The organism is Microcystis sp. 0824 (assembly GCF_003112475.1).
GTDB lineage: Bacteria > Cyanobacteriota > Cyanobacteriia > Cyanobacteriales > Microcystaceae > Microcystis > Microcystis aeruginosa_C.
This window is the reverse complement of record NZ_BDSM01000053.1, coordinates 1-57,671: the sequence shown is the minus strand read 5'-3', so window position 1 is coordinate 57,671 and position 57,671 is coordinate 1. Positions and strand designations below refer to the sequence as shown.

At 43.9% G+C, this 57,671-nt stretch carries 51 protein-coding genes and 1 tRNA gene (1 of these 52 running past the window's edge); 33 read left to right on the top strand and 19 right to left on the bottom strand.

Going from position 1 to position 57,671, the window contains the following annotated elements:
- The 6 genes from N0824_RS17635 to rpmG form a co-directional block, all read right to left on the bottom strand.
- A protein-coding gene (locus N0824_RS17635; protein ID WP_108937694.1) for a flavin prenyltransferase UbiX crosses the window boundary here: on the bottom strand, positions 1-263 show its 5' end (the start). The gene continues 355 nt to the left of window position 1, outside the view; 263 of the gene's 618 nt are visible here — the first part of the coding sequence; its start codon is at positions 261-263; the stop codon falls past the left edge of the window.
- Positions 247-990: a HEAT repeat domain-containing protein gene (locus N0824_RS17630; RefSeq protein WP_108937693.1), complete on the bottom strand. Its 744-nt coding sequence runs from the start codon at positions 988-990 to the stop codon at positions 247-249. The genes N0824_RS17635 and N0824_RS17630 overlap by 17 nt, the downstream gene beginning before the upstream one ends.
- Before the next feature lie 467 nt (positions 991-1,457).
- Positions 1,458-1,530: transfer RNA gene (locus N0824_RS17625), tRNA-Phe, on the bottom strand.
- 76 nt (positions 1,531-1,606) lie between these two features.
- Complete coding sequence (locus tag N0824_RS17620; protein WP_108937692.1) at positions 1,607-3,835, bottom strand: GAF domain-containing protein; 2,229 nt, start codon at positions 3,833-3,835, stop codon at positions 1,607-1,609.
- Between the two features lie 512 nt (positions 3,836-4,347).
- Positions 4,348-4,563 carry a 30S ribosomal protein S18 gene (rpsR, locus tag N0824_RS17615; RefSeq protein WP_002732313.1) on the bottom strand — a complete coding sequence of 72 codons (216 nt, stop codon included), beginning with the start codon at positions 4,561-4,563 and terminating at the stop codon, positions 4,348-4,350.
- Between the two features lie 40 nt (positions 4,564-4,603).
- Positions 4,604-4,798 carry a 50S ribosomal protein L33 gene (rpmG, locus tag N0824_RS17610; RefSeq protein ID WP_002734724.1) on the bottom strand — a complete coding sequence of 65 codons (195 nt, stop codon included), beginning with the start codon at positions 4,796-4,798 and terminating at the stop codon, positions 4,604-4,606.
- 177 nt (positions 4,799-4,975) lie between these two features.
- Here rpmG and N0824_RS17605 point away from each other — a divergent pair, with 177 nt between their 5' ends.
- Positions 4,976-6,388 carry a DUF697 domain-containing protein gene (locus N0824_RS17605; protein ID WP_108937691.1) on the top strand — a complete coding sequence of 471 codons (1,413 nt, stop codon included), beginning with the start codon at positions 4,976-4,978 and terminating at the stop codon, positions 6,386-6,388.
- Positions 6,389-6,397: 9 nt separating this feature from the next.
- On the opposite strand, the gene N0824_RS17600 is transcribed toward N0824_RS17605, so the two are convergent.
- Together N0824_RS17600 and miaB are read right to left on the bottom strand one after the other, a co-directional pair.
- Positions 6,398-6,784: a DUF2358 domain-containing protein gene (locus N0824_RS17600; protein WP_008202463.1), complete on the bottom strand. Its 387-nt coding sequence runs from the start codon at positions 6,782-6,784 to the stop codon at positions 6,398-6,400.
- A gap of 160 nt (positions 6,785-6,944) precedes the next feature.
- Complete coding sequence (miaB, locus tag N0824_RS17595) at positions 6,945-8,285, bottom strand: tRNA (N6-isopentenyl adenosine(37)-C2)-methylthiotransferase MiaB (RefSeq protein ID WP_108937690.1); 1,341 nt, start codon at positions 8,283-8,285, stop codon at positions 6,945-6,947.
- Positions 8,286-8,729: 444 nt separating this feature from the next.
- Between miaB and N0824_RS17590 the strand changes: the two genes are divergently transcribed.
- The 11 genes from N0824_RS17590 (at position 8,730) to N0824_RS17540 (ending at position 18,720) form a co-directional block, all read left to right on the top strand.
- On the top strand, positions 8,730-9,014 hold the full coding sequence (locus tag N0824_RS17590) for a Nif11-like leader peptide family natural product precursor (RefSeq protein WP_002741693.1): 285 nt from the start codon (positions 8,730-8,732) through the stop codon (positions 9,012-9,014).
- Between the two features lie 1,048 nt (positions 9,015-10,062).
- The gene (locus N0824_RS17585; RefSeq protein WP_002734613.1) at positions 10,063-10,374 is read left to right on the top strand and encodes a carbon dioxide-concentrating mechanism protein CcmK; all 312 of its coding nucleotides are present in this window, start codon (positions 10,063-10,065) and stop codon (positions 10,372-10,374) included.
- A gap of 66 nt (positions 10,375-10,440) precedes the next feature.
- Positions 10,441-10,782 (top strand): carbon dioxide-concentrating mechanism protein CcmK, encoded by a 342-nt coding sequence (locus N0824_RS17580; protein ID WP_002733426.1) that lies wholly within the window; start codon positions 10,441-10,443, stop codon positions 10,780-10,782.
- 32 nt (positions 10,783-10,814) lie between these two features.
- Entirely contained in the window at positions 10,815-11,126 is a 312-nt protein-coding gene (locus N0824_RS17575; protein ID WP_002734360.1) for a EutN/CcmL family microcompartment protein, read from the top strand.
- A gap of 70 nt (positions 11,127-11,196) precedes the next feature.
- Complete coding sequence (locus N0824_RS17570; RefSeq protein ID WP_108937689.1) at positions 11,197-13,161, top strand: ribulose bisphosphate carboxylase small subunit; 1,965 nt, start codon at positions 11,197-11,199, stop codon at positions 13,159-13,161.
- Between the two features lie 131 nt (positions 13,162-13,292).
- Entirely contained in the window at positions 13,293-13,955 is a 663-nt protein-coding gene (locus N0824_RS17565) for a carbon dioxide concentrating mechanism protein (RefSeq protein ID WP_108937688.1), read from the top strand.
- Between the two features lie 550 nt (positions 13,956-14,505).
- Entirely contained in the window at positions 14,506-15,921 is a 1,416-nt protein-coding gene (locus N0824_RS17560) for a form I ribulose bisphosphate carboxylase large subunit (protein ID WP_002753365.1), read from the top strand.
- A 130-nt stretch (positions 15,922-16,051) separates the two neighbouring features.
- Positions 16,052-16,450 (top strand): chaperonin family protein RbcX, encoded by a 399-nt coding sequence (locus N0824_RS17555; protein WP_108937687.1) that lies wholly within the window; start codon positions 16,052-16,054, stop codon positions 16,448-16,450.
- A 15-nt stretch (positions 16,451-16,465) separates the two neighbouring features.
- A complete protein-coding gene (locus N0824_RS17550; protein WP_002741682.1) occupies positions 16,466-16,801 on the top strand; it encodes a ribulose bisphosphate carboxylase small subunit in 336 nt (111 codons plus the stop codon).
- Positions 16,802-17,011: 210 nt separating this feature from the next.
- The gene (locus tag N0824_RS17545; protein WP_233256475.1) at positions 17,012-18,187 is read left to right on the top strand and encodes an ImmA/IrrE family metallo-endopeptidase; all 1,176 of its coding nucleotides are present in this window, start codon (positions 17,012-17,014) and stop codon (positions 18,185-18,187) included.
- Positions 18,187-18,720, top strand: a complete 534-nt coding sequence (locus N0824_RS17540) for a hypothetical protein (protein ID WP_002777280.1) — start codon at positions 18,187-18,189, stop codon at positions 18,718-18,720. Before N0824_RS17545 ends, N0824_RS17540 begins: the two co-directional genes overlap by 1 nt.
- Positions 18,721-19,318: 598 nt before the next feature.
- Here the strand turns inward: N0824_RS17540 and N0824_RS17535 are convergent.
- Both N0824_RS17535 and N0824_RS17530 read right to left on the bottom strand, forming a co-directional pair.
- Positions 19,319-19,627, bottom strand: a complete 309-nt coding sequence (locus tag N0824_RS17535; protein ID WP_002732232.1) for a DUF4926 domain-containing protein — start codon at positions 19,625-19,627, stop codon at positions 19,319-19,321.
- Entirely contained in the window at positions 19,624-19,974 is a 351-nt protein-coding gene (locus N0824_RS17530; protein ID WP_002777278.1) for a DUF6883 domain-containing protein, read from the bottom strand. The genes N0824_RS17535 and N0824_RS17530 overlap by 4 nt, the downstream gene beginning before the upstream one ends.
- A 730-nt stretch (positions 19,975-20,704) precedes the next feature.
- On the opposite strand from N0824_RS17530, the gene N0824_RS17515 reads away from it, so the two are divergent.
- From N0824_RS17515 to dnaG, 6 genes are all read left to right on the top strand, one after another.
- On the top strand, positions 20,705-22,021 hold the full coding sequence (locus tag N0824_RS17515) for an AAA family ATPase (RefSeq protein WP_108937684.1): 1,317 nt from the start codon (positions 20,705-20,707) through the stop codon (positions 22,019-22,021).
- Positions 22,021-22,482, top strand: coding sequence for a hypothetical protein (locus tag N0824_RS17510; protein ID WP_108937683.1), 462 nt, complete (start codon positions 22,021-22,023; stop codon positions 22,480-22,482). The genes N0824_RS17515 and N0824_RS17510 overlap by 1 nt, the downstream gene beginning before the upstream one ends.
- Positions 22,483-22,837: 355 nt before the next feature.
- On the top strand, positions 22,838-23,404 hold the full coding sequence (locus N0824_RS17505; protein ID WP_108937682.1) for a photosystem I assembly protein Ycf4: 567 nt from the start codon (positions 22,838-22,840) through the stop codon (positions 23,402-23,404).
- A 28-nt stretch (positions 23,405-23,432) separates the two neighbouring features.
- Positions 23,433-24,170 (top strand): peptidylprolyl isomerase, encoded by a 738-nt coding sequence (locus N0824_RS17500; protein ID WP_104395424.1) that lies wholly within the window; start codon positions 23,433-23,435, stop codon positions 24,168-24,170.
- Positions 24,171-24,529: 359 nt separating this feature from the next.
- Positions 24,530-25,666 (top strand): beta-ketoacyl-ACP synthase, encoded by a 1,137-nt coding sequence (locus N0824_RS17490; RefSeq protein ID WP_108937680.1) that lies wholly within the window; start codon positions 24,530-24,532, stop codon positions 25,664-25,666.
- 88 nt (positions 25,667-25,754) lie between these two features.
- Positions 25,755-27,635, top strand: coding sequence for a DNA primase (gene dnaG, locus N0824_RS17485; protein WP_108937679.1), 1,881 nt, complete (start codon positions 25,755-25,757; stop codon positions 27,633-27,635).
- Positions 27,636-27,867: 232 nt separating this feature from the next.
- Here the strand turns inward: dnaG and N0824_RS17480 are convergent, their stop codons facing one another.
- The 3 genes from N0824_RS17480 to N0824_RS17460 form a co-directional block, all read right to left on the bottom strand.
- Positions 27,868-29,106, bottom strand: coding sequence for a lipid-A-disaccharide synthase (locus N0824_RS17480; RefSeq protein WP_108937678.1), 1,239 nt, complete (start codon positions 29,104-29,106; stop codon positions 27,868-27,870).
- A 153-nt stretch (positions 29,107-29,259) separates the two neighbouring features.
- Positions 29,260-30,420 (bottom strand): sugar phosphate nucleotidyltransferase, encoded by a 1,161-nt coding sequence (locus tag N0824_RS17475; RefSeq protein WP_104395428.1) that lies wholly within the window; start codon positions 30,418-30,420, stop codon positions 29,260-29,262.
- A 736-nt stretch (positions 30,421-31,156) separates the two neighbouring features.
- Positions 31,157-31,453 (bottom strand): DUF4090 family protein, encoded by a 297-nt coding sequence (locus tag N0824_RS17460; RefSeq protein ID WP_002767845.1) that lies wholly within the window; start codon positions 31,451-31,453, stop codon positions 31,157-31,159.
- 20 nt (positions 31,454-31,473) lie between these two features.
- Here N0824_RS17460 and N0824_RS17455 point away from each other — a divergent pair, with 20 nt between their 5' ends.
- The 6 genes from N0824_RS17455 to shc all read left to right on the top strand — a co-directional run bounded on the left by N0824_RS17455 (position 31,474) and on the right by shc (position 37,254).
- Complete coding sequence (locus N0824_RS17455) at positions 31,474-31,962, top strand: BlaI/MecI/CopY family transcriptional regulator (RefSeq protein ID WP_002767846.1); 489 nt, start codon at positions 31,474-31,476, stop codon at positions 31,960-31,962.
- Complete coding sequence (locus N0824_RS17450) at positions 31,962-32,810, top strand: M56 family metallopeptidase (protein ID WP_108937676.1); 849 nt, start codon at positions 31,962-31,964, stop codon at positions 32,808-32,810. The genes N0824_RS17455 and N0824_RS17450 overlap by 1 nt, the downstream gene beginning before the upstream one ends.
- A gap of 2 nt (positions 32,811-32,812) precedes the next feature.
- Entirely contained in the window at positions 32,813-33,280 is a 468-nt protein-coding gene (bcp, locus tag N0824_RS17445; RefSeq protein ID WP_108937675.1) for a thioredoxin-dependent thiol peroxidase, read from the top strand.
- Between the two features lie 156 nt (positions 33,281-33,436).
- Positions 33,437-34,234: a 30S ribosomal protein S2 gene (rpsB, locus tag N0824_RS17440; protein WP_044034024.1), complete on the top strand. Its 798-nt coding sequence runs from the start codon at positions 33,437-33,439 to the stop codon at positions 34,232-34,234.
- Between the two features lie 116 nt (positions 34,235-34,350).
- Positions 34,351-35,106 (top strand): translation elongation factor Ts, encoded by a 756-nt coding sequence (gene tsf, locus N0824_RS17435; protein WP_045359756.1) that lies wholly within the window; start codon positions 34,351-34,353, stop codon positions 35,104-35,106.
- Positions 35,107-35,346: 240 nt separating this feature from the next.
- Positions 35,347-37,254, top strand: a complete 1,908-nt coding sequence (shc, locus tag N0824_RS17430; RefSeq protein ID WP_108937674.1) for a squalene--hopene cyclase — start codon at positions 35,347-35,349, stop codon at positions 37,252-37,254.
- A 762-nt stretch (positions 37,255-38,016) separates the two neighbouring features.
- Here shc and N0824_RS17425 read toward each other — a convergent pair.
- Positions 38,017-38,304, bottom strand: a complete 288-nt coding sequence (locus N0824_RS17425; RefSeq protein WP_108937673.1) for a hypothetical protein — start codon at positions 38,302-38,304, stop codon at positions 38,017-38,019.
- A gap of 14 nt (positions 38,305-38,318) precedes the next feature.
- Positions 38,319-38,972 (bottom strand): uracil phosphoribosyltransferase, encoded by a 654-nt coding sequence (upp, locus tag N0824_RS17420; protein WP_108937672.1) that lies wholly within the window; start codon positions 38,970-38,972, stop codon positions 38,319-38,321.
- A gap of 420 nt (positions 38,973-39,392) precedes the next feature.
- Between upp and N0824_RS17415 the strand changes: the two genes are divergently transcribed.
- Both N0824_RS17415 and mdh read left to right on the top strand, forming a co-directional pair.
- A complete protein-coding gene (locus N0824_RS17415; RefSeq protein WP_045361132.1) occupies positions 39,393-39,608 on the top strand; it encodes an NAD(P)H-quinone oxidoreductase subunit O in 216 nt (71 codons plus the stop codon).
- Between the two features lie 26 nt (positions 39,609-39,634).
- On the top strand, positions 39,635-40,612 hold the full coding sequence (mdh, locus tag N0824_RS17410; protein WP_108937671.1) for a malate dehydrogenase: 978 nt from the start codon (positions 39,635-39,637) through the stop codon (positions 40,610-40,612).
- Here the strand turns inward: mdh and N0824_RS17405 are convergent, their stop codons facing one another.
- The 3 genes from N0824_RS17405 to psaM all read right to left on the bottom strand — a co-directional run bounded on the left by N0824_RS17405 (position 40,613) and on the right by psaM (position 42,798).
- Positions 40,613-41,740: a class I SAM-dependent RNA methyltransferase gene (locus N0824_RS17405; RefSeq protein ID WP_108937670.1), complete on the bottom strand. Its 1,128-nt coding sequence runs from the start codon at positions 41,738-41,740 to the stop codon at positions 40,613-40,615. It abuts the gene before it with no gap.
- A gap of 459 nt (positions 41,741-42,199) precedes the next feature.
- Positions 42,200-42,550, bottom strand: coding sequence for a hypothetical protein (locus N0824_RS17400; protein WP_108937669.1), 351 nt, complete (start codon positions 42,548-42,550; stop codon positions 42,200-42,202).
- A gap of 155 nt (positions 42,551-42,705) precedes the next feature.
- A complete protein-coding gene (gene psaM, locus N0824_RS17395) occupies positions 42,706-42,798 on the bottom strand; it encodes a photosystem I reaction center subunit XII (protein WP_012264462.1) in 93 nt (30 codons plus the stop codon).
- Between the two features lie 189 nt (positions 42,799-42,987).
- Here psaM and N0824_RS17390 point away from each other — a divergent pair, with 189 nt between their 5' ends.
- Both N0824_RS17390 and N0824_RS17385 read left to right on the top strand, forming a co-directional pair.
- Positions 42,988-43,707 (top strand): TerC family protein, encoded by a 720-nt coding sequence (locus N0824_RS17390; protein WP_108937668.1) that lies wholly within the window; start codon positions 42,988-42,990, stop codon positions 43,705-43,707.
- Between the two features lie 97 nt (positions 43,708-43,804).
- On the top strand, positions 43,805-44,287 hold the full coding sequence (locus N0824_RS17385) for a thiol-disulfide oxidoreductase DCC family protein (RefSeq protein ID WP_108937667.1): 483 nt from the start codon (positions 43,805-43,807) through the stop codon (positions 44,285-44,287).
- Between the two features lie 148 nt (positions 44,288-44,435).
- Here N0824_RS17385 and N0824_RS17380 read toward each other — a convergent pair whose 3' ends face one another.
- Positions 44,436-45,110: a cadmium resistance transporter gene (locus N0824_RS17380; protein WP_108937666.1), complete on the bottom strand. Its 675-nt coding sequence runs from the start codon at positions 45,108-45,110 to the stop codon at positions 44,436-44,438.
- A 216-nt stretch (positions 45,111-45,326) separates the two neighbouring features.
- Here N0824_RS17380 and N0824_RS17375 point away from each other — a divergent pair, with 216 nt between their 5' ends.
- The 5 genes from N0824_RS17375 (at position 45,327) to N0824_RS17355 (ending at position 57,078) form a co-directional block, all read left to right on the top strand.
- A complete protein-coding gene (locus N0824_RS17375; RefSeq protein WP_108937665.1) occupies positions 45,327-46,589 on the top strand; it encodes a sulfonate ABC transporter substrate-binding protein in 1,263 nt (420 codons plus the stop codon).
- A 564-nt stretch (positions 46,590-47,153) separates the two neighbouring features.
- On the top strand, positions 47,154-51,602 hold the full coding sequence (locus tag N0824_RS17370; protein ID WP_108937664.1) for a hypothetical protein: 4,449 nt from the start codon (positions 47,154-47,156) through the stop codon (positions 51,600-51,602).
- Entirely contained in the window at positions 51,595-51,789 is a 195-nt protein-coding gene (locus tag N0824_RS17365; RefSeq protein ID WP_072923865.1) for a hypothetical protein, read from the top strand. Before N0824_RS17370 ends, N0824_RS17365 begins: the two co-directional genes overlap by 8 nt.
- A 48-nt stretch (positions 51,790-51,837) precedes the next feature.
- Positions 51,838-53,808 (top strand): hypothetical protein, encoded by a 1,971-nt coding sequence (locus tag N0824_RS17360; RefSeq protein WP_108937663.1) that lies wholly within the window; start codon positions 51,838-51,840, stop codon positions 53,806-53,808.
- 300 nt (positions 53,809-54,108) lie between these two features.
- A complete protein-coding gene (locus tag N0824_RS17355) occupies positions 54,109-57,078 on the top strand; it encodes a DUF6603 domain-containing protein (RefSeq protein WP_108937662.1) in 2,970 nt (989 codons plus the stop codon).
- The last annotated feature ends 593 nt before the right edge of the window (positions 57,079-57,671 follow it).

The following is a 57,671-nucleotide window of genomic DNA, read 5'->3' as shown; positions in this document are numbered from 1 at the left end:
GCCCCCACATCCCCCCAACGATGACAGCGTAATTTCCCCCCCTCCATCACCCCACATTGGCCGCGCCAAAATTGTTCTTGCAGCTCCGGTTCTGGAGGCATCCGCGTCTGATCTTCCGCTTGCCAGACAGTGTAAGCTGATTTGGAAGCCACTAGATCGATCGTGTAGTCGGCTAAAAGTAGATATTTGAGAGTACGGACAGCATAAATCAGCCCTGATGCCCCTGTAACGCCCAAAATTAGCGGTTTAGATAATTCCTTCAAGCTCTAATTCCTCGATCAATTGTAATCCTCTCGGGTCGCCCACTTTTAATAAAGCACCTCTCGCATCCTCCTTGACACCTAAATCCTCATCTTCCACCAAGGCCTCGATTAAAGCATCGATCGCCGTGGCATAAATCACATTGAAGGGCAATTCTCGGCATAATTGACCGATCGACCAAGCGCAATTACTCCGCACGGCTGCGATTAAATCCCGGCGCAATCCTTCAATTAAAGGCGGCAAAACGGTGATGATATCTTCATAATTGACCTTGGCAATCTGGGCCAAACTACTGGCTGCCCATAATCGCACCGCCGAAATATCAGTTTTAAGAGCATGAACCAAAGGCTCGATCGCAGAGCGATCGCCACAGTTACCCAGGGCCCAAACTACCCCTTTTCTGACGTAACCATTCCAATCTCGGGCCAGTAAATCGATTAAAGGCTCCACGGCCCTAAGACTGGGATTTCGTCCCAAAGCGTAGGCGACACTGACACGCACTAGGGGACAGACATCGTTTAACATCTCTAGTAAAGGTGCGATCGCTCTTTCGTCCCGCAATTCACAAAAGGCGCGAGCGGCGATCATTCTCTCGCTCACATGAGCAGAAGTAAGCAATGAGAGCATTTCCTCGGGATCGGGGGGGATTTCCGCTGCTTGATCCGGATCGCCCCCATCGAGAGGATTATTTGAGGAGTTGCTAGAGTCTAGGATTTCATTGTCGTACATACTTGTTAGATTATCTTCATCCGTGACCGCTTACGTCAAGCCCAAAATCAAAAAGTGGTTGCGGGTTGGGGAGACTTATCAGTTATCAGTTATCAGTTATCAGTTATCAGTGAACTGAAGGCAAGAGGCAACAGGCAACAGGCAAAAGAAAGAATCTGGCAATTCTCCTACCTAAAAAGAAGGTTATAAACTAAGTACATCAAAGCTTTCAGCTTACCAAATTAGGTTACACTTCATCTTGACGAGAAAGGCTGCAGGCTCTCCTATTCTTTGTGTGATAAGTTTAACTGATATAGTAGCGATCAATCTTTGTGTCCTTTGTGTCTGGAGTGGTTCGTTCCAGTCGTTCGCCCGCAAGACTGTATCTTAGAATACATTTTACCCACCAAACCTAAGACAGTCAGCTGCATTTACAAAACCTAGCAGAATAGAAAGTAAATACAGGGCAGATTTTCGTGTTTTTCCGATGCCAAGACGCGGATTTGAACCGCGGACACGAGGATTTTCAGTCCTCTGCTCTACCAACTGAGCTATCTCGGCTTTTTTTTGTCCTTTCTTAATATAGCACGCCCTCGAAATAATTGCAAGGTTTTTTTCTAAAAAGTTTTCCGCTCGACTAGATTGGCAAGGTGAGGGTAAAAGTGGTGACAGCATTGGCACTGGTGACATCGATGGTAGCATTCAGGGGTTTAATCAGTTTGCAGACCAAAGCTAAACCTAAACCGGTGCCACTGTAGCGCCAGGGATCTTGGTTAGGAATGCGATAAAAAGGGGCGAATATTCTTGATAATTCCTCTGGAGCGATTTCTACTCCTGAATTGCTCACACTAATTAATATTTGCTCGTCCGCACGCCAGACATTTACCCTAATTATTCCCTGCTCTGGAGTATATTTAGACGCATTGGTCAGTAATTCCGCTATGATGCGCTCGATATGACACAGACTGGTGTTAATCTCCGGTATATCCCCATCTATATCTAAAATTAACTGCTGTTGTCGCTCGCGGGTGAGATGACGAAAAGGTTCCACTAATAAGGGTAGCCAAGAAAGTAAGTCGATTGCTTCGATCGCTGGGGGTTCGCTTTCCGCATCCAGATAGGTTAAAGTCAACAGATCATTAACTAACTTACTCTGACGTTGAGATTCAATGTTAAGAATTTGCAACAGTTGACCGATCGAATCCTTTGGATCGATCTCGATTCCTTGATATTCTAGGAGACTTTCTAGGGTTTCCACCGCTAGACGAATGCTGGTAATCGGGGTTCGCAGTTCATGGGAAAGGGTTTTCAGGAATTCGCTTTTTAATCTTTCCAGTTTTTCTAATTCCCTCACTTGTGCTTGGGAAGATTCGTAGAGTCGCGCTTGTCGAATAGCGATCGCACATTCGGTGGCAATATGTTGAATCAAATTAGTTTCTAAAGAGTTAAAAATATGATTAGCTGGTCGAATTAGCCAAAGATTGCCCAAAAAACCCTGATCGTCAAAGATAGCACAAGCACAACGGTTAACACGACCAATTTGCGGATTGCCAAGAGGAAGACGATCAACAAACTGTAAAATTTGTTTGTGCAGCAGCGGTTGATAGATTTCGGGAAAATCGCTAATTTGACGGGTAATTCCCTGACAGATAAGCTCTTGAGTGGTATATTCGTGGACAATAGTAGCTTTGCTGCGACTGGGATCGTAAAGCTCAATTTGGGCCCTTTCTACGGGTAAAACCTGCACTAATTCCCTGGTGGTAGTTTGCAGAATATGATTTTCATCGAGACTATCGCGAATTTTTTCGGTAATCCGTCCGATTAATGCTTCATACTTCAAACTCATCTGCAATTCGGCGGTTCTTTGCTGCACCTCCGATTCTAGAGCAGTATTCAAGCATTTTACCCGTTGGTGTAGTTCTGCTTGTTGAATGGCAATTCCCACTTGAATGGCTAATTGTTTGAGCAGATCGATTTCTTGGGATTGCCAAGAGCGAGTTTTTTGGCAGTTTTGGGCAATTAGTAACCCCCAGAGTTGGTTATCGCAGATAATTGGCACCACCAAGTTAGCCTGTACTTGCAAAGAGGTGAGTAAGCTGCGATAACAGGGATCAAGTCCCGAATTATGGACATTTTCAATAACTTGAATCCTGCCACGGCGATAATTTTCCAGACGTTCTGAGGATAAATTAAAACAGGGATCCTGGATCCTGTTTCCTAAGACAGAATTAATCCTCCCAGTATGGGATTCCACCACAATCATGCCACTATGATCGGGGAATAAACGATAAATTAACACTCGATCGCAGTTAAGAAATTGTCGCACTTCTTTAACAGTTCTTTGCAAAATGCGATCAAGATCCAACGATTGCCGGATTCTTTCCTGCATTACCCCCAGTAGTTGTTCTCGTTCTGCTTGTAATCTTAAAGCTTCTTCCGCCTGTTTGCGTTCGGTGATATTGGTACTGGTTCCCACTAAACGATAGATGCTCCCATTGTCATCCCGTAGGGGTGTTAAAGTCGTTAGCCACCAGTAGGGTATATTTTGAAAAGGTAAATACTGTTCGTAGGAAATAGTCGTTCCGTAACGTACACAATCACTGTAGTGTTGCCGCACACTACGCGCATCATCGGGGGGAAGGATTTGTTCGGGAGTTTTGCCTTTAATATCTGATGAGCGCAATCCTGTCCAGCATTCATGAACGGGGTTTGCACCCACATAGCGAAAATCTCTATTTTCCAGCACGTCCACCACAAAAATCGACGCTTGCACGGAATTAAATATACTACGCAGAAACTGCTCGGAATCCTCCTCTTTTAGCTGTGCATCCAACTCGGTATCGATTTCTGACGGCTGCTTTTCCATAAGAGCCTCCCCTTGTGCTAATTGGTGGATTTGGATCGATAATCACAAAATCGTCGGCTACTCCTAGGGCGATTTAATTATTTCTTAAGATCCTCGCACAATTTTTCCTATCCGCTGCCGATTCCGATATATTTCTTTGCAAAAACGAGAAAGCAACCCCAAGATACTGAGATCAGTTATCAGTTATCAGTTATCAGGTTTAAGTTTTAAGTTTTAAGTTTTAAGTTTTAAGTTAAGCAGCTAGACACAATTAATTACACATATCTAACTACCTCTTGCATGAGTGCCTCTTGCACGAGTGCCTATCCTCACCAAGAAGTTAATTTTGTTCTATTACTTATCAGAGTTTAATTACAGCGTTTCTCATCAAGATGAAGCATAACCTAATTTGGCATCGACGACTGGCTCTCCAAAAGGAGAACCTCCTACCCCACCATTAGGATAACTGTTTTAATTAGCCAATTATTTTCAGTGATCACTGTTCACTGATTACTGATTACTGATCACTGAATTTAGGCTTCTTGGTTGACAAAAGGCAATAAAGCCATTAAACGGGCCCGTTTCACCGCTTCAGTTAAATCTCGCTGTTGTTTAGAAGTTAAACCGGTGATGCGTCTAGGTAGAAGTTTGCCGCGTTCGGTGATGAATTTGCGGAGGAGTTCGGTGTCTTTGTAGTCAATCGGTTGACTGGGGGAGATGGGGGAGAGACGTTTACGATAGTAGCTCATAGATTTGTAAAGATTGCTTGACTTTTTAACTAAAGTGTGTTTACTTAATTTCCTTGTGGACGGTGTGCTTATTGCAGTGGGGACAGTATTTCTTGATTTCCAGTCTGCCGGTGGTATTGCGACGGTTTTTGCTGGTGGTGTAGCGAGAAACGCCGGGGGTACGCTTATCGGGATTACTGCGGCATTCCGTGCATTCTACAGTGATGATCAGGCGAACGCCTTTTTTACTAGCCATAACAACAGGGGATCGGGTAAATTTACACGCAATCGATCATTATGACATATCTAGGGCCTTTTAGGCAAGAGCGGCCGGGACGAACCAGGGGAATTGTCGGCTAAAAAGTTGAGTTGGGGATGAAATCCAGCACAAAAAAGCTAGAATAATCAGAGCAGTTGGCGAGGATCAGGAAAAATGACGGTAAGATTGGGTAAACCGATTTTAGTGACGGGGATAGGTATTACCATTGCTTTCACCCTGGGGGAAAGTCTCAATAGTACAGTGAGCGAAATTGGTTCCTGGGGTATTTTCGGTGCGATTGCTGTTGGTGCCGGTATCTGGTTTTGGCAAAAACCCAACTCGAAAATCGATTTTTCTCCTCCCACTCCCCTGAGTCTAGAAAAGGTTAAACAAGGGATTAGCAAAGCCGAGAAGATAATTAATTATCTGGCCAAAGAAGACCCCGATCAAGACTTAACCCCACTCAAAACCAGTTTAACCCAATTAAATCAAGAATTTAGTCGCCAAGACCTGAAAATTGCCATTACTGGTGCTAGAAAAACTGGTAAAACTGCCTTAAAAAAACTACTAGAAAGCGGCAACTTTGGGGAATCTATCGCTTTTCTGGAAACGGAACCGCTTCTAACTCTCGACTCCACCGCTAACCAGAAAAAAGCTCTGGCAGCCGACTTAGTTTTGTATCTCATCAATGGGGATTTAAGCGATTCCGAATGGCAAATTCTCCAGCAATTCGATCGAATGCACCAGCGTGTTATCCTGTTACTGAATAAACAGGATCGTTTACCCGCCGAAACCAGAGAAGAAATACTCCTTTCCCTGAAACAAAGACTGAAAGAAACTATTCCTGCTCATCATATTTTAGCCATAGCCGCTGCCCCTGAACCCCTAAAAGTTCGTCAACATCAAAGCAATGGAGAAATCAAGGAATGGACGGAACCCCAAACCGTGGTTATCGATCCTTTAGATAATCATCTCCGACAAATTATCGAACAAGAAAAGCAGGAATTAGTTCTTGGAACTATCTGGAGACAAGCGCTCGAATTAGCCAAGGAAACCAAACAATTACTCAATCAATCCCGACGCAAAAAGGCTTTACCTGTTATCGAACAATATCAATGGATAGCCGCTACTGCCACTTTTGCTAATCCTCTCGCGGCCCTAGATTTAGTTTTAGCAGCAGCCACTAACACTCAAATGTTAGTGGATTTAGGGGCAATTTATCAACAAAAAATGTCCCTGGAACAAGCAAAAACAGCCATGACTACCCTGGGAAAAATGATGGTACAATTGGGTATGGTAGAGGTGACAACTCAGGCATTGGGAACAATTCTCAAGGGAAATGCGATTACTTATATCGCCGGTGGTACAGTACAGGGAATCGGGGCAGCCTATCTAACTCGTTTAGCCGGTTTAAGTTTAATTGAATATTTCCAAGAACAGGAAATTAACGAGCAATTGAATAATGATTGGAATTGGACGAGTTTGCAGAATAAAGTTAAACAGGTCTGGGAACAAAATCAACGCCTAGCATTTTTACAGGATTTTGTCAAGCAAACGAGCGCTCGTTGGTCGGCATTTTCTGGTTAAAAAATGTAGTTAAGAACTGGGAAAAGATAAATGCTGACGCAGCACATCCCAGCGTGAACAATCCCAATAATCGATATGAGAAATAATCAGATTATTGTCATCGAGAGTTAATTCACTGCGTCCAGAAATAGCGATGCGAGGCCGCCAAGGTAAAGGAGTTATCCAGTGCAATGTCCAACGGGTATTAATAATATTTCCCTGCTGTTCAATTGCGTGGACATCCATCTTGATAGCTTGGAACCATTGACCCATAAAACCAATCATTTCCCGATAGCGTTTAATCCCCCGAAATTGATTGAGAGGGTCTTGAAAATAAACGTCATCAGCATAAATATCATAGGTTTGATCGAGGGGAAATCTTTGATAATCTTGCTGCAAAATAGCGATAATATCCATAAAATACCCAATTATTCCCGATAGCTATTGTCTTTTTTCGCTGCTGAGGGGTCACTGTTAACTATTAAGTACCTAAGCAAAATTAGTTATACACATTTAACTACCTCTTGCCTATGGCCTATTGCCTCTCCTAACCAAGAAATTAATTTTGCACCACTACTTAAAAGATCACTCCCGTCAAACTAAAGGGACGGACTTCGGTAATTTTAACTTTAACAAATTTGCCTCGCAATTGCTCAATATTTCCCGTAAAGAAAGTTAAGCGATTACCTCCAGTTCTTCCCATAACTTGACTAGCATCTTTAGGGTTAACGTCTTCCACTAAAATTTCCTCAATTCTGCCTAAATATCTTTGGGAACGTTCCGCAGCTTTGGTGGCCACTAAATGATTTAATCTTTGTAGGCGATCGCTTTTTACCTGCTCACTTAATTGATCATCCCAAACAGCGGCCGGAGTGCCTGGACGGGGAGAATAGGCGGCCGTATTTAATTGATCAAAACCAATCTCATCGACTAATTTTAAAGTATTCTCGAACTGTGCCTCTGTTTCTCCGGGGAATCCGACAATCGCATCGGCACTAATGGCAGCATCCGGCATTAAATTGCGAATATTAGCAATAATTTGTCGGTATTTTTCCTGAGTATAGCCCCGTTTCATGGCCTTGAGGATATCATTATCCCCCGATTGAAAAGGAATATGAAAATGTTCACAAACTTTAGGTAATTCCTGACAAGCTTTAATCAAACGTTCGGTAAAATAGCGGGGGTGACTGGTGGCAAAACGGAGACGTTCAATACCAGCCACATCGTGAATGTAGTAGAGTAAATCGGTGAAATTATGCAGATGTCGGCCACTTGCCGTCACTCCGGGTAAATCCCGTCCGTAGGCATCGATATTTTGACCTAAAAGGGTGATTTCTTTATAACCCTGTTGTCCTAATTGTTCCATTTCTGCTCGAATTGCCGCAGGAGTGCGAGATTGTTCCACCCCGCGCACCCCCGGAACCACACAATAGGTACAGCGTTCATTACAACCATAGATGACGTTCACCCAAGCGGTAATATTACTATCCCGGCGCGGTTTGGTGATATCTTCCATGATGTGGATGGGTTCGGTGGCCACCACCTGGGAACCGTCAAAAACTTGTTGTAATAAGTCTCCCAAGCGGTTTGCGTGTTGGGGACCGATAATTAAATCCACTTCGGGAACTCGTCTTAATAATTGTTCCCCTTCCTGTTGGGCCACGCAGCCAGCGACCACTAGAGTAAGATCGGGTTGAGTTTGTTTGCGTTTAGCCTGTCTACCGAGATAGGAATATACTTTCTGTTCGGCATTATCGCGAATTGTACAGGTATTGTAGAGGATTAAATCGGCTTCGTTGGCATCCTCGGACCATTGAAACCCCAAATCTTCTAAAATACCCGCCATGCGTTCGGAGTCAGCTTTATTCATCTGACAACCAAAGGTGGTGATATGGTAACGACGTGGGGATTTATTCATGATGCTGGCTACAGAAACAAGAGTGCAGGTTTCTATTTTAGGCTATTTATTCTCTGACTTGAAAGAGGGTGTAGGGTGTAGGGTGTGGGGTGTGGGGTGTAGGGAAGGAAACCTCTTTCATCTGTGGGGGTGAAAATTTTTTCATCGGGACTGACTATCGGCTGCTCTGATGACCAAAAAGTTAAGATTGAGGATTGAGGATTGAGGATTGAGGAGGTTATTTTTATTTATTCTCCCCACACCCCACTTCCCCACTTCCCCACACCCCACACCCCACACCCCACACCCCAGAAAAAGCATACTCAGCTATACAAGCAAATAAAAACGAAACTTTTGCTTTGAGGATATCTCCTGACTGGTAGGATAAAAATAAACCATAACTAGGCAGTTTAACCTCCACGCCGCCGAGGCCAAACCTTTAATCATCAAAGGAAAAGTATTTATATGTCTAAAAATCAAGTGTTCGATTTCTTCGCCTTAGCCGCTAAAAACGAAGAATTAGGTCAAAAAATGCGCTCAACCCAAGATCCTCAGCAGTTACTAGAGATAGCTCGCTCCCAAGGCTTCGATTTCTCCCGTCCTGAATTAGAAGCGGCACTTAAATCCTTGCACGAGAGTCCCGACTTTTTCCAAAAGTTGGCCCATGCAGTGTTAGAAGTTTTCAGCCCTAACCACGATAATTATCCCTCGATCGGTGTTCAACCCTACGAAGGCGAGATCGATCGCTAGAATCAGTGATCAGTTACCAGTGATCACTGATCAGTGATCAGATGTGAGTTTTCACTTCACTGTTTACTGATCACTGAAAAAGGCTCCCCCTCTCCCCAATTCATAGGGAGCATCCCACTAAGCATTTCGCATCTAAGTACAATTGCTTATGGCAAAATTGGGATGCTTCCAATTCATAATTCATAAGAATCAGTGATCAGTTACCAGTGATCACTGATCACTGATCAGATGTGAGTTTTCACTTCACTGTTTACTAATCACTGAAAAAGGCTCCCCTCTCTCCCCAATTCATAGGGAGCATCCAACTAAGCATTTCGCATCTAAGTACAATTGCTTATGGCAAAATTGGAATGCTCCCAATTCATAATTCATAATTCATAATTTATAATTCCCAGAACTACCGAAAAGGCTTGCCATCTAAGCATTTCGCATCTAAGTATAATTGCTTATGGCAAAAGTGGAATGCTCCCAATTCATAATTCATAATTCATAATTTATAATTCCCACTCCCCTCACCCCACTCCCCACCCCAGCCATATATAGTATAAAAAAATTATAAAAAAGCCGAAATCAGCGAAAAATAGGCTTTTATCTGCCAATAAATCTGGCAAAGACAAGCAAGCCGCCAAGAGAGAAGTTAAAGCGAAAATCCGTTCTTAGCAAGGGTTTTCGCTTTAAATCTCCCGATAATTGCTGAGGCTGATGGGGGAAAGGAAGGAATGATTAACTTTCGTTAACCTGAAGATGAGAAATAATCATAATGTTTTATATTGTCAAAGGTGTCATAGTTTCCTATGCTTTTTTTAGGTTGATAATTTTGCCTGACTCGTCAAATTTTTACCAACCAGCCCTAGAAAATAAAATTAGTGGATGAAAACGGTCACGATCGAGATAAAATTCAGGATGGTCTTACCCACCTTGCCACGATCCCGACTGCCACCAAAGCTAGAGCAGGAAAAGTAACAAGGAAAGAATTTGACTGAAACAAAGTTGATAACGCTAACGAAATTAATAGTTTAGTTTGGCTTGACAAGCGAGGAACAAAAAAATGCCAATTGCAGTAGGAATGATTGAAACCCTAGGATTTCCCGCCGTTGTGGAAGCGGCCGATGCCATGGTCAAGGCCGCCAGGGTGACTCTAGTGGGTTACGAAAAGATCGGTAGTGGTCGCGTCACTGTCATTGTCCGGGGAGACGTTTCAGAAGTGCAAGCTTCTGTGGCTGCCGGAGTGGAAAACGCCAACCGGGTTAACGGAGGACAAGTGCTATCTACCCATATCATCGCCCGTCCCCACGAAAACCTCGAATACGTGCTGCCCATTCGCTACACCGAAGAAGTAGAGCAATTCCGCAGCTATTAAACACCGTTAATCGGGGTCAGCATCTATAGAGTCGAAGAAAGCCAACCATTAGGAGACAAAAATATTATGTCAATTGCAGTGGGCATGGTGGAAACCTTGGGTTTCCCAGCCGTCGTCGAGGCGGCTGATGCCATGGTAAAAGCCGCCCGCGTAACCCTAGTAGGTTACGAAAAAATTGGTAGTGGTCGCGTCACCGTCATCGTCCGGGGGGACGTTTCGGAGGTACAGGCCTCCGTATCGGCGGGGACAGAAGCGGCATCTAATCGTGTTAAAGGTGGTCAAGTCCTCTCGACCCACATCATCGCCCGTCCCCACGAAAACCTCGAATACGTTCTTCCCATTCGTTATACAGAAGCCGTGGAACAGTTTCGTGAAAGTGTTAACCCACAACCTTTAAGACGAATCTAGAGCGCAACTAACTTTTAGTGTAAACAAATTCCATGCAAATTGCCAAAGTTTGCGGAACCGTCGTTAGCACCCTGAAACCGCGCAGTATGACGGGAGTGAAACTTCTGCTTTTGCAATTCATCGACGCACAGGGGCAACTTTTGCCTAAATACGAAGTAGCGGGTGATATTGTCGGAGCGGGGCTTAATGAATGGGTGCTAGTGTCCCGGGGAGGAGCGGCTCGTATCGAAGACGGTCAGAACAATCGCCCCCTTGACGCGATGGTGGTGGGGATTATTGACACTATAACCGTAGAAAATCGCACCCTCTACAGCAAGAGAGACGAATTTCGTCAATCCGGTTAGAAATCGATAGGACCCAAACACAGTTAATTAACAACCAGCCAGCCAAATTCAGTATGGAGGAAGACTAACTATGGTCGTCCGCACAACGGCGGCTAGTCCGAAAAAGCGGACCAAATCCCCAGAGGAAACGCGCATAGACGAGAGTGCCAAAGTCCACACCTTCTCTAACCTCAGTGGCGCTATCGAGATCGGGGCGCGAGTGGTGATTGCTCCGGGGACTTCCATCCGCGCCGATGAAGGAACCCCCTTTCACATTGGCGACGACAGCAAAATTCAGGACGGAGCAATCATCCACGGTTTAGAAAAAAGCCGTGTGGTGGGAGATGACGGCCGAGAATATTCGGTGTGGATCGGCCGGGGCAGCTGCATCACCCACATGGCACTCATTCACGGGCCAGCCTATGTGGGCGATCGCTGTTTTATCGGTTTTCGCTCCACCGTCTTTAATGCCCGCATCGGGGCCGATTGCATCGTCATGATGCACGCCCTCGTTCAAGACGTGGAAATCCCCGCAGGTAAATTCGTGCCATCCGGTTCCGTGATCACCAGCCAACAACAGGCCGATCGCTTACCCGATGTCACAGAAATCGATCGAGCCTTCACTCGTCACATTGTCGATATCGACCTCGCCCCCAGCGTCCCGGTCAAAGCCCACAGCCCAGCGACTCCTGCACCAGCAGCCGCTATAAACATCGCTAATGAGACGCTATATAGAAATTCGGTGACACCTATGAGTTTAAATACAAACATTCGAGCGCAGGTTCGCTCCCTCCTCTCCCAAGGCTACAAGATCGGCATCGAATACGCTGACAAACGCCGCTTTAAAACCAGTTCTTGGTTAAGTGCCGGCTTTATCGACGGCGGCCGCGAAGAACAGGTATCCCAATCCCTAGAAGCCTCCCTGAGAGACCTGCAAGGCGAATACGTCCGCCTGATCGGAGTCGATCCCGCCGCTAAACGGCGCATACTGGAAATGATTATCCAACGCCCCGAAGACACACCGGGAGAACCGGCCCGCACCACCACCGCCGTCCACGGCGGTCATGGCAACGGTAACGGCCATTCCGACCTGTCCGTACAAGTGCGTTCCCTGCTGGCCCAAGGGCTGAAAATCGCCACCGAACACGCGGATAAACGCCGGTTTAAAACCAGTTCTTGGTTAACTGGACCTGCGATCGAAACCAAGAGCGAAGCGGGCATCATTCGCGATATTGAAGCGATCGTGACTGAAAATAGCGATGAGTACGTCCGCCTGATCGGGATCGACCCGCAAGCGAAAAAACGGGTCGTCGAAATGATTATTCACCGCCCTGGGGGAAGCAGCACCCCCGCTAGTAACGGCAGCGGCAAAGCCAGCAGCTACAGCGCCCCCGCTAGTAACGGAGCCAGTCATAGCAGCAGTGGTAGCTTAAGTGGGGAAACGATCGCTCAAATTCGTTCCCTGCTCGCCCAAGGCTACAAAATCGGCACCGAACACGCGGATAAACGCCGGTTTAAAACCAGTTCTTGGCAGAGTTGCGCCCCGATCGAAAGCAATCGCGAATCCGATGTAATTACTGCTTTGGAAGATTGTTTACGCGAACATAGCGGCGAATACGTCCGCTTACTCGGTATCGATGCTAAAGCCAAAAAACGGGTTTTAGAAACGGTGATCCAGCGTCCCGATGGTTCGGTGGCTAGCAATGGCAACGGTAAAACCGCCACCGTTGCTGAACCGAGTTTCAAAAGCTATGCTTCTGGTTCTTCTGGCGGCGGTACTGCCACTTTAACCAGTACCTTAACCGCAGAAACGATCACTCAAATTCGCTCTTTATTGAACCAAGGTCACAAAATCGGGGCCGAACACGCGGATAAACGTCGTTTTAAAACCAGTTCTTGGCAAAGCTGCACCCCGATCGAGAGCAGTCGCGAATCCGATGTGGTGGCCGCTTTAGAAACCTGTCTGCGCGACCATCAAGGGGAATACGTTCGTCTAATCGGGATTGACTCCCAAGCGAAACGTCGTGTTCTCGAATCGATTATTCAACGCCCTTAATTTCAGGACTCGGCGATCGGTGAAGGGAGATAGGTGTTAGGTGTTGGCGGATCGGGAAAAATACCGGAAACTCTAACCCCTACCCCCTAACCCCCGCTCACTGATCACTGATCACTGAGTAACTGTCAATTATGTCCTTACCCCCCGTTCAACCTATTAGCCGCTCGGAATTCTATGTCAATGGTGATGTCACCATTCATGAGAGTGCGATCGTGGCTCCGGGGGTGATTCTCCGAGCAGCCCCCAATAGCCAAATAATTATCGGTGCGGGTGCTTGCCTGGGTATGGGAACAATTTTAACCGCCTATCAGGGTGTTATTGCTATCGGTGCGGGAGCAATTTTAGGTACAGGTGTTCTCGTCGTCGGTCGGGGTGAAATCGGTGAAAATGCCTGTATTGGGTCAACCACAACCATTTTTAATGCTTCTGTGGCAGCGATGTCGCTCGTGCCATCCGGCTCCCTGATCGGAGATACTTCCCGTCAAATTACCATCGAGGTGTCAGCGACCCCATCGGAACCGGAAAGGCCCCCTTTACCAGAACCGGAACCCGTAGTCAGTCAAGTGTCCCCAGTCCCGTCCATGGAGGAAGTGGTCGCCGAAACCGTGGCCAGTCCTTGGGATAACGAGGAAATGGTGGCCGAGGCAAGTCCCGCGGAAACCAGAGAACCAGCATCTACTACTAACCGACCGAATCAAGCATCGGTGGTCGGAAAGGTCTATATCAATCAGTTATTGGTCACGCTATTTCCAGAACGTCATCGTTTTAATGGCAACAATAACCATAATTCTTGAAGGGGAAAATAATCGTTCACAAGCCAAAAATCTCAACAATAATTACTGAGTAATTAGACCTAATTTATCTAGAGTTCACTGCTGTCTAACTGTCCTCTAGGTACTGGGTATAATTGCTTAAAAATCTAATTCATCTTTAGCGATTGCCGACATTTTTTGAGGTTGTAATTATTGATAATCTTCCTCAATTAAGGAGTAGTTTTAATCGCTCAAAGCCTGATGAGCAGAAGTTTCTGTGTGTCAATCAGGTAAATTTTTGTTGATTTTTTTGTGTTTTTGTAGAGATTGTCAAAGTTAGATGACGACAGATTAAAGAAACTAATCCCCCCGAGAAAAAAAAACAATCAAAATTTTAGGGATAGAGAAAAAAAATGATCAGAATAGGATAAAGTTCGTGTTAAGATGATCAGTTGAAAAAAACATTAGTGAAAATTGCTCCCTAACTTCGCTCCTAGCAGCAGGGGAAAGGAGCTTAAGAAAAATCTATGTCGGTTGACGGCGAGATTTTACAGGTGCGACTAATCATGCAGTTTATGGAGGAATAATCCCAATGGTGCAAGCCAAATCCAAAGGTTTCCAGGCCGGCGTAAAAGACTACCGCCTGACCTACTACACCCCCGACTACACCCCCAAAGATACCGATCTACTAGCTTGCTTCCGGGTAACACCCCAACCAGGAGTTCCTCCTGAAGAAGCAGGTGCGGCGGTAGCGGCGGAATCTTCCACAGGTACCTGGACCACCGTTTGGACCGATAACTTAACCGACCTCGATCGCTATAAAGGTCGTTGTTATGATATCGAACCCGTACCCAACGAAGATAACCAGTTCTTCTGTTTCGTTGCCTATCCTTTAGATCTATTTGAAGAAGGTTCCGTCACCAACATCCTCACCTCGATCGTTGGTAACGTTTTCGGTTTCAAAGCTCTGCGCGGTCTCCGTTTAGAAGATATCCGTTTCCCCGTCGCTTTAATCAAAACCTTCCAAGGTCCTCCCCACGGTATCACCGTTGAACGGGACAAATTAAACAAATACGGTCGCCCCTTACTCGGTTGCACCATCAAACCCAAACTCGGCCTTTCCGCTAAAAACTACGGTCGTGCCGTTTATGAATGTCTCCGCGGTGGTTTAGACTTCACCAAAGATGACGAAAATATTAACTCTCAACCCTTCATGCGTTGGCGCGATCGTTTCCTCTTTGTCCAAGAGGCGATCGTTAAATCCCAAGCAGAAACCAACGAAGTTAAAGGACATTACCTCAACGTAACCGCTCCTACCTGCGAGCAGATGATGCAACGGGCTGAATTCGCCGCCGAAATCAAAACCCCCATCATCATGCACGACTACCTCACCGGTGGTTTCACCGCTAACACCACCCTGGCGAAATTCTGCCGCGACAAAGGGTTACTGCTCCACATTCACCGGGCAATGCACGCGGTTATCGACCGTCAGAAAAATCATGGTATCCACTTCCGCGTTTTAGCTAAGTGCTTACGTCTCTCTGGTGGTGATCACCTGCACTCGGGAACCGTTGTCGGTAAACTCGAAGGTGAACGCGGAATCACGATGGGTTTTGTTGACCTGATGCGTGAAGACTATGTAGAAGAAGATCGCGCTCGTGGTATTTTCTTCACCCAAGACTACGCTTCCTTACCCGGGGTAATGCCGGTGGCTTCCGGTGGTATCCACGTTTGGCATATGCCGGCGCTGGTGGAAATCTTCGGTGACGATTCCTGCTTACAGTTCGGTGGTGGAACCCTCGGCCACCCCTGGGGTAACGCACCTGGTGCCACCGCTAACCGTGTGGCTCTGGAAGCTTGTATCCAAGCTCGTAACGAAGGACGCTCCTTGGCCCGCGAAGGTAACGACGTTATCCGGGAAGCTTGCCGTTGGAGTCCTGAACTGGCTGCCGCTTGCGAACTCTGGAAAGAAATCAAATTCGAGTTCGAGGCTATGGATACCCTCTAATACAGCCCTTCAGAAGGTTGTTAGCAGTTATCGGTGCAAAATAATGCCGGGGACTTGCCCAAAATCGGCAAGCAGTCGCTAGAATTTCAACACTGATAACTGTCTAGCCAATAACTGAAAACTGTATAAAATGTATCCGAAAAAAGTTGCTCAAGATACCGCGAAAGTCTTACAAAGTTACCTAACTTACCAAGCGGTTCGCACGATTATCGATCAATTGTCAGAAACTAATCCGACTTTGGCTATTTGGCTGAGTCACTATACTTCTAGCCATTCCATTCAGGATGGCGAGGCCTATATTGCGGGGTTAATGACTGAGAATAAAGAGTTAGTTTTGCGGATCATGACGGTAAGAGAACATTTAGCCGAACAGGTTTTAGAGTTCTTGCCAGAGATGGTAAAAACGGCAATTATTAATGACAATACCGAACATCGTCGGCAACTTTTGGAACGTCTCACCCGTACTGCTATAAGTCAACCAGAGACATCGGAATTAAATCTCGATGTTGATGATCTACCCAACCCATAAGGAATCAAGAAACCCATGAAAACTTTACCTAAAGAGAAGCGTTACGAAACTCTTTCCTACTTGCCCCCCCTCACCGATCAACAAATTGCTAAACAAATTCAATACATGATCGATCAGGGTTATATTCCTGCTGTGGAATTTGAAAAAGATCCCAAACCCGCGGATTATCATTGGACGATGTGGAAACTGCCTTTATTCTCTGTTTCTGGCCCCCAAGAAGTTCTTAATGAAGTTCGCGAGTGCCGCACCGAGTATTCTGATTGCTATATCCGCGTGATCGCTTTTGACAACATCAAACAATGTCAAACCATGAGCTTTATTGTTCATAAACCCAATGCCGGCCGCTACTAATTTGGTTGTCATCTAATTATTAACTGTTGAGGGTGGTTCTTAAACCTCCCTTTTTTTCTATTTGTCTGGTAGAATTTTTAGCAAGAGTGAATCCGAGCTAGAAATAGGGGAGCATCTCACCTTTAATTGAAATGACTATATAATTACTCACTTGCATCAATGAAATGCTCCCAATATAATGGGACTGGATTCCTGTTTTTCTCATTAGCGATGGCATTTGATTATGTAGTTTTAGGCAGAAAGCTCAAGGATGCGCGGGAAGGCCTTTTAATTGCTCCGCAAGAGTCGGCATTGCGTCTTCAAATAAGTTTGCAGGAATATCTAGATATTGAAGAAGGCAGGAATAGAATTACTGGCGACCAGTTGGTCTTGTTATCTGTTATGTACCGCCGTGACTTCAGGTACTTCGTTACAGGCGACTACCCATCAGCAGAGTCCCAAGTTCAAGAAATGTTTCGTCGCAACGCTGCCCTTTCCAAAAGCGATCGCATTGCTATTCAGGAATTTGTTCGGCTTTGTGAGTACGAAGATTTCCTAGAAAGGGAAGTATTTCAGCGTCAGCCTACAAAAATTCCTAATTACGCACAATATCCGTTTAATCATAGCTACTTCAAAAGACAAGGTGAAGAAGCAGCTTCTTTGGAGAGAGAACGTTTGGGTTTAGGGCAACAGCCAGTAGAAAATATATTTGAGTTAATCAGAAATCAAGGCATTCATATATTCAAACGTCAATTAGAAGATAAAAATATATCCGGACTATATATTAACCATCCGGTAGCTGGTCACTGTATTCTCATCAACTATCTTGATGATTTATACCGACAAAATTTTTCTGCCGCTCATGAGTACTGTCATGCTTTATTTGACTCTTCTGAAGGGCAGGAAGTTACATACTTAAAATCTTTAAATGATCGGTCTAAACTTGAGTGGAGAGCCAATAGTTTTGCAGGCAGCTTTCTAGTTTCAAAACAAAGAATTGAGTCAGATTACTCACCCGCAGAAAGCTACGAAGCTTGGGTTAGTCTCATTCGGCGAATTGCTGAACGATTTCGAGTCAGTTCTCAAGTGGTAATTATCCGTTTATCTGATCTTAAATGGCTCAATGAAGCTTTAAAAGATCAATTAATGCAAGAAAAACTTTTGGTTATTAAACATGACGAGAAATTTGATCCTGAGACTCCACCAACGCTATCTTCAGGTATGCGAAGTAAATCTGCACAAATTATACGTCAAGGTTTATCCTGGCATTTCATTGATTTGTGTACAGAGGCATATAGAAGACGAGAGATTACTCACCATAAGCTCCTAGATATGCTACTGCTACCTTTGGAAGATGGTTATCAGCTTCTAAATGAACTTCTAACGTTTTTGGAGGTCAGTAGTTAATGATGGGCGTAGTATCTATCGATACTTGTGCGATTATTCACTTCATGTACATTAATCGCTTTCATCTTCTTAAATTGCTTGGATACTCTGTGATTACTACAGTGTATGTTCAATTAGAATTTGAGCAGGGACATTCTGATAGTTTAAATTATTACAAAAAACTAATTGATTATGGTGAAATTACAACATTTCCTCTAGAGATCGAGGATTTAGTTGAGATGTCAAACGTCCCTCAATCAAAACGTGCGAGTGATGCAGAACTGTCCTGTTTTGTTGTTGCCAGACGTATCGGTGGCAAAGTGCTGACCGATGATAGAAAGGCAATAAATTATATTCGGCAATACCTTCAAATGCCGAAAGATACTATTACTCAACTGGTGGAGGTTTTGATAGAAGCTTATTTAGCAGACCATTTAGGGGATCATGAGCTTAGATCAATTCAGGAAATTCTGGAGAATAATAAGTTCAAGATTAAGTTCGACTTAGCTCGTGAGGCAGCAAAGAGAAGATGGATGATGGATGAGAAGTGTTGAACGATAGTGAGGTTTCCAAGGCACTGCGTAGCAGCACGCCGCTATTACCTGGTGCTTTAATAAAATGTAACGCACCTTGTCTGTGGGGTGCTAAGTTAACATCAACATAGGAATTATAACTATTACTGGACTTATACCATTTTTCTTTATTTGCGTCACAACGAATGCAGGCTTGGCAAGCATTCGAGCGTGGATGTCTGTCATGGATTTAGAAATTTGGTATTACCCCTTGACAAAAGACCATAACCTGTGCTGTATCTGAATGGGGTTTTACTGGGTACAAATTAAGGAAACCCCGAATAAATCTAACGCCTTCGAGCCGTTGCTTTTTTATTTTTTGATTCGATTCGTCAAACTATACCGATATTTTCTAGGTGTCGATAGCCTTGAATAGAGGTTCCTTTTAGGTTCAAAAATTTATCAACTATCATAACTAAAATAATCTCGTTTTTGGCGATTATATCAAATCTTAACTCTATTGTCTATCTTTTGGTATTTACCTATTTGTGCCTTAAGTCCTTCCCTATATGAATTTTAGCTTTTTATTTTAAGTTAATTATTTGCATAACAATTATGGAATAGCCTATTTTTTCCGATTTTATTGATACAAAGAGCGGGTGAAATCTAAAACTTTTTGTTGCTTTTCTTTGGGTAATTTATCGATTAAAGCTGTTAGCTTTTCTGTTAAAGATAACCAAGTTTTGTTCTGAGCTTTCCAGATTACAATAAATTGCTGCATTGGGAGAGAACAAAGGGCTATAGTTTCCCCTAGATCATTACTAAATTCAATTTCGTAACAACCATCATTGTAGTCTTCAACAATTGTCCCTTGTTCTCCCATTATTAAGTTATGTTCAGGCAAGTCAACTAATAATTCCACAAGGTCAAATAATTCTGGTTTAATCATGGTCTTTTTCTCACATATAAAGTTACTAATTTAGCTGTATCACTATCAGGCTCAACAATCCATCCAGTCCTCACTATTTCTTGTTGCCCTGGTTCAATTCCTGTAATTTCTAGGTCAACTTGATAGCGTTTGCCATGTCGATCTGTACTTTGATAAACAGCTTTTGCTTCAAGGGATTTGTTAGCGATTTGTTGTAGAAGTGGCTCATAATTATCTTGAGTATATCCTAAGTGGCGTTGAAACATGATGGCTTTATTTAATCCTTTTGGATTGTCTAAATTGAGAGCATATTGGGTTAATTTTCTAGAATCTATTTTGACTTTGTTGACAATATCTTTTAATTTCATTGGAATTAAGACGATTATTAATTTTGACTTTGCCTCTAGTTTCATATTTCATAAGGGAGCATCTCACCCTTGCAATAAGTAGAAATGCTTAATGAGATCAATAAAAAAGTTAAAAAAGGCAACCATTTAGCTCTGGACTTTACCCGTACAAAAATACTAGCTATGGCTAAAAGTCTTACAGAGCCTGAGTTAAAGCCATATAATACCAATGAGCTACTGAACACAAAATCCTGAAGTCTTTACGCAGATAGGGTTTGAGGCAAAAATTTTCAAATTTGACCTTTCCACCATTATAGCTTGTTTCGGGGCAGAAAACCAGCAAAAACATGGCTACAGAGGGAATCGCTTACTCTAAAGATTAATGACACCATCTGTCACCATAAGGTTAGCGATCACCATACAGCCAACTCCACAGAATCGCTCTACTCTAGATACAGTCAACGGTACAGCCATTTTCAAGGGAAAAATGTACCCAGTAGCGTCTTTTCAATTTTTTCTGAGAAGCCCCATGCAGTAAGGGTAAGGGTTCCGCCCTAATGCCAATAAACAGCGATCTTATCTCCCCAAGCCTAGATTATACTGTTCGGATATGCCCTGCCCTACAGTTTGAGTTTTCAAGGTTATGGGTGCTAGTTTTCGGTACTTGTTAGAGTCTATAAGCTGCGCTGGTATTGGAACTTTTAGTACAAATGCTCAAACTGCACCAGTCAAGATTTAATGGGTGAAAAGTATGTTAACATCGCTGACTCTTCGGAATTTTAAAAGCTATCAGGAGGCAACCTTGTCTCTAGCACCCATCACCTTTTTAATCGGTGCTAATGCGTCAGGGAAAAGTAATGCACTAGAAGCAATTCGCTTACTTTCGTGGTTAGCGAAAGGCAGCAGGTTAGATGACATTGAACGCAACATTCAAAGCGGGAATGCAATTGCTCGTGGACAAGCGATCGATCTTTTCGGTGCAGAAAAAGAGTATTTTACCTTGGGAACACACATTGATAACGCTCCTGACGGTTGGACTGATTTCGAGATTGAAATTGGGCTATTATCAGACCAACTTATTATAATCGGAGAAAGTGTCAGTAAAGCTAGTAAAGATCAGGAATTAACACTTTACAAAATTGATGGCGATCCCAACTCACACACCGATGAAATTAGGGTGATGTATAACAATTTTAACAAAGGTAAAAATAAGCCCCACATACCTTGTTCTAACCGACAAGCTATTTTTTATCAATTGGAAACTCCCAGTCGGTTCCAGCAAAGTCATACTAAATCACAAAAAATTATTCCAGCAGTTACTAAAGTAATTCGAGAAACCTTGAGGAATATCGTCTTTCTTGATCCTCGTCCAGCAGTAATGCGGGATTATGCTTACGCTAAAGATGATGATATTAAAGAAGATGGCTCTAACCTTTCTAGTGTTCTTTACGCAGTTTGTCAGCAGGGAGAGACTCAAAAAAACAAGTTGCTTGACTTCATTCGTTCATTACCAGAACAGGATATTACCGATATTCGCTTTATCATTACAGACCGCAAGGATGTTATGGTGAAACTAATAGAGTCTTTTGGGAACAAAGAACATCAGATAGATGCTCCTTTGTTGTCTGATGGTACTCTGAGAGTTTTAGCGATTGCTGCAACTCTACTAAGTGTAAATCCTGGAACTTTCGTAATTATTGAAGAGATCGATAATGGTGTTCATCCCAGTCGTGCAGATAATTTAGTTAAGCAAATTCGGGAGATCGCCTTAGAAAGAAAACTGAGGGTACTGATCACCTCCCATAACCCGGCGTTACTAGATGCAGTACCCGATAGTGATATTGGAAATGTACTTTGTTGTTACCGAGATCCGCAAGCAGGAGATAGTCGTATTGTCCGATTAGCTGATTTAGAGCGTTTCCCCGAATTAATTGTGCAGGGAACTCTTGGTCAGTTGATGACTAAACAAGTATTAGATAAGTTCTTAAAGGATAAGTCCACAGCAGAACAACGTCAACAAAACGCGCTAAGTTGGTTAGAGCAATTAAAACAGGGAGAAGTAGCCTGATGGGAGCTATTTGTCTGATCGATACTTCGATCTTTTTAGAGATACTTAATGTCCCCCAAAAGGCGAGTCAATCTGAGTTAATATTTCAAGAGTTAAAAGAGAAAATTGAAGCTAGAGAATCTCTTTTTTTGCCAATGGCGACCATTCTGGAAACTGGCAATCATATTGCCCAAAATGGAGATGGCAATCAGCGACGTATTTGTGCAGAAACATTTGTAGTTCAGGTAACACAAGCTCTTGAAGGAAAATCTCCCTTTACCCCTATTAATTTTCTAAAGCAAGAAGACCTGCAAGGATGGTTAAAAGAGTTTCCTGATCAAGCGATGCAAGGTAGGGGACTGGGAGACCTTTCTATCATTCATGATTGGCAGAAAATTTGTGATCAAAATCTAGGCCGCCGCGTCTATATATGGTCTTTGGACAAACACCTTAAAGGTTACAATCGGCCACCGAAGTTATGAGTAATTGACTACGGATTTACTTCTAATAGTCCATTTGTATTTTAAAAGGTAGAGATTTAATTATTGGACTTCCCCCTTGACAAAAGACCATAACCCGTGCTTTGTCTGAATGTGCCGTTACTGGGTACAAATTAAGGAAACCCCGAATAAATCTAACGCATGATTGTTGCCGATGAGAATTACGATTAGGGAATTTTCCCCTAAACTTCCCCCACTCACCTATAAGTAAATATTATGATATATGATAAACATGGGTACATCCAGAAAAATCAACGGCTGCATCCCTGGGGCGGGGTTGGGGAAGTGGCGAGAAAAAAGCTGGTAAAATAACTCTAGGCAACCTTAAAAAGAATTCATGAAAGCGCAAACAACAAGTAAAGATAGCCTGATCCTACGGCAAGAAGTAGTGGGAGCGCGTCGCCCTAGTAACTATTTTTGGGCTGTAATCGTCTCTATTGGCGGTCTAGGGTTTCTCCTCGCCGGTCTTTCCAGTTATTTTAAGGTCAATCTACTTCTCGTTAGCGATACCAGTGCCTTACAATTTATTCCCCAAGGGGTCGCCCTCCTCTTTTATGGCACTGCGGGGACCCTCTTAGCCATCTATCTCTGGTTATCTCTCCTCTGGAATGTCGGAGGTGGTTACAACGAGTTTAATAAGGAAACCGGCAAAGTTAAAATCTTTCGTTGGGGCTACCCCGGCAAAAATCGTCGCATTGATCTCGATTGGCCCCTGGAAGATGTGCAAGCTGTGCGGGCCGAAGTGCGAGAAGGACTCAACCCGAAACGGGAACTATTCCTACGGATTAAACAGCGTCGCGATATCCCTCTAACTCGCGTCGGTGATCCGATGTCCCTCTCGGAATTGGAAAATCAAGGAGCGGAACTCGCTCGTTTTCTGGAAATTCCTCTAGAGGGATTGTAGGCCTTTTTTCGCTCTTTTTGGCTATAAAATGATGAAGATAAGAAAATCTGGCTGGCTGTCTGTGGTTTGTGTTTTTTTAATCACAACGACCACACTTTTCGGCTGTTCTTCCCCAGAAGCTAACTCCACCCCCGATAATTCTAGTATCACCCAAACCTCTCAACCTGCCAGTTCGGGCAGTGTCAACATGGATAATTACAAACCCCGCTTAGATGGAACTGCTGTCGTCGAGATGATCATCAAAGGTAAACCGGTAACGATCGAAATTGATGGCAATGCGGCCCCAGTTACTGCCGGTAATTTTGTGGATCTGGTGGAGAGAGGTTTTTATAATGGTTTAACTTTCCATCGCGTGGTTACAGAACCGCAGCCTTTTGTCGCCCAAGGTGGTGATCCCCAAGGTCGCGGAACTGGTGGTTTTGTCGATCCAGAAACCAAGCAATCCCGTTATGTTCCCCTGGAAATTCTCCTCAAAGACGAAAAAGAGCCGATTTATGGGAAAGCAATCGGTCAACAGGCCACGTCGCGCACTCCCATCGTCGCTTTACCCCATAAACGCGGTGCGATCGCGATGGCCCGTTCTCAACAGCCTAATTCCGCTTCTTCTCAGTTTTATTTTGCTCTGTCGGATATCAATTTCCTCGATGGTGATTATGCCGTTTTTGGTTATGTCACTAAGGGAATGGAAGTGATCGATACGATTAAACAAGGGGATAAAATTGACTCGGCCAAAGTTATTTCCGGTGCAGAAAATCTGAAAAAATAGCGATCGGTTAGGGTGGGTTCGCGGGACGATAATTTAATTTTCCCCCTAACCCACCCAATAGACATCTCCAAAAATTATAACCCAGTCACAGCTTGCTTTTAGCCTATGTACTAATTGAGTAGTTCGATAGCTGAAATGTATATCTGTCCTTGCTAATTCAATTTTACTGAAAAAATATGAGGCAATTAAAATAATTTTTATTCGGGTATATTCCTTGACTAGAAAGACTTTTGGTCTTGAGATAATATTAGGTCGAGGTCTAATCATTTAATATTCCGATAACTGATAACTGATAACTGATAACTGATAACTGATAACTGATACCTGATAACTGATAACTGATAACTGATAAATGATAAATGAATGTTGTGGTGACGGGAATTGGGTTGATCAGTTCTCTGGGAAATTTAAGTCAGAGTTGGCAAAGATTACTAGAGGGCAAAACTGGTATAACTAGACAACAACCCTTTTCTGATTTACCCGCGTTACCCCTGGGTTTAATCGGTCACAAACCGGCATTTTTAGAGGATTTAACCAAAATTGCCCTGATTGCTGCCCTTGAAGACGCGAAGTTAACCCCTCCCTTAAAGGATTGTGGTGTCACTATCGGTTCTAGTCGCGGTTGTCAGGGTTTATGGGAACGGATGGCAGCGACGGGAATAGTAGAAAACTGGTTAGATAGTTTACCCGATCGCGCCTCGGTATTGACCGCTAGATTGATAGAAACCAGGGCCCCAGTGTTAGCACCGATGGCGGCCTGTGCCACGGGCATCTGGTCGATCGCCCAGGGTGTAGAATTAATCAAAATGGGAGAATGCGATCGAGTTTTAGCAGGGGCGATCGAAACTCCGATCACTCCCTTAACTTTGGTGGGATTTGAACAGATGGGAGCTTTGGCGAAAACGGGCTGTTATCCTTTTGATAGAGCTAGGGAAGGCTTAGTTTTGGGGGAAGGTGGCGCGATTTTAGTCCTTGAATCGGAAGAACTGGCTTTAAGCAGAAATGCCGCCATCTACGGGCAAATTTTGGGCTATGGTTTTACCTGCGATGCCGATCATGTTAGCGCCCCGGCGGTGGATAATCGTAGCGCTACCAAAGCCATAGAACTATGTTTGCACAGAAGTCAATTAAGAAAAGATGAAATTAATTACATTCACGCCCACGGCACTAGCACGCGTTTAAACGATGAACGGGAGGCAAACCTGATCGCCAGCATTTTTGGTTCGCAAGTGGCTGTAAGCTCGACAAAAGGCGCAACAGGACACACTTTAGGGGCTTCGGGGGCATTAGGTGTGGCTTTTTGTTTAATGGCTCTGAAAAATCAGCTAATTCCCCCCTGTGTCGGTGTGCGCGAGTCGCCTTTTCAATTAAATTTAATTAGATCGGCTGTTAATTTTTCCCTGCACAATTGTCTCTGTCTTAGTTTCGGTTTCGGAGGACAAAATGCCGCCATCGCAGTGGGGAGATGGGGGAGAAGGAGAGGGGAGTGGGAATGATGAATGATGAATGATGAATTGGGGAGACGGGGAGAATAAATAAAAGCAAATCTCCTGATAACTGATAACTGATAACTGATAACTGATTATGGATACACCGAGACTACATCCAGATACGATCGAAGAAGTTAAACAAAGAATTGATATTGTGGATTTAATTTCGGAGAGAGTCGTCCTCAAAAAAAGGGGAAGGGAATACGTCGGTTTATGTCCCTTTCACGAGGAAAAATCCCCTAGTTTTACGGTTAGTCCTGCCAAACAAATGTATTACTGTTTTGGCTGTGGTGCGGGGGGAAACGGGATTAAATTCTTTATGGAGGTGGGGAAACAATCTTTTAGTGAAGTGGTTTTCGATCTTGCTAGAAGGTATCAAATCCCGATTAAAACTCTGGCAGTAGAACAGCGTCAGGAATTAGAGCAGAAATTATCCCTCAAAGAACAATTATACGAAATAATGGCCGTGGCGGTGAGTTTTTATCAACACGCCCTTAGTCAACCCCAAGGGGAAAAAGCGTTAGATTATCTCAAGGTACAACGACAACTAACCCCAGAAACTATCGCAACTTTTCAACTGGGATATTCTCCAGAAGGTTGGGAAACGCTCTATCGTTATTTAGTGGAACAAAAGCGCTATCCTGTGGCTTTAGTAGAACAAGCAGGATTAATTAAAGCGCGTCAAAATGGTAGTGGTTATTACGATCAATTTCGAGATCGTTTAATGATTCCTATTTTTGATAGTCAAGGACGGGCGATCGCTTTTGGTAGTCGTAGTTTAGGTAATGAACAACCAAAGTATCTAAATTCTCCCGATACTCCTCTATTTGAAAAGGGAAAAACTCTCTTTGCTCTTGATCGAGCTAAACAGGCAATTATTCAGCAAGATTTAGCGATAGTTGTGGAGGGTTATTTTGACGCAATCGCTCTCCATGCTGCTGGTATCACTAATGTGGTTGCCTGTTTAGGAACAGCTTTAAGTCAAGAGCAAATTAAGCTACTTTTGCGCTACAGTGAAAGTAAACAAATAATCTTTAATTTTGATGCTGATCAAGCGGGAATTAAAGCGACACAACGGGCGATCGAGGAAATTAACTCCCTAGTTTATTCAGGACAAGTTAACCTAAAAATCCTTAATCTTCCCGATGGTAAAGATGCCGATGAATTTCTTAAATCTCGTGCTGACGGATATCTTAGTTATCGAGAACTGATCGAAAAATCTCCTTTTTGGATTGATTGGCAAATCTCGCAAATGTTGGTTAATAAAGATTTAAAACAGGGACTACATTTTCAACAAGTAGCCAATAGTATGGTGAGTTTACTGCAAAAGTTAATCGATAGCAATCAACGCACTTTTTATCTAGATTATTGTGCTGAAATTTTGGCTCAAAAAGATGCAACTCGTTTGCCATATATTTTTAAAAATCTCTCGAAGCAAGTTAATAAACCTCTGGGAAAATCCCCAGCAATTAAAAGGAAAAATATCCTAGATAAATCCGAAAAAAACGGCTCAGAAAAAGCCGAATGGTTACTATTACTAATCTATCTCCATTCTCCCGAATATCGGAGGCTCATTTGTGAACTTTTGGATGAAAAAGATTTAATTTTTAATCTCCCTGATTATCGTTGGTTATGGCAAGTAATTCTAGAGTTAGAAACCCAAATTACTAACCAAAGAGATTTGATGTCAGCTTTACAGAATCATTTATTGATAATCACCGCAGACAAAAATCGTGATTTTAATTCTTTATTTCACTTAAATGAACATACCAGTCAGCAAATTTTGCAGCCAGAAGAACAGATAAAAAATGCTATTATAGCTCTGGAAAAAATTAGTTTAATGGAATATCGTCGTTACTGTCAAGAACAATTAATTAATGCTCTCGACAGCAATCAACGAGAATTTTATCAGCAGGAATTCTATCAAACTGTTAATAAATTAATCGCAATTGATCCTCACTACCAACAAGCTTAATTCGGGTCTGCTGAAAAAGTTTTTCGGTGGGGGCAGGGTGTGGGGTGTGGGGTGTGGGGTGTGGGGTTTTACCGGTTTTGAGGTGGCCAATTACCTAATTTTTAGGGAAAAAGTCCCGGAATTTTCCCCCTGATCACTCCCATACCTGGTACTTTTTGATTGACAAAAAGTCTAAAAGTCTTACCCAACAAGGTTTTTAGATTTATTCAGCAAACCCTAATTATCTAATTGATTAGAAACTAGACAGTTGTTCGGCAATAATAGATACTAACTTATCCACTGCTCCTGCTTGCCCACGCACTGCCCGCAATTTTTGCCGGATAGCCTCTAATTGTTCGGGATTTTCTAACCAAGATATAGCCAGATTTGCCACTTCTTCTGGTTGTAATTCCCCCAATAATTCCGGAACAATTTCTGCACCGGCCCAAATATTTGGCCAGGCATATAAACGCTTTTTCCGCAACATATAGAGATTAATTATCTTAGCAAATAAAGACCCCACCCCCGGCAGTTGGGCTAATAAACCGGGTAAACCGTCCCAAGTCCGCATCGCGTCTAGTTGCTGAGTCGGTAGTAAAATAATCATCGGGATTGCCAGCGCTCCTAATTCGGCAGTATTAGCACCCACCGTCGTTAAAGCTAAATGACAGCGAGAAAGCTGGTTATGGGCGGGAAAATCGGTAATTAGGTCAACTTTTACCCCCTTAGCTGTTTCTAGATAGGGTTTTTCACCGTTTTTTAATTTGGCAGCACTCCAACCGGTTTTAGTGATCATCGGATTATAGCTAGGATCGGCAAATTTCGCCAAATAAGCTAAATTTAGGGTAGGAGCGACGGGAATTAAGAATTTAGTCCGGGGATCCTGCGCGTGTATCTTTTCGGCAATAGCTAGGGTTAGGGGTACACCCTGGGCTAATTTCGAGGGTTTGGAACCCGGGAGGAGTGCAATTAAGGTAGCATCATCCGGGGTGATAGCAGTGGGCAAATCTACCATTAAATCGCCGATAACAGTAAATTTATGCTGATATTGTTGGGGAACATTATTTAATACACTTGTATTCATCACGGCGAAGCGATCGATCCCCCGATACCAACGCGCTTCCCATTCCGCATAGATGACGGTGCGATAACCCAAACGTTTACCGATGGTGAGGGCAAAAAATTGATCGCCCCCTAAAAATAAAACGATGCCCTTGGAGTGCCAATCCCAATTATCGGCGGTTTTTCCCCAGAAAAGAAAATTAAAGAATTTTTCTGGCGACTGGACTCGATCGACCTCCGGATATTTCCTAACTACTTCCGTTTCCGCCCCCATAGAATGGGTACAAGGGGAAAGAATCACCGAAATCCGCAACAGGGATCGATCTTCTGTTAAGTTTTGTCGCAATCTCTTGACAACTGGACGCACCCATGTAGATATTTCTCCGGGACCATTGGAGAGAATGAGAAGATCAACAGGAGAATCAAACATGATAAGTAGTCGTGCAAAATTAATGTCTTGGTTAGGATAGGCAAAAGGCAAAAGGCAAAAGGCAAAAGGTACTCATGCAAGGAGTGGTTAGATATGTGTAATTAATTTTGCTTAGGTACTTATCAAGTAAAAAGTTCCCCGTTGCGGTGTTGCCTACTTGCCATTGAATAAAGAACGAATTGCCTGATGTTTAGGGTGATCAAACTCTGGGAGAACCTTGCGGGTATCAGTAATCAACCAATCCAAGGCTGCCGCTTCCACATCGATCGCCGCGCCGGTTTTATCAACACAGTAGCGCCCAAAGACCAACTTATCCACCAAACGCGCCCCTGAACCGAGGCGAGAATATTCAAAAATAACGCTATTATCCACCGTCGCGCCGCCACAAATCCAACAATTTGGGCCAATCATACTCGGACCGACAATTTTCGCCCCGTCTTCAATGCGCGTCATTGCCCCGATATACACAGGTCCGGTGATATCGACTCGATCCCAGTTTACCCCCACATTTAAGCCCGTGTAGATGCCCGGTTTAACTTCGATACCGGGGATAGCAACATTTTTAATTTTCCTGGATAACACCCCGCGAATTGCCTGCCAGTAGTCGGGGACTTTACCAATATCCACCCATTCAAAATCCATGTTTAAAGCGTAGAAAGGCGCACCTTTAGCGACTAATTGGGGGAATAACTCGCCCCCGATGTCGTATTTACTATTAGGGGGAATAAAATCAATGATTTCTGGCTCAAAAATATAGATACCCGTGTTAATGCAGGTACTTAAAGCTTCATCGATGGCGGGTTTTTCTTGGAAACTGAGAATCCTTCCCTCCTCGTCGCTAACTACCACCCCATAACTGGATACTTCCTCTCTGGGGACGGTTTTGGTGACAATAGTAGCGATCGCTCCTTTTTCCCGATGCCATTTAACGGCTGCGGTTAGATCGAGATCAATCAGCGCATCACCACAGAGAACCACAAAAGTATCGTCAAAAAAGGGATTAAAATCTTGAATTCGTCGTAAACCGCCCGCCGATCCCAGGGCATCACCGATTAACTCGCCCTCTTCGATTCTACCTTCAAAAGAATAACCGATATGCACCCCAAAACGCTGACCATCGCGGAAATAACTCTCAATTTCTTCGGCTAAATGGCTGACATTCACCATGATCTGATCAAAGCCATGCTGTCGCAACAGTTCCAATAAAAACTCCATCACCGGCTTTTGTAAAATCGGGATCAGGGGTTTGGGAATCGTATGGGTAATCGGACGGACACGAGTTCCTTTGCCTGCCGCCAAAATCATGGCTTTCATCGATGTTTATTTCCTTTTGCGATCGAGGTTTGTAGTTAAATCATGCCTAGTGTATCATTACTGGCTCGGAATCAGTGGTTATCTCTTGGGGGTGCCTCGAAAAATAGATTTACTTTAGCATTGCACCGCCGAAAACCCCGATGAAAGCTTGGTTGATTCTCAATTAGTCCGAAGATTTTCTCAATAATTCCAATTGATCGAGCTACCCTTTGAGTAATTGATAACGGGAAAAAGTGAGAGATTTAACCCAGATTACACTGATGGACAAAATTAACCTATCAACTTTGCTGTAACTCATACTACTCAGTCCTCTAGGCTAAGATGATCAAAAAAACGCAAGTTTTTAAATTGATGGGCAAAAAAAGTTTAATTTTAGGCAATAACCAAGGCGTTAAGTACCTAAGCAAAATTAATTACACATATCTAACCCCCCCTTGCCTCTTGCCTTTTGCCTTTTGCCTTTCTTCACTAGGAAATTTATTTTGCACGACTACTTATGTCTAGGCTACCTCGAAAAATCGAATTCTGAGGGACGGAGAGCCTTGTTAGTTGTTGAAAATTATTCCCTCTTCATCAATGTATATCAAGGATATTTCCTCGACCAACACTTTGTTAACAAAATCTTTTATTCGAGGTGTCCTTGAGCATTAGATTAACCTAGACTCCCTGCCTAATTTCCCCAACAATCCGGTTAACCGCAAGCAGTCTAGGCGAAAAATGGCGAGCAAAAATTTGACTACTTGAGATAGTAAAAAGCGATTTCTTTCTCCTTGAGGGGAGCAAAATCGGCGGCTAACAACAGCTGATTTAATTCCTCTTGGGGGATATGTTTGGCCCCGATGCGGACAATTCGCGATCTCATCGTGTTAGAAACCCCGCTTCTTTGTCGTCCTGCTTCCAAACCCATTACCCGGTGATAAAGTTCCAATTTTGCCTGGGGAATCGGGGAACCATCAAAATCAATGCCATTAGCGATCGCCACATCAATGGCATCAGCACCCGTAGTTGTGGTTAAATTAGTTTCGGTGGACATAAAGACAATATAAAGGATCGTTGCTATTTTATCAGGCGATCGATATCCGCCGCTATGATCAAGAAAGTAATCTTCATTTCTGTGTAACTATGGCTCAATTGCCGACCTATCAACCAAAACAGTTATCCCTAGGCCCCCTAGAAGCGGAAATTCTTAATATTGTCTGGGAATTGGAAACCGTCAGCGTTAAGGATGTCCACGATCGCATTTTAGCGGATCCAGAACGGGATCTGGCCTATACTTCTGTGACTACGGTACTGCGTCGTTTAACTAATAAAGGCTGGTTAAGTTGTTATAAACAGGGTCGGATTTTCTACTGGAAACCGATGGTTTCTAAGGAACAAGCACAGGCAATTAAAGCCTACGAACAATTACATCGTTTTTTGGCTATTGGTAATGCGGATGTGGTGGCTTCTTTTGCCGATAGTCTCGATACTGCTAGTGTCGAACAATTAAAAGCGATCGCCTCTCGTTTAGATACCCTGCGTCAACAACGGAGAGAAAGCTAATGCACGGTTCAATGTTATTACTAGCATTAACTATCGCCATTGGTTTACGTTGGTTTCTGCCTAGCTATCAGCGTCGTTGGCAGACAACGCTATTTTTCTTCCTCTTTCCTCCTTTGCTGCTGTTAATGACAGTTATATCGGTGGTTTGTATGGGCTATCGCGGGCAAATGCTAGGCTATAACTCCAGTTTAATTAGTTACTTTAGTGCCATAATTTGGCTAGTTTTTGCTATATTCTGTCTGATAAAACTCTCCTATCAAACTTGGCAAACCCATCGGGATTTTAGCAGTTATCCCCTCAAAAAAATCACCGCTCAGAAGGCGAGAGTTTTAGCAGTGGATTTTCCCTACAGTGCCAGAGTTGGCTTCTGGAAGTCGGAATTAATTGTAACCCAAGGATTATTAAATCTCTTGGATCAAGAACATTTACAAGCAGTTTTAGCCCACGAACAAGCTCACCAAGAATATCATGACACTTTCTGGTTTTTCTGGTTAGGTTGGTTGCGATCGATGTCTTCTTGGCTGCCCAATAGCGAGAACTTATGGTCAGAATTGGTCTTCTTGCGGGAATTACGCGCCGATAAGTACGCTTCTGGACAAGTGGATTATTTACTATTAGCTGAATCGCTGCTTTTAGTGGCAGAAAAAGTTAATCAAGTGGCGGAAATAAATTTTTCCGCTACTTGCTGTGTCGCTCTCAATGATCATTCTTTAAATAATCGTTTATTAGAGAGAATCGATGCTTTAGTCGAGTCAGAAAAACCAGAATTTCCCAGATTTAACTATCAAGTCTGGCTATTGCTTTCCCTCTCCCTCGCTCCTTTCTTACTCTTGCCTTTACACTCCTAAAAATGACCCTAGAAGTTGGACAAAAAGCCCCCGAATTTGCCACCCCAAACCAAAGGGGGGAAATTAGCAAATTAGCAGATTTTGCCGGTCAATGGTTGGTCTTATATTTTTATCCCAAAGATAACACCCCGGGCTGCAGCACAGAAGCGAGCGATTTTACCGCTTTGTCGCCGCAATTTCAGCAATTAAACGCGGTAATTCTAGGAGTTAGTCCCGATTCAGAGAAGTCCCACTGTCGTTTTATTGAAAAACACAATTTAACTATTCAATTATTGAGCGATACCGAACATCAACTGGCGGAAATTTATCAAGTCTGGGGATTAAAAAAATTTATGGGTAAGGAATATATGGGGATTAAACGATCCACTTTTCTGATCGACCCCCAGGGAAATATTGCCTATATTTGGTCAAATGTCAAGGTAAAAGCCCATGCAGAAGCGGTTTTGAAAAAACTTGAGGAATTGCAGTAGCAAGCCCTCAGTACCCAATATTTACGGGTATGCAATCGCGCCCTTTCGTGTTAGACTAGAAAAGTTGTCAAAAATCGCACATCTAGGCGATCGGGTGTTTCTAGGAATCTAGAAATCCAGCCCTAGATGGAGGATAAACCCGAAAAGGAGAAAAATATGCCCGTTGTCTCTCTCGCAGAATTGCTAGAGTCTGGGGTTCACTTCGGCCATCAAACGCGCCGTTGGAACCCGAAAATGTCTCAGTACATCTACACTGCCCGAAATGGGGTTCATATCATTGATTTGGTGCAAACTGCCCAATTAATCGAAGAAGCTTACGAATTTGTCCGAGGAGAAGCCGATAGCGGTAAACGTTTTTTATTCATCGGTACGAAGCGGCAAGCAGCAGGAATCATTAAACAGGAGGCTTTACGCAGCGGCAGCCACTTCGTTAACCAACGCTGGTTAGGGGGAATGTTAACCAACTGGGAAACCATTCGCGGCCGGGTAGAAAGACTCAAAGAATTAGAAGAATTAGAAAATAGTGGCGCCCTCGATAAACGACCGAAAAAAGAAGCATCGGTACTGCGTCGGGAATTGGGCAAACTAGAAAAATACCTCGGTGGCATTAAAACCATGCGCCGGCTGCCAGATTTAGTCATCGTAGTGGATCAGCGTCGGGAATACAACGCTATCCAAGAATGCCAAAAATTGGGCATTCCCATCATCTCCCTCTTGGATACTAACTGTGATCCCGACTTGGTAGATGTGCCGATTCCCGCCAACGATGACGCAATTCGCTCAGTCAAACTGATTTTAGGCAAAATTAGCGATGCGATCATCGAAGGTCGTCGCGGTGGTCAAGCAGCGGTGGAAGAATACGAGGAAGACTACGATAATGAAACCGAGTACGAGGAAGAAGGTGATTATTCCCAATACGCCGCTGAATTTGCCAGTGGAGACGACGATAACTAGGGAAAATTAGCCATTGATCGCAGCTAGGTTCGGGGGGAAACTTTCCGAGCCTATCGAGCGGTCAAACCTGCCCCTCTCGTGGCATGATCAATTATAAGCAGTAGGTTAGGAATTTTATGGCGGAAATTACAGCACAACAGGTTAAAGAACTTAGGGAAAAGACCGGCGCCGGCATGATGGATTGCAAGAGGGCGCTGACGGAAAACGCGGGGGATATAACCAAAGCGATCGAATGGTTGCGTCAAAAAGGGATTACTTCCGCCGAGAAAAAAGCTAGTCGGGTAGCGGCAGAAGGGATGATCGGCAGTTACATCCACACCGGCAGTCGCATCGGTGTTTTAGTAGAAGTGAACTGTGAAACCGATTTTGTTGCCCGTCGCGAGGAGTTCAAAAAATTGGTTAATGACGTGGCGATGCAGATTGCCGCTTGTCCTAACGTCGAATATGTGAAAGTGGCCGATATTCCCGCCGAAATCGCCGCCAAAGAAAAAGAAATTGAGATGGGACGGGACGATTTAGCCAATAAACCCGATAATATCAAAGAAAAAATCGTCGCCGGCCGCATTGAAAAACGTTTGAAAGAACTTTCTCTGCTCGATCAACCCTTTATCCGCGACCAGAACATCAGTATTGAGGAGTTGATTAAACAAGCGATCGCTGCTTTGGGAGAAAATATTCAGGTGCGTCGTTTCCAACGCTTTGTACTAGGTGAAGGGATCGAAAAAGAAGAAACGGATTTCGCCGCCGAAGTAGCCGCCCAAATGGGACAAAAAGCCCCGGAACCCGTAGCAGCAGCCCCGCAAGTGGAGGAAAAAGCCCCGGAACCGGCAGCGAAGGATAATCCGCCCGCTAAAGGCAAAAAGAAAAAGTAAGTTAAATGAAGATAAATCTGGTGGGGTGCGAGTTTCGTACCCTTTTTGTCTTCAGGGGGGTGGGGGTACTTGATCAGTTATCAGTAATCAGTGAAAAGAAAAAAGAAATTGGCAACCAAAGCAGATTCCTTTATTGGATTCTTTGGGAACAAAAGCCCATTCTTTAGCTACTTATTAAAAACTTTGTAAATAAGATCTTATTTGCACTCGTGGTCCCTAGAGGTTGTCGAACGGAAAAAAATGCAGATTCAGGACAAAATCACCGAAATAGCCGCTAAAACAGCGAAAGCGATCGAACTTTCTCAAAATTATTTACTTTCTACCCAATACCCTGACGGTTACTGGTGGGCAGAATTAGAATCTAATGTCACCATCACCTCAGAAGCAATTTTACTGCACAAAATCTGGAAAACTGACAAAAATCGCCCCCTAGACAAAGCAGCCACCTATCTGCGTCAGCAACAGTGTCCTAACGGCGCTTGGGAGTTATTTTATGGCGATGGTGGCGATCTTAGCACCACTGTGGAAGCCTACATGGGGCTGCGACTATTGGGAATTCCCGCTAATGATCCTACTTTAGAAAAAGCCAGAGAATTTATCTTAGCTCAAGGTGGCATCAGTAAAACCCGCATTTTCACCAAAATGCACCTTGCTTTGATTGGTTGTTATGATTGGCTAGGGGTTCCCTCTATCCCCGCTTGGATCATGCTACTGCCGGAAAATTTCCCTTTTACTATCTATGAAATGTCCAGTTGGGCGCGGGGAAGTACGGTTCCTTTATTAATTGTTTTCGACAAAAAACCCGTGTATAAAATGGGTTTTAATCTCGATGAACTCTATACAGAAGGGGTGAATAATGTCAAGTATGAGTTACCAAAAAGTAACAATTGGTCAGATGTTTTTCTCTGGTTAGATGGACTGTTTAAATGGACAGAAAAAACTAATTTGGTTCCCTTCCGTCAAGAAAGTCTGAAAGCGGCGGAAAAATGGGTGATTGAACGACAGGAAGACACAGGGGATTGGGGGGGAATTATCCCGGCGATGTTAAATTCTCTGTTAGCTTTAAAAGCCCTAGGTTATGATGTTGACGATCCGATTGTTGCCCGCGGTTTAAAAGCGGTGGATAATTTTGCCATTGAGACGGACAATACTTATTGTGTGCAGCCCTGTGTGTCGCCGGTTTGGGATACGGCTTGGGTAATTCGATCGCTAATTGAATCCGGGCTAAATCCTGCTCATCCAGCTATGATTAAAGCGGGACAATGGTTAATCGATCAACAAATTCTTGATTATGGCGATTGGGCGATTAAAAATAAAATCGGAACCCCTGGCGGTTGGGCTTTTGAATTTGACAATCGCTGGTATCCCGATTTAGACGATTCGGCAGTGGTGGTGATGGCTTTAGAGTTAATTAAAATGCCCGATGAAAATATTAAAAAAGCTGTGATGAAACGGGCAGTTAATTGGATGGCGACTATGCAGTGTAAAGCTGGTGGTTGGGGAGCTTTTGACATCGATAACGATCAAAACTGGCTTAATTCTTTGCCCTATGCCGATCTAAAAGCAATGATCGATCCTAATACGGCTGATGTTACTGCCAGAGTTCTAGAAATGTTAGGCACTTGTGATGTTAACATGGAGGAAAATCGAGTTAAAAAAGCTTTGGATTATCTGGAAAAAGAACAGGAAGCTGATGGTAGTTGGTTTGGTCGTTGGGGTGTAAATTATATTTATGGAACCAGTGGGGCGTTATCTGCTTTGGCTTTTCTGGAACCGAATAAATATCGCCAGCAATTGCAAAAAGGAGCCAATTGGTTAAGCAGTTGTCAAAATGTTGATGGTGGTTGGGGTGAAACCTGTTTTAGTTACAATAACCCTAAATTTAAAGGACAGGGAAATAGTACCGCTTCCCAAACTGCTTGGGCATTAATCGGTTTATTAGCCGTCGGGAAAGTAACAGGCAATTATCAGCGAGAAGTGATTGAAAAGGGCGTTAACTATCTTCTTGTTACCCAAAAAGAAAATGGTACATGGGATGAAGATTACTTCACCGGTACAGGGTTTCCCTGTCATTTTTACCTGAAATATCATTTCTATCAGCAGTATTTTCCTTTACTGGCTTTGGGGCGTTATCGGGCTTTAATTTAGTCCGTTAACCTATTAATTTTTGTTTAAAACTAAGTACCTAGGGCTGGCTGAATAATGGTAAAACCCTTTTAAAATAAGGCTTTTGACCTGTTAAAATCCGATGTTAGTACAAGAATATAGGATTGGGACATTCAAAAACCTGGCATTATTCTTTTTATAGTACACAAACTAGTACAAAAAAGAAGGGCAACAAAGCCTGAAACGACCGGCTACTGACGACCGACTCCTGACGACCAACTCCTAACCCCACCAACAAAATTTTTGTCGCAAACCCTACCTAAGCAAAATTAATTAGGGGTTGCTGAAAAAGCTTTTCCTGGGGGCAGGGTGTGGGGTGTGGGGTGTGGGGTGTGGGGTTTTACCGATTTTGAGGTAGTCAGTTACCTAATTTTCAGGGAAAAAGCACCTGAATTTTCCCCCCGATCCCCGCAATGGCTGGCACTTTTTAAGGGGAAAAAAGTCTAAAAGTCTTATCCAACAAGGTTTTTAGATTTATTCAGCAAGCCCCAAGTAGAACCAGGAAACGAGGCAAGGTAAATAGTTATTAAATTGTAGCTTAGGATACAACGCAAGGACGGTAAATGTGTATAGTTTTGGTCGCTCGCTCTGTGTCACTCTTTTGGGTTGCGCTGTCGCTTAACGCAAGCTAGGCAAGCACTGAATTTTTCCCCCGCTCACTGCAATGGCTGGCACTTTTTGATGGGAAAAAAGCCTAAAGATATTATCCAACAAGGTTTTGAGATTTATTCAGCCAGCCCTATTTTAATGATCGCTGCCGTTTTCCTGTACCGATCCTAACTGTTGACGCACATCATCGATCGCTAGATTTAACTGGGCAATTTTATCTTCTAAACTGCGGCGGGCCATTTCCATGCCTTCCTCTGGAGTCAAGCGCCCATGGCGGATACCCTCCAAAAAGGACTGATTATCACCATCTCCTAAACCGCGACGGCTGCGATTAGCCAACACTGTCCCCAAAACACCGCCCACTAAACCACCGACAATCGCACCGGCTAAAAAACCGCCCGCAAACCCATCTCGCTGACTCATAATCCCTTTTTCTCCTAATAGGTTCCAAAAGCTCGATCGCCGGCATCGCCCAACCCCGGCACGATGTAACCGCGGCTATTTAATCCTTCATCGATAATAGCCGTATAGATGTTCAAGCTGGGATAATTTTGACTCAATTTCTGTAAAGCTGGCGGGGCAGCCACCACGGAAATCACCCGAATCAGGGCAGGATCAACGCCTCTGCTGGTAATTTCTGCCATTGCCGTTGAAATTGATCCCCCCGTGGCTAACATCGGTTCAAGAATTAACACTCTCGTGGCCGGATCAAAACTGGCCGGTAATTTATTTAAATAACAACTTGCCTCCAGGGTTTCCTCATTTCTGGCTAAACCGAGGTGATAGGTACTAGCTAGGGGTAAAAGACTTTGCGCCCCTTCCAACAGGGCTAATCCTGCGCGTAAAATCGGGACTACGGCGATCGGTACGCTAGGATCGATAAAAGTAGCCGGACATTCCGCTAGAGGGGTTTTAACGCTAGTTTCCAGCGTCGGCAACCATTGCCTGGCTGCTTCGTAGGTTAACCAGCGCCCTAGTTCTGTCATTGCTGTTTTAAACAGTACCGAGGGGGTATTTTGATCGCGGGCGATCGCCAGCCAATGCTTAACCAGAGGATGTTCGGGAACATAGACGCGCAGTTGTAAAACCATGAAAACACGAGAACTCGATCGAGGGCTAAACTTTATCTTAAGCCAAAAAGCCATCAGCCCGGAATCAGTTAAGTAGTCGTGCAAAATTAATTTCTTGGTTAGGATAGGCACTCATGCAATAGGCAATAGGCAAAAGCTTTATCGAAATGTGTAATTAATTTTGCTTAGGTACTTATCAGTTTCTGAAGCCAAGGGGCGACAGGCACTCCTGCACAAGAAAGAATCCGGCAATTCTCCTACCTAAAAACAAGGGTAAAAACTAAGTACATCAAAGCTTGTAGCTTAACCAATTAGGGTTTAGATTCGGCCTTTGGTATTAGTTCTCAGTTCACGGATGACTGAAAAAAGCTCTTGTCAGAGTCCCGCCCGAATATGTAACAATTTATGGGAGAAACCCCAAGCAAATTCAACGAGAAAAACATGGCAGCTACAATTAAGAAAGGAGCTTTAGTCCGCGTGGTGACGGGAAACCTAGAAAATAGCCTCGAAGCCCTAGCCAGCGATCGCCGTTTACCCAGTTATATGTTCAACTCGACGGCAGAAGTCTTGGATATAAAAGATGATTATGCTTTGATTAAATTCTATGTTCCCACCCCCAGTGTGTGGCTAAAGCTCGAACAACTGGAACCCGCCTGATGAGGATATTGCCTCATCCATAAACCATGGTTGACTTCTACGATACACCCATCCCCTGTCAATCGCCCCGAGTCTCGGTTATTGGTGCTGGCAACGTCGGACGCACCCTGGCCCAACGCATCGCCGAAAAAAACCTCGCCGATGTGGTTCTCCTCGATATCGTCAATGGTTTACCCCAGGGTATTGCCCTAGATTTGATGGAAGCCCAGGGCATAGAAATGCACGACAGCGAGATTATCGGCACTAATAACTACGAAGACACGGCAGGTTCGGATATTGTCGTGATTACGGCTGGATTAGCCAGAAAACCGGGCATGAGTCGCGATGATCTCATGAATGTCAATGCTAAAATTGTCGTCGAGGCCGCCACTAAATGCCTCAAGTATTCTCCGGAAGCCATTTTTATCGTCATCACCAATCCCCTTGATGTGATGACCTATCTAGTCTGGCAAGCAACCGGTTTACCCCCCCAAAGAGTGATGGGAATGGCAGGAGTCCTCGATTCTTCCCGTTTACAAACCTTTATCGCCATGGAATTGGGGGTTAGTACCGCCGACGTTCATGCTATGGTTTTGGGTGGTCACGGTGATTTAATGTTACCCCTACCCCGTTACTGTACCGTCAGTGGTGTGCCGATTACCGAATTAATGGACGAGATGACGATTAATCGTCTAGTGGAGAGAACTCGCAACGGTGGGGCTGAAATCGTCAAATTACTGCAAACTGGCGGTGCTTATTACGCCCCTGCTTCCTCTGCCTGTACCATGGTCGAGACGATATTGAGAAATCAATCCCGTTTACTGCCGGCGGCAGCCTATCTCAAGGGTGAATACGGTTTACAGGATGTCTATCTGGGGGTTCCCTGTCGCCTAGGCTGTCGGGGTGTGGAAAGTATTCTGGAAGTGCGTTTGACCGATGCTGAACGTCTGGATCTACACACTTCTGCTGCCTCAGTTCGTCAAAATGTTCATTTAGCTCTTGACAGTCTCAAGGTTTTGATGTAGTTAATACAACTCATATTTTAAGAGGGTACAGGGCAGAGAACCGTTATACAAGGGAGTGCGACGGGAAGAACGCAGACCGATTTGTTTAGTCAGTTCTTTGTTTCCCGATAAAATATAGGCTGTCCAACCCTTAAACCTCTGTTTTAAGACATCACCGAAGGATTTATATAGGGCCCCTAATTCTTCGGTATTGCCCAATCTTTTGCCGTAAGGGGGATTACAGAGAATAATCCCTTGATCGCTCGTCGGTTCTAAATCGGTGATGCTTTGCAAGCTAAAATTAATATAGTCCTGCACTTGACAAAAATAGGCGTTATCCTCGGCCTGATGCAAAACCTCATAATCGGCATCACTAGCATAAATTGGCGCATTTAGCTGAAATTTTTGTTTTTCTTTAGCTTCCTGAAGCAAAGATTGCCATAAATCCGGTTGATAGTCTGGCCATTTCTGAAATCCGAACTGGGAACGAGATAAACCGGGGGCAATATTTAAAGCTTTTAACGTCGCTTCGATGACAATGGTTCCCGAACCACAAAAAGGGTCTAAAAGCGCCATATCATCCTGCCATGCCGATAATTCTACCAAAGCAGCGGCGAGACTTTCTTTCAGAGGTGCGACTCCCATGGCCCGATGATACCCGCGACGATGCAAACTGTGGCCAGAACTATCTAAACTAAGCACACAGCGATTTTTCTCGATATGAGCGTTAATTTGCAGGTCGGGATTTTCTGTATCCACAAAAGAACGGGGATTCCCCTGCTGACGCTGTTGGTCGATAATAGCGTTTTTGATGCTTAAGGCGGTGTAATGGGTGTGATTGAGGCGATCGTTCGTTCCCGTACATTGTACCGCTAAAGTTTCCTCACTGCTGAGATAATCGCGCCAATCAATGGCTTGAATACCATCATACAGTTCCTTCCCATCCCCACAGGGAATTTCGGCAATGGGAACCAAAACTCGAAAAATAATTCTTGACCAAAGATTGACTCGATAGAGTAGGGAGATATCCCCCTGAAAATGGACTCCGGTGAATACTGGTTTCACTTCTTTGGCCCCTAGGAATTCTAATTCCCTAGCGGCAATTTCTTCTAGTCCCCTAGCGGTAGTAGCAAAATAGGATCGAGTCATTTCAGTTTTCAGTTTTCAGTTTTCAGTTTTCAGTTTTCAGTTTTCAGTTTTCAGTTTTCAGTTTTCAGTGACTAGCGCCGGTCGTTGGTAGCTTGAAATCAGAAAAATTTTAATTTTTATCCCCTTGGAAATTCCTATCTGATTCGCTCAAGTCAGTGACTTTCTCTCACATATTGGTGAGCAGCAGAAGTTGTTCAAAGAGGGCGAATGCAATTCGCCCCTACAATAATATTATCGCGCCAATGGTAGGGGCGCACTGCGTGCGCCCAAAATGTCCTATAGATATTTCTTCAAAATTCAGCTGCACCCATAATAATCCTCTTTTGTCAAGGCAGAAATGCTTAAGAATTGTGTCGCTGTGGTCATTAGTTTTATACTGACAAATGCTCAGACCGACTCTGTGGATATCTCCTCTCCTCTAGAGTCTTAACAAGTAATTGAGATCTACGAGCAGCTAATCTACTGAGAAACCCAAAAAATGCGTCTTTGATTGGGATCCCGTCGGGGACTTTGTTCCCCCATCACTTGCCGCGCTTGACTAGGATCGAAGCTGCGAGTAAATTGACCGCGCAATTGATTGACGCGTTCCTCCTTTTCTTGGGCTGCCAAACGCACTTCTTCCAGTTTTGCCTGTTGCATCTGTTGGTAGGGTAACAAACGAGCGATCGCAAAAACCGCCGTGATGGAAATGGCGCTATAGGCAATAATTCGCAGCCAAATCTCGATAACTTGCCATTTTTGGGATTTATTGCTGCTTTTTGGCTTTTTTTGTGGTTTTTTGTCGGTTTGGTTTCGTGTTCGTGCGGTCATAGATTTATGAGTACAAGTAAAATCGGTGAGAAAGGTGGCTAATTACTTTTAAGTTACACCCAATCACTGATAACTGATGACCGATAACCGAAAAAACCCCAATCAGTCTATCCTATAGCTAGGTCAGACGGGATCAGGGTTTATTGAAAGCGACTTTACTTATAAAGTTCCGTCGCTAGACGAAAAGCCAAAATCCCGGGGATTAAAGCAATTACCAGAGCGACTAGAACTTGAGTATCAGAAAGCATTGCTGATTATCTCCTCATAAAGATATTCATCCAATACTTTCCGACATCATCGGGGTCCTCTGCATCATTTCGTTACAAGACTTCATATCTCCCCACCCCGATGACGGTTATCTCCCCTAGAAAAGAAAGTTGTAAAAGCGTTAAGCTGAAGTATTGCCATGATTACATTTATTTTTACCTGCGGCCTCAATGTTAGACTCGCTCCTTGATTCATCTCTAACCCTTAGTCTAAAAACCCCGTTAATTCTGTTGGTTCTCATTGCCCTAGAAGCGGTATTATCAGCAGATAACGCCATTGCTCTCGCTTCCATAGCACAGGGATTAGGAGATCATCAGCGTCAACGTCAGGCCTTGAATATTGGCTTAGTTTTCGCCTATATTCTCCGTATGGTCTTGATTCTTACCGCCACCTGGGTGGTTAAATACTGGCAGTTTGAACTTTTGGGAGCAGTATATTTGCTCTGGTTAGTCTTTAATTACTTTGCCTCCCCGGAAGACAAAGACCACACCCATCATAGTCTCAAGTTTCAATCTCTCTGGCAAGCTATCCCCCTAATTGCCGTTACCGATTTAGCTTTTTCCCTCGATAGTGTCACCACCTCCATCGCCGTGGCCGATGATACTTGGTTAATCCTGCTTGGTGGTACGATCGGAGTAGTTACCCTGCGCTTTATGGCGGGTTTATTTATTCGCTGGTTAGAGGAATACACCCACCTAGAAGATGCCGGTTTTGTCACCGTCGGTTTGGTGGGTTTAAGATTGTTGTTGCGGGTGATTAGTCCCGATTTTGTGCCGCCGGAATGGATTATGATTAGTTTAATTGCTATCCTCTTTGCTTGGGGTTTCTCAAAACGCAACGATCGAGAACCAATAGAGAGTGATCCCATCCAATCTGATAAATTGCCATAAAATAATCATCAGGAGTCAGTCATCAGTGATCGGATTTGAGTTTTCAGTTCACTGATTACTGTTTACTGTTCACTGAAAAGAGAACCCCTAGAATATCATGTCATCTTTACCGACTCCATCTGCTGATACCTTAGAAAATTCTACTCGATCGCCCTCTTGGAAAATTAAACTCCTCTACGATGGAGAATGTCCCCTCTGCTTGCGGGAGGTCAATTTTCTGCAAAAACGGGATGCTGGGAGAGGATTAGTTGCTTTTGTCGATATTGCCGCCGAAAACTATAATCCAGAGGAAAATGGCGGGATTTCCTTCGCGGCAGCCATGGGGCGAATCCATGCTGTACTAGCCGATGGTACTATTCTCCAAAATGTGGAAGTGTTTCGCCAAGTCTATGATATTTTAGGCATTGGTTGGATTTATGCCGCTACCAAATGGCCAGTTATTGGATTTCTAGTGGATACTATCTATGAAATTTGGGCTTCTTGGCGATTAACCTTAACTGGACGACCGAATTTACAAAAAATCTTAGCAGAGCGTCAAAAACGTCTGGAATGCAACGCATCAAATCGTTGTTCTGGCTGAGTCAAAATCTTCTAACTCTACACCCCACTGGGAATCACCCCTTGGGATGGGATAATTCTGCCTAGGAAATAAATGGTGTTTTATTATCTATTCTTCAATTCTGACTCCCTTGCGAGCCAGAGATTGGCGATTTTTACAGGGGACTAATTTAGCCGATGGGAATCAACAGGCGATAGGAACCGTTATCGAGAATAATCCGTAGGCCCAACCACATCAGCACAAAGGGGAAAAGCTTACTGGCATAACGGCTGAGGACAACCGCGATCCCCGGTTGGCGGGTTAGATTATAGGAGAGAAATAACCAAGTACAGACGATTAAATAGCAGATCGGGATGATTACGGCTAACTGCGCCACGGTACTATTGGCGAATAGGGGAATATAGATACCGAGATTATTGCCGCCATTGGATATCGTGACCGCGGAAACTTTATAGGTTTGGCGATCTCTGAGGACTTGAGCGAGGGATAGTCTGCGGGAGGCGAACCCGTGAAATTGGGCGTTTCTTCGCAAATTAACCTTGCGATCTGCGGTTTCCCTCTCGTTATCGCGATTTAACGTCAGTAAATTTCTCACACCGATGAGGATCGGCAAGATTCCGAGAAGACCGATATAAATCGGCGGGATGATTAAGCCGAGTAGAAAACCCAGCAAGCTAACCGATACTAAGGCCGTAAACCCGACTAGCTCGCCGACGACGACGTGAACTGGGCGAAAGGTACGATTTACCTCGCTAAAGAAGCCGGTTAGATAAATATTGTCGTCGAAGGTGGTGGCTATGCCGGTGGCCACCGCAATTTTGACGATTTCGATCAACCAATCCATCCATACCACCTCGATCTCTCAAATGCGGGCGCAATTTTATTTTGAAACTATATCATTTTCAATACATTTATAAATGTACTTTGTTACACAATCGAGGAGTCGTGGGTTTCTATAGTATGTAGATAAAACTAATGGCAGCTATGCCGAGGGAGTTTCTAAACCCTTCCCTCTTGTCCCCTTTACCGATAATAAATCTTGTTTTCTGCGAGAAATCCCATGTTCCACCGTTCGATCAAGTGTCTCTGGAAACCGTGGCGAAATTGGCGGGCAGTTCTTCCCGCGCTGCTTTTTTTGACCAGTCTGGTGGGGAGCTTTCTCCTGGCTGGATTTTCCGACACGAACGCAAAGCGCTCGCTACGCGAGATCGCCGTCGGTCAAAATTCTCGATCCGATAACCTGATTCTGAACCTCGTCGATAGCTTTAAATTCCCCCGCAATACCACTCCCCGACTATTGGAAACCGTGGGATTATTTATCGCTGGAATTCTCTTCTGTATCGCGCTCGATCGCTGGTTCAAGCGCTCGACCCCCGACCCTATCACTCCCCTCGCCAAACAAGCGCGGCGGCTAGGAAACCTCAAGATCGGCTACCCTGAGGGCATGACCAATCTGGAAGTTCTCCGCGCCCAGGCCTTTCTGGAAAGACGCTTAAAACCCTTTGGGGTGACGGTAACGTGGACGAGTTTTCTGGCCGCTTCCTCTCTGATCGAGGCCTTGAGCAACGGAACGATCGACTTTTGCGGTGGTGGCGGTACGGCGAGTATTTTCTCCCAAGCGGCCGAACACGTCTTCGTCCGGGTAGCCAAGGAAAAATATACCGCCCCGAAAGGTCAGGCGATTCTCGTACCAGAGGATTCGCCAATAGAGACTTTGGCGGATTTAAAAGGAAAAAGAATCGCCTTCGATCGAGGTTCGAGCGCCCATTACGTCCTCATCCGCGCACTGATGAGAGTGAATCTAGAATTAAGCGATATCGAACCGGTGTATGCAACCCAACCGGAAGCACTGGCGCTTTTTCGTCGCGGTGAGATCGACGCTTGGGTGGTCTGGGTTCCCTATTCCCCCACGGAGACGCGCACCTATCCGGGAAGATCTTTGGCCGATTTGGAGAGCATCTTCGGGGAAAACGCCTCTCTAGAAGTGCCGACCTATTATTATGCGGTTCCCGAATTGGTGCGGGATTATCCCGATGTACTGAAGGTGATTTTAGAAGAGGTGAACGAGGCGGGTGCCTGGGCGAAACAACAGGAGTTAGAGGCGACGAGACGCTTGGCAGCTCACCACGAGATCGATCCAGCGATCATCACCAATCTCGAACAGAGGGCCTCTGAACGTGCCATTATCCCGATCGATGATCGCTCTCTGGTGGCCCTACAACACCAAGCTAATATCTTCCGAGACCTGAAGCTGATCCCCCATCGGGTCAAGGTGCGCGACGGAACCTACACCCTACAGACGAAACAAAATTGGACATATTAACCAGACATCGGCATTTTGGGCATCGGTTGGATTTATGCCGCTACCAAATAGCCGATGATCGGGTTTCTAGTGGATATTATCATTATTATTCTCCCTTTTTCATGAGCGCCTGTTTGCTCATTCAGCAGATGCTTTTCTAGCAGCAGAATTTAAATCATCGACAAACTTGAAATGTTTTTCGATTTTGGATTTTAGATTTTGGATTGAGACTGAAAATCCTCAAATCCTGATTAGATTTTGGCTTGTTAGAACTTCCTGTAAATATTGACTTTACTCTGTTTCTTGTTACCTTAATCCTAAAAGTTAGAACTATATTGTAACAAGAAGTAACAAGAAATAACAAGAAATAACAAGAAAATGATGAAAATTTACAAAAAAGAATACCAAAAGTGTTGACAAAGAAATCAAGAGTCCTTACCATTCAAAAAATAAGAAAAAAAACGAATCTTAAAACTGCTGCAAGTGAGTTGGGCGCATTTGCCAACCTCTCTCCAGTGGAACAGCGAAAATTCCCAAAACTGACGATTTAGGTTTCTGCTTCATTCATCCCTACATACTATAGTTATGACCACACTTCTAGTCCCAGTTTACCTTGATGCCCTCTACCTCCCCACCAAGACAAATGTACTGGGGGAAATGACTGATTATAGTAAGCTCCCCTACTATAAAAATAGCCAATTAGTAAATCGCGGTAGTGCTTATATTAGCGAAACCGTATTAACGGTTCCCTTTACACAACCCCAATTGACCTTAAAAGCAGGCATTCACCTACACTGGTCTTTGCCGGATGCGCTGACTAACGGTATAGCGAGAGATGGAGAACAAGGCATCACCTTTCCCCTTGTACCTAATCGCTGGTTAATTATAAGACGTGGGAGCAATATAGAAGAAAAAAAATGGGTTGTAGAAAGTGATTATCTGTATCCTGAAGGTGCTACACCAGAAGATACAATTAATATCCTCTATTATCCAGCTACCAATGAGTATCAACCCTATCGTTTTCTGGGGCGTAAATTAGAATTGGGAGCATGGCACTCAAGGCCAACAAATGCCCAATATATTCAGGAATTGTCCGCTATTGGACCCTTCGCCACAGTTGATGGCTTAGACAACGAAAAAATTGCCTTTGCTGGTTTTTATCCTAACTGTCGTAGTGTGTTCGGTTTTCATGATGGGGAATTCACCACCAACACAACCCCGCCCAAAGACCTACGATATGATGTCATTGGCTGGTATAGCGACGGCGAAAATGATTATCTTGACAAATTTATCAAAGAACAGTACCCAGACAGAGATCCTTTAAGCCTTTTAGACACTCTGCAAAGTAAAGCTGGCTGGACAGTAGAAATAGGCAATAACGAAAGTTTCCCCGATCGTCTTCTCTGTCATGCTTCCCTAAGTTTTGCGCCTGGTGCTTCTGTAACTAACCCACAAGCGATTAAATTCCAAGGAACGATCGCCGTAGGAAACAACCAAGAAGAAGCCATAGCAGCTTATGTAGCTCGTCAACTGGACACAACAAATACAGAAAATCGCAAAACGATTGAGGAGCAGCTAGAAGCCATACAAATGAGTGGGCGTTTAGTACAGCAAAATCTCGACTTTGGACCCAAGTTTCGACAAGGACTACACGAGGACAGCTTTACTGGCCAATGTAAAGAGATATCATGGCAGGTAGTGCCGGAATCTGATCCCAAAATTTCCCAGTCGGGAAGTGCCAACCCGGCAAATGCAGTGCAAGGCGAGGGAATAATGCAGGTGACATTATCCGCCAACATCAGTGATCGCATCAGTAAAGTTAACGAAGCACAGCGTGAATACGACCAACAATTAGCAAAAGTTGGCTCAATTCGAGAACAAGTCTATGCTGATTGGTATAAGTATATGCTGGCCACTTATTATGTTGAGACAACAGGATTCCTGGACAGAACCAATATACGGACACTGGGAACAGGATCTAATGCTATCGAAGGAAGAAGCGACAGTAATCTAGTTCAAACGTTCCTTAAGGACACTGCGGATAACAATCAATATGGAGTAAAAGCCTTAGAGAATGCCATCAAAGCTGCTGGAGTTTTGAAGGTACTAAAAAATGAACAGGATCAAAATCAAATTGTCAGTGCCTCTGTCTCTAATAATCTTCCAGGATTTCCAAATTACCCTTTTGACAGTAATTCAAAAGCAAGCCAACTGGCGCAGTCGATTAACACACTAATTGCTGAAGTGCAGCAGTTTAACAAAGAATCCCGTTTAATTGCTCCCAAAAAATCAGTCCAAGTCACTGGCGATTCTACCTTAGTGGATGACGATATTGCCATGAAGTGTTTATCTTTCGATGGCAATCAGAATTATGAAATCTCTAATTTAGGAAATATCCAGTCCCTCTCGATGTGGGTAAACATACCAGAGGGAGTTCAGGGTTCCCTTTTAGAGGTAGAAAGCACCAGCCTTTATGTTAATTCTACTAATGGAATTAGCAGCACTTTTGACAAAATTTACATTAACGGACAACAGGTAAACGGACCGATTAACTGGACAGCAATTCCTAAGAATCGGTGGGTTTTCCTCCACTTAGAGGCTAATAACCCCTTTAGTGGCACCGTCTATTTAATGTCTAACTCTTCCGGTAGCCATCGTTTACGGGGACGCATCGCCAGCGTTAGCTTCCACAAAAAACCCCTATCTCCGACCGCAATTGACCGGGATTACCAAGACAAAATCGGTTTGTTCCGACCATCTTACACCATCAAAATAGTTCCAGGGCCTCGCTATTGGCAGCCAAATGATCCCGTAGTTTTAATGACTGGGGAAGTCGCTAAACCGACTCGCAACCGTGACGACGAGCGTTTGAGGACAGATGGTTTGCTGCAATGTCAATTATTAACTGAGTCCATTGACTTGCAGAGCTTATCTGACAAGACCTTAAATATTTTTGTCCAATTTCTCAGGGAGTTTGGCAACAACCCCACAGAAAAAATTGGCTTCCGTCAATGGGCAAATCAGCCTTGGAACCCCTTCCTGTTGGAATGGCAAGTGCAATTGAAAGGACTAGAACACAAGAGTCAACAAACCAAGAACGACGACGATAAATACACCCCAAGTGTAAACTACGACACTAACATCTTCAAAGATAAATATCAATTGCGGGTCGATGGACTTGAAATCACCCCGACGGATGCAAGTGCGAATCATTTTGCTAATTATCCCGACCTTTACAGGGGAGCTAGTTTTCTCTCTTCCTCGGCTAGTGTGTTGCTCAAGGACAATCTTATAGATTACTTGACTAAGTATTTATTGCCCGACTATTACCAAGAACAAAAAATATCCCCAGACGACCAAACCGAGGACTACCTGGTCAAGAATTTTAAAGCTGTCAAGGGGTGGTATGACCGGAAAAACCCCACAGCTAGTGATCCTTTTTTTACGGCGCTGCGGGCCTATCAACAACTGCAATCTCTTAACGGCTGTCTCGCCCAGAGTCTCGGCGGCTTTAGTGATGCACTACTCACCTATAATCGGACAATTCAGTTAGATGTCAAGGATAATCTACTTCCAACAACTAAACGAGTTCCAACAACTACAACAACTAAAGGAGTAAACGACTTCCAGGAAAACGTGCAGAACACTTTAACACTTAGCTCTCTTCTCGTACCGGACAGTCTTTTGCGATCGCCTTTAATTGGATTCGACTTTAGTCCCATTCGTCTAGGAGGATTAAAAATTACTGATTTGCGACTTGTGGATACCTTTGGACAGGTTAATGTCGTGCTTGACACTAACAATAGCCGTGAGATTGTCACTAGCCAACCCCTAACACTGCCATCAGCTTTTGCTAATGTATTATCATCCCATCCCATCTACCTGCCACCCCGTTTAGCCCAACCCGCCCGCTTGAATTTTCGCTGGCTATCGGCCACTCAACCACAGCAGACTCGCCGCAGTAAAAGCAGTAAACCAGATCAGGAAATGAATGATACCCTCGCCACCAAACCAATCTGTGGCTGGGTTTTGCCCAACAACTTAGATAACAGCCTGACTATTTATGATGATGAGGGCAAGGCTCTAGTCATGATTGACCGCACCGCTAGATTGCGCTCTGTTCCGGGACGTGATTACACTGAGGAGCAAATTCAGGAAATTATTAATCAGACTAACCTTTATCTCAAGCAAATGGTCTGGTATCTGATTAACCAGGGGCCGGCATTTATGTCCGATTTCCTCACCACTGTCAATGCAGCCTTAGAAACCATTGACCCCGAAGGATTTGCTCAACATAAAGCCATCTCCTTGCTAGTGTCGCGACCTTTAGCTCTAGTACGAGCCCGCATCAATTTAGATATCCAAGGCATACCCGCCGTTAGCCAGAACAGGATATCCTTCTCTAACGATCTTTTCTACAATAAATTCCGAACCACACAAGCTTTTGAAAAGGTCAAATTCCCCATCCGTATTGGTGAATATCGGCAGTTTAATGATAGTTTGGTGGGCTACTGGGTAGAAAAAGCCGATGATGGTACTTACAAAGACAGCGTTTTTTATGCTCCCCAAAGTTGCTATGTTCCCCACGAAAAGATCAAAACCCTGTTTGAGAATAAAGAAGATCTCACCCCTGACACTCCCTTGAATCTGGAGCAAACCTTAGAGGAAAATACAGCCCAAACTCTAGTGATGTTAATCGACCCTCGTGGACAAGTTAACGCGACTTGTGGCCTACTTCCTGCTAAGAGTATTTCTATTCCGCCGGAACAGTATGTACCTGCTTTACAAGCGATGGAAGTTACCTTTTTAGCGGCACCACTTCTGAGTGATCTTAACCCAATCAATGATCTTGATCAGATCAAGCTTTCCCTTCCCGAAGTACCCAATTATGAATGGTCTTGGTTAGGAAAAGATGGTACTGTCTGGTCAAATCGTCCCCTAGTTCCCTTTGATTCTCAGTCCGTTTACTCCAGTCCACAAAAAATCTATGATGGCTGGCTAAAATTAACCAGAAAAACAGAAACTAATGAATGAAAACAAACAAATTTCCCTCGAATTAACTTTGGGGGAAGTCAACCAAGTTTTAGAAGCTTTGGGTACCATGCCTTACCGCCAAGTCTATCAACTGATTGGCAAAATCCAGAGACAAGGAGAATCCCAATTAGAGCAACCTGAATCAACCGATTCATGGACTCAAGAAGTCCAAACCGTCAGCGAATAAAGCTCAACCACATACATCAATTTCTTTTTTTTCCCAGGAGTAATGATCATGCTTAACAGAGTTCCCGAAGAAAGTCGTCAAGCCGAAGGAGCCATCAAAGGCAAAGCCATTAGTTTGGCCGGACTTTTAAGCCAAGAGCCTTTGAAATTTCAGTTTTATTACGGAGACGAAAACAACCCTGACATTATTAACACCATCTATTTAAAAGATAGTGATGCTCCCTTAAAGTTATATTTAAAGGTGTTTAATGACAGCAACGAGGTAGTTACATTTAAAGACCCCAAAGGCTCCGAGAATCCCCCTACAGGATCAGTGTGGGATGAAACACCTAGTGAGAAAAACTGCCATTTTCACCTCCATTTTGAAAAAGATTTAGGGCTTAACTCTGATGAGATAGAGATAGACCTAAATTCAGACAGTGGACAGTGGCAAGTCAATTGTCACGATGAAACAAACTTTTTTGCGGTATATTTTCTTCACAAACAAGAACTAAGGTTGGATCCGCATGCAAATATTACGATATGTTTTTCGAACCTGACAGCTAATAATCGCACTGTTAAAACCAGCAATGTTGCATTGTTGTATGGTGGAAATAATCAAGTTTCGACGGGACAAAACCAGGAAGATATTGAGGATGAAATAACCTCCAGAATCGCAATTTCTGTGATCAATCATCTCAGTAAGACGCAAATTCCTTTACAATTTCGGGTCTTAGGTTCTAATAAGATTCTCAACGATGGAACTACCAAAAACACTCTAACATTAAAAGTGATCAATTCCCCCTTGTCTAATAATGAAAGACCGATTCTCTCATTAGACCAAAGTTCAAAGTTTATTGTCAGCTTTGAGCAAGGGGAGCATCAAGACGCACTGGTGGCAACAACTAGCCAGTTAAATAATGTTCGAATCGCGGAGAGAAAGGAGGGTTGGCTCCGAACCCATACCGCCAGTTCCACTCAGTGGAGTTTTACACCCCGCGACCAGTTCAAACAATGGAAAGAAGGACAGGGAATCGAGCTATCAATTACCAATTTAGTAACAAGCAGTGCTTCTGGACTAGCTTGTATATATATTGACTATCAAAACATTGGTAGCTATCCCGATGGTCGGCTAGTTATACCTATCGAAAAAACGCCACTTTTGTATAGTGAGGAGAATGTTGGCATCGGTATTAATCAACCCCAAGCTAAACTTGATGTTGGTGGGAATGCGGTTATTAGTGGTAAGGTCGGTATTGGTACTACAACTCCTAAAATTCATCTAGCAATTGGTGATGATGACACGGGGCTACAGCAGCAAGGAGATGGCATATTAGCTATTTACACAGATAATTTTGCGCGGGTGCGAGTTGATAAAAATGGCAATGTCGGCATCGGTATTAATGAACCACCCCAAGCTAAACTTCATGTTGGTGGGAATGCGCTTATTAGTAATAAGGTCGGTATCAGTATTGGTACTACAACTCCTAAAATTCATCTAGCAATTGGTGATGATGACACTGGGCTAGATTTAGACGGCTATCAAAACCTGAGCCTCATGGTAAGAGGTGAACAACGAGTGGCAATGCCTCATGGTAAGCCTGTTGTCATCTCTGGTGGGTTGGCAGTGGGTCTTGATAGCACATCGATTGAGCGAATATTGTGTGGCAGACTCGTTGTCAGAGAGGATATAAAGCCGATGGACCCCAAGTCGGTGTCGTTTCCGCCCATGGTCTCGATGGCACTCGAGCCGGATGGTTTGGCCCTTTACGGAAACGAGATTTCTAAAGGGTTTCGCATCAACGCCGGTAATTTCCAAATAGAATTTACAGTAGGATTTAACCCTAAGCAAGTTGATAAAGCTATTGTTCTGCTTACGTCACTAGATGCAGAATGCACAGTCGATCTTGTTAGCATTTCGCCTTTTAGGGTAATTACGAGAGATGCTAAGACTCAAAAACTTAAAGACGCATCTTTTAACTTTGTTATTATTCTACCAACTTCGTCCGATCGAAAGTATCTTTACAAGTACTTTCAGTGAGTATCTCACTGAAACGATGAGTAATTATACTTAGCCTAAAAGCCACTCTTAATCGTGTCTTGGAACGAAATAGAGGCTTTAAAAGACTGCGTACATGGAGAATTAAAACAAGAATTACCCTCGAAAAGCCTATTTTCCCACTAAGTATTTATGCTTAGTGGGAAGGTGAGAGGCTCCCTCGACGCGAGCCTCTCATTATTAGCAAAATCCAGAAGCAAGGAGAATTACAATTACAGAAATCTGAACCAAAAATTCATTCTTCACTCTTAAAACTCATCAACCAAATCCCCCAACAAACCGATGACTACAAACACCGAACCCAAATTAAAAGAAGAACTGGAAAAAGGTCTTTCAAAAACCTCAAATGACGCACCGGCAAAAGGTCCAAAAATAACAATTTCTATCGGGAAAGACATCGAGTTTATCTCTGAAACTAAACCCGACAAAAAACCAAGTGAAGGTCAAACCATTGTCGCCTATACAGCTAAAGAAAAAGGAGACCCCTTCAGTATCACCCTCAATGATTTGATGGCAACCCTAGATACAAGCATCGCTGACTTGTTACCAAGTGGACTCAAGGATAAATCGATCAAGTTCAAAAATCTGATGGTGATTTACCGGAAAGAACAGAAAACAAGTAAAGGAGAATGGCTGTTTGTCCTAGATTTAGATATCGCCACCAAAATCCAATTAAAATCTCTTCCCGTAGTGCGTGGTTTAATCTCCGATGAAGTCGGTGAAAAAGAATTAGTTCCATCCCTGCGACTTGTCGCCGCGTCTAAAGCCTTTACCATCAAAGAAATTCGCGTTTTAAACGACAAAATCCCTAACAAACCCGACAAAAAAGAAGAAAAACTCATCCCCCCAATGCCAGTTCCTAAAGAAGAGGGTACACAAGAAAGCGAAGCCAAACTCTCTGTCCGTAAAGGTTTTAGCTTCTCAGGTCAATTGGGATTAGCCGATGCTGCTAAGATTTTGAGCTTGCCAGTAAGTCCACAAGCAGAAGGAGAAAAAGAAGTATTAGCTCCTGGTGGAGCAAAAGAAACAGTCACCAACAGTAACTTAGCCGTTTGGTTTGATATAGACAAAACCTTCGGACCGTTTTCACTTAAACAAATTGGCTTCCAATATGAGGAAAAAGCAAACAATCCAGAAATCGGCATCGTCATTGATGCTGCTCTCAAAATCGCTGGTTTGACCCTCGCTTGCGACGATTTAGGAGTCGGGATTGCCTTAGAAGACTTAACCCCATCCTTTAAAATATCGGGCATTGGCATAGAATACAAAAATTCAATTATCGAAATAAGCGGGGCCTTACTGCGTAAGCAAGACACAAAACATGAATATGAAGAATATCTGGGTTTAGCCAGACTCAAATTTAAAAGTTTTGGTGTCAGCGCCATCGGTGCCTATGCCTACTACAACAATGAACCCTCCCTATTTCTATATGCCGTTCTTAACGTCACTATAGTAGTTGATCCCTCCTTCATTATCACGGGATTTGCTCTGGGTTTCGGCTACAACCGCTATCTGAAAGTACCTTCCATCGACAAGTTACGAGATTTTCCCCTAGTTGCCGAAGCGGTAAAACCCACCGACAAGAAATTTTCCGATGATAGTGAACTGATTACCAAAAAACTGAGCCAGATGGATGAATATATGCCCATATCCATCGGCTCCGGCTTTGTTGCCATCGGACTCAAGTTTACCTGCTTCCAGATGTTAGACTGCTTTGCGCTGCTAACCGTCGCCTTGGGGGAAGATTTCGAGATCAACCTGTTGGGAATTGCCAAGATGGAAATTCCCACTCCGGCAAAAGACTCGAAAAATACAAGCTGTATTGCCAATATGACGATGCTCCTACGAGCCAGATTTTCTCTGAGTGAAGGAGTAATCGCCATCGAAGGTAAATTAGCCTCGGATTGCTACATCCTATCTCCAGATTGTCGCTTAACTGGTGGCTTTGCCGTCTGTCTCTGGGTTTCTGGCCCTCATGCCGGTGATTTTGTTATTACTTTAGGTGGTTATCACCCCCTATTCACAAAACCTGCCCACTATCCTACAGTCCCTCGTCTAGGCTTCCAATGGAAAGTCGGAGATTGTCTATCCCTCAAGGGAGAAATGTACTTTGCTCTGTGCGCTCATGCCATCATGGCTGGTGGCCGACTAGAAGCCAATTTCAAACTCGGTACACTGTGGGCTAACTTTGTCGCTGAGGCTCATTTCCTCATCTCTTGGAAACCCTACTACTACGAAATCCTAGTACAAATCCGAATCCAAGCCGGCTTTGGAATACTCGGACCAGTTACTTTAGGGGTGCAACTGCATTTGTGGGGCCCAGAATTTGCCGGTACAGCCACATTTAGAATTATCTTCGTCAAAGTCACTATGGAATTTGGCGATCAATCTTCTCGCTTACCAGAGCCTATCGATTGGGAAAGTTTCCAAAGTTCCTTCTTACCCCCTGCGAAATCAACAGCACAAGGTTCATCAACAGGTGCAGACGTTTGTAGTGTTGTTGTCAATCAAGGAGTCACCAAACAACTCTCACCAGCAACAACCAAAGAAGTCGCCTTTGTCGTCAATCCCAAAGAGTTAGAGCTAGTAGTTAATTCTGCTATCCCCAGCAAGCAAGCATCTTACCAAAAAAATACCCAAGATACCGAACCTCTCCGTTTTAAAGGTAAAAAGGCGAACACCGATTTTGGCGTTCGTTCCATGGGCATTAAAAAGGATCAACTCGACAGCAGCTACAACATCAAAATTACCCGGAAGACAAAGGCAGGAAACTCACAACTCGTTGATCAGAACCAGTTCCGATTTATCTCCATAACTCAAGATGTGCCAACCGCACTTTGGGGCGATGCTAAGGTTAAAGTTGTTAAAGTCAAGGGTCAAGACTCAGAACGAATTCTTCTCCCTGAAGCTAACGATCAGCAATTTGTCGAGGACGTCCTCTCCGGTTTCCGGATTGTTCCTCAAATCAAGGAAGATGTCTGTAGCACCAATATTATTGATGTCGAGAAATTGCAACACGATACCACCGCCATAAATGAGGTTTACGCTTGGCAAAAAACGACGGCTTTTTCTGGGGTTTCTACCGACAATAAAGCTCGAACTACAGCCATCAAAAACAACATTGTCAGCACCAATACTCAGAATAACCGCAACAATCTGCTACAGTCTCTCGGCTTTAATCTAGCCGATGATGTTAAATTAACCGATTCGGTGGCTAATTCTTTTGTCACTGCACCCCAGGTTAAAGCGTAATTCAATTAGGGGAGGTAAGCAGTTACGCATTTAAACCGGGTATTAACGTAAGTTGCTAGTTACAAATTTTGTCTATGATTTCTAGGTTCGATCCCCCCTAGCCCCCCTTGAAAAGGGGGGAACCAGACTCAAAGTCCCCCTTTTTAAGGGGGATTTAGGGGGATCGAACTAGCGAAGCTTATAACTAGCAACTTGGGTTATTAGAGTATGAGGAAACCCATAACTCCTCCCCTCTCCCCCCTCTCTTATACCAAATCTGATCAGGATTTTCAGGATTTGAAGATTTTCAGGATGCTCAATCCACAATCCACAATCCAAAATCCAAAATCGCCATAATCCACAATACAAAATCGATCTAGCGAAGCTTATAACTAGCAACTTGGGTTATTAGAGTATGAGGAAACCCGTAACTCCTCCCCTCTCCCCCCCTCTTATACCAAATCTGATCAGGATTTTCAGGATTTGAAGATTTTCAGGATGCTCAATCCACAATCCACAATCCAAAATCCAAAATCGCCATAATCCACAATACAAAATCGATCTAGCGAAGCTTATAACTAGCAACTTGGGTTATTAGAGTATGAGTAAACCCG

Excerpts from the sequence above, each read along its gene's own strand:
- N0824_RS17630 (WP_108937693.1), bottom strand. The coding sequence starts at position 990 with ATGTACGACAATGAAATCCTAGACTCTAGCAACTCCTCAAATAATCCT.
- N0824_RS17620 (WP_108937692.1), bottom strand. The coding sequence starts at position 3,835 with ATGGAAAAGCAGCCGTCAGAAATCGATACCGAGTTGGATGCACAGCTA.
- rpsR (WP_002732313.1), bottom strand. The coding sequence starts at position 4,563 with ATGAGCTACTATCGTAAACGTCTCTCCCCCATCTCCCCCAGTCAACCG.
- rpmG (WP_002734724.1), bottom strand. The coding sequence starts at position 4,798 with ATGGCTAGTAAAAAAGGCGTTCGCCTGATCATCACTGTAGAATGCACG.
- N0824_RS17605 (WP_108937691.1), top strand. The coding sequence starts at position 4,976 with ATGACGGTAAGATTGGGTAAACCGATTTTAGTGACGGGGATAGGTATT.
- N0824_RS17600 (WP_008202463.1), bottom strand. The coding sequence starts at position 6,784 with ATGGATATTATCGCTATTTTGCAGCAAGATTATCAAAGATTTCCCCTC.
- miaB (WP_108937690.1), bottom strand. The coding sequence starts at position 8,285 with ATGAATAAATCCCCACGTCGTTACCATATCACCACCTTTGGTTGTCAG.
- N0824_RS17590 (WP_002741693.1), top strand. The coding sequence starts at position 8,730 with ATGTCTAAAAATCAAGTGTTCGATTTCTTCGCCTTAGCCGCTAAAAAC.
- N0824_RS17585 (WP_002734613.1), top strand. The coding sequence starts at position 10,063 with ATGCCAATTGCAGTAGGAATGATTGAAACCCTAGGATTTCCCGCCGTT.
- N0824_RS17580 (WP_002733426.1), top strand. The coding sequence starts at position 10,441 with ATGTCAATTGCAGTGGGCATGGTGGAAACCTTGGGTTTCCCAGCCGTC.
- N0824_RS17575 (WP_002734360.1), top strand. The coding sequence starts at position 10,815 with ATGCAAATTGCCAAAGTTTGCGGAACCGTCGTTAGCACCCTGAAACCG.
- N0824_RS17570 (WP_108937689.1), top strand. The coding sequence starts at position 11,197 with ATGGTCGTCCGCACAACGGCGGCTAGTCCGAAAAAGCGGACCAAATCC.
- N0824_RS17565 (WP_108937688.1), top strand. The coding sequence starts at position 13,293 with ATGTCCTTACCCCCCGTTCAACCTATTAGCCGCTCGGAATTCTATGTC.
- N0824_RS17560 (WP_002753365.1), top strand. The coding sequence starts at position 14,506 with ATGGTGCAAGCCAAATCCAAAGGTTTCCAGGCCGGCGTAAAAGACTAC.
- N0824_RS17555 (WP_108937687.1), top strand. The coding sequence starts at position 16,052 with ATGTATCCGAAAAAAGTTGCTCAAGATACCGCGAAAGTCTTACAAAGT.
- N0824_RS17550 (WP_002741682.1), top strand. The coding sequence starts at position 16,466 with ATGAAAACTTTACCTAAAGAGAAGCGTTACGAAACTCTTTCCTACTTG.
- N0824_RS17545 (WP_233256475.1), top strand. The coding sequence starts at position 17,012 with ATGGCATTTGATTATGTAGTTTTAGGCAGAAAGCTCAAGGATGCGCGG.
- N0824_RS17540 (WP_002777280.1), top strand. The coding sequence starts at position 18,187 with ATGATGGGCGTAGTATCTATCGATACTTGTGCGATTATTCACTTCATG.
- N0824_RS17535 (WP_002732232.1), bottom strand. The coding sequence starts at position 19,627 with ATGATTAAACCAGAATTATTTGACCTTGTGGAATTATTAGTTGACTTG.
- N0824_RS17530 (WP_002777278.1), bottom strand. The coding sequence starts at position 19,974 with ATGAAATTAAAAGATATTGTCAACAAAGTCAAAATAGATTCTAGAAAA.
- N0824_RS17515 (WP_108937684.1), top strand. The coding sequence starts at position 20,705 with ATGTTAACATCGCTGACTCTTCGGAATTTTAAAAGCTATCAGGAGGCA.
- N0824_RS17510 (WP_108937683.1), top strand. The coding sequence starts at position 22,021 with ATGGGAGCTATTTGTCTGATCGATACTTCGATCTTTTTAGAGATACTT.
- N0824_RS17505 (WP_108937682.1), top strand. The coding sequence starts at position 22,838 with ATGAAAGCGCAAACAACAAGTAAAGATAGCCTGATCCTACGGCAAGAA.
- N0824_RS17500 (WP_104395424.1), top strand. The coding sequence starts at position 23,433 with ATGATGAAGATAAGAAAATCTGGCTGGCTGTCTGTGGTTTGTGTTTTT.
- N0824_RS17490 (WP_108937680.1), top strand. The coding sequence starts at position 24,530 with ATGAATGTTGTGGTGACGGGAATTGGGTTGATCAGTTCTCTGGGAAAT.
- dnaG (WP_108937679.1), top strand. The coding sequence starts at position 25,755 with ATGGATACACCGAGACTACATCCAGATACGATCGAAGAAGTTAAACAA.
- N0824_RS17480 (WP_108937678.1), bottom strand. The coding sequence starts at position 29,106 with ATGTTTGATTCTCCTGTTGATCTTCTCATTCTCTCCAATGGTCCCGGA.
- N0824_RS17475 (WP_104395428.1), bottom strand. The coding sequence starts at position 30,420 with ATGAAAGCCATGATTTTGGCGGCAGGCAAAGGAACTCGTGTCCGTCCG.
- N0824_RS17460 (WP_002767845.1), bottom strand. The coding sequence starts at position 31,453 with ATGTCCACCGAAACTAATTTAACCACAACTACGGGTGCTGATGCCATT.
- N0824_RS17450 (WP_108937676.1), top strand. The coding sequence starts at position 31,962 with ATGCACGGTTCAATGTTATTACTAGCATTAACTATCGCCATTGGTTTA.
- bcp (WP_108937675.1), top strand. The coding sequence starts at position 32,813 with ATGACCCTAGAAGTTGGACAAAAAGCCCCCGAATTTGCCACCCCAAAC.
- rpsB (WP_044034024.1), top strand. The coding sequence starts at position 33,437 with ATGCCCGTTGTCTCTCTCGCAGAATTGCTAGAGTCTGGGGTTCACTTC.
- tsf (WP_045359756.1), top strand. The coding sequence starts at position 34,351 with ATGGCGGAAATTACAGCACAACAGGTTAAAGAACTTAGGGAAAAGACC.
- shc (WP_108937674.1), top strand. The coding sequence starts at position 35,347 with ATGCAGATTCAGGACAAAATCACCGAAATAGCCGCTAAAACAGCGAAA.
- N0824_RS17425 (WP_108937673.1), bottom strand. The coding sequence starts at position 38,304 with ATGAGTCAGCGAGATGGGTTTGCGGGCGGTTTTTTAGCCGGTGCGATT.
- upp (WP_108937672.1), bottom strand. The coding sequence starts at position 38,972 with ATGGTTTTACAACTGCGCGTCTATGTTCCCGAACATCCTCTGGTTAAG.
- N0824_RS17415 (WP_045361132.1), top strand. The coding sequence starts at position 39,393 with ATGGCAGCTACAATTAAGAAAGGAGCTTTAGTCCGCGTGGTGACGGGA.
- mdh (WP_108937671.1), top strand. The coding sequence starts at position 39,635 with ATGGTTGACTTCTACGATACACCCATCCCCTGTCAATCGCCCCGAGTC.
- N0824_RS17405 (WP_108937670.1), bottom strand. The coding sequence starts at position 41,740 with ATGACTCGATCCTATTTTGCTACTACCGCTAGGGGACTAGAAGAAATT.
- N0824_RS17400 (WP_108937669.1), bottom strand. The coding sequence starts at position 42,550 with ATGACCGCACGAACACGAAACCAAACCGACAAAAAACCACAAAAAAAG.
- psaM (WP_012264462.1), bottom strand. The coding sequence starts at position 42,798 with ATGCTTTCTGATACTCAAGTTCTAGTCGCTCTGGTAATTGCTTTAATC.
- N0824_RS17390 (WP_108937668.1), top strand. The coding sequence starts at position 42,988 with ATGTTAGACTCGCTCCTTGATTCATCTCTAACCCTTAGTCTAAAAACC.
- N0824_RS17385 (WP_108937667.1), top strand. The coding sequence starts at position 43,805 with ATGTCATCTTTACCGACTCCATCTGCTGATACCTTAGAAAATTCTACT.
- N0824_RS17380 (WP_108937666.1), bottom strand. The coding sequence starts at position 45,110 with ATGGATTGGTTGATCGAAATCGTCAAAATTGCGGTGGCCACCGGCATA.
- N0824_RS17375 (WP_108937665.1), top strand. The coding sequence starts at position 45,327 with ATGTTCCACCGTTCGATCAAGTGTCTCTGGAAACCGTGGCGAAATTGG.
- N0824_RS17370 (WP_108937664.1), top strand. The coding sequence starts at position 47,154 with ATGACCACACTTCTAGTCCCAGTTTACCTTGATGCCCTCTACCTCCCC.
- N0824_RS17365 (WP_072923865.1), top strand. The coding sequence starts at position 51,595 with ATGAATGAAAACAAACAAATTTCCCTCGAATTAACTTTGGGGGAAGTC.
- N0824_RS17360 (WP_108937663.1), top strand. The coding sequence starts at position 51,838 with ATGCTTAACAGAGTTCCCGAAGAAAGTCGTCAAGCCGAAGGAGCCATC.
- N0824_RS17355 (WP_108937662.1), top strand. The coding sequence starts at position 54,109 with ATGACTACAAACACCGAACCCAAATTAAAAGAAGAACTGGAAAAAGGT.